The following is a 56,143-nucleotide window of genomic DNA, read 5'->3' as shown; positions in this document are numbered from 1 at the left end:
GTAGCAGCCGCTCGTGCCTGCGAGTGCCGGGTCGGTGGCGAGCCGCACGATGATGTCGGCGCCCTTGGGGGGATCACCGATCCTCAGGGCGTTGAGCACGCGCTGCAGGGCGGCGGAGCCGGGCAGGTCCTTGACCCTCATGACCGCCGCCAGGCCCGTCCCGCCGAACGCCGCGACGTCGCCCACGGCTACCTGACACAAGCCGCCTGACCTTCACGGCAGTGCCCGACGGCCCTCTGACTCTTGGGCACGTTGACACCTCAAACGACGACTCTCGTTCACCAGCCGATCACTCTCCTCGGCTGCCCGACGAGCCGCCCGCACCAGTTCAACAGCACATTCCGTCGCGGCATCAAGCCGCTCCCACAGCTATCCCCGCGCTTCCGCCGACACGAAGACCCTCTGCCCGAAACGGGACGTTGCCATGTCGGTGTGCCGTCAATCCTTGGGACTTGCCGCCGGGTGACGTGCTGGACGCGAGGGTGACGCTGACGCAGCGCTGGTGGGTGTCGCGTAGACGACGAGGTTGTCCTGGTATTCGCCTCGGCCGCGGTCGTAGGTGCCTGAGCAGGTGATGAGAGGCGCAGGGCGGGTGGTCCGCCGGTCGCGTAGACCTGGCTGTCGGGGAAGGCGTCCTTCTCGTACTGGCGCAGCGCCCGGATCGTGAAGGAGATGGTGGAGCGGTCTTCCCGCAGCAAGGTGACTTTGTCGCCGGGGTGGAGGGTGGAGAGGCCGTAGAAGGCGCCGGGGCCTGTGGCCGAGTCGACATGGCCGACGATGACGGTTGCGCCGGGGTCGCCGGGCAGCGGGCCGTCGCTCCGCTCCACCAGCCTATTTGTCCTGGCTCGCTGGGAGCGGCGAGGTGGCCGTCCTGCTGGACCCGCAGGCTGGTCAGGGGCTGGTCGATTCCTATGGCGGGTATGCGGATGCGGATGGGCATCGCTGTGGTGCGCTGCTGGGAGGTGTCGGCGTCGGATCCGGATGCGTCCGCATCCGAGGCCAGTGGCACGCTGCCAAGGTCGGTGCCTATCCGTTGCGGTGGTCGCTCCGGTCCTACCTCCAGAGTCGAGACGCCGGTGCAGGCCAGGGCGGCACCTGCGGCAACTGTCGCCGCGGCCACCGGGACGGCTACCCGCTGCAGTCGATGCTGTCGGCTTATGCGGGTAGTGCCGCCCGGCCGCCCGCCCCGCTTCTTGCGGGGCGGGCGGCCGGTGAAGAACGGCCCGCTCATTCCTGCCGGTGCTCCGGCGGCGCAGGGCCAGGACTCCGGCAGAGGCCAGCAGGGCGCCACCGCCAATGGCCGTGACGGGGACGACGGGGAATCCGTCGCCGGAGGTGAGGCCGCCGAGGCCGGCGCCGACGCCGCCGTCGGGGTGCAGGGAGTCGGCCTGGTTGACGGCCGCGCTGTTGGGCAGCGCCACGTAGGGGAAGGTGCTGCCGGGCTCGCGGTAGGGGGTGTCGACCGCGTCCCCGGCCGCGAGGGCGGGCACGATCTTGCCGGTCTGGGCAGCGCCTTCGAGGGCCTGGAGCTCGATGTCGACGACGTCGTCGTTGAGGCGGCGGCCGTTGGGGAAGCCTGCCAGGTCGTTGCCGAGGACACCGAGACGGTTGGGCTTGGCGGCGGGCGGGACGGACATGTTCAGTCGCAGCATTTCCGCGGGGACGACCGCGGCCTTGTCGACGTCGGCGTTCAAGCGCTGCGAGTTGAGGTCCGCCTTGATCGGGCCGCAGGCCTTGCAGATCCCGGTGAGGAAGATCTCAACGAGGTCATTGCGCGGAGTTGCGGGAGCGGGGACTCCGTAGATGTTCTGGATGAGCTTGGGGACGATCGGGTCCTTCACCTTGTCCACGACGGGGGTGACGGTGGCGTCCTTATAGGGCTGAGCGCGTTGAAGGCGTCCTTGTACTTCAGCGGCACGACCACTTCGTTGAGTCTCCCGCCGCCCTGCGCCTCGCGCTCTCCCCAGCGGCCCGCGACCGGGCTCTGGCCCGAGCCCGCGGTTTCGCCAAGGTGGCCGTGCGCACCCAGCGACGCCTGCGGCTGATCGGCCGGCAGTTCCCCGACGCCCGCGTCGCGCCGGTCCTGCATCACCGGGCCCACCAGCTCACGGCCTTCGCCGCCTCGGGCTGGGACGAAGCCGCCGTGCTCGTGGTCGACAGCCTCGGCGAGCGGCAGACCACCACCATCGCCCAGCACACCCCTTCGGTCGTCCTCGGCCTGTGCTCGTACACCCACGACTCGTCGGCATCCCTGCTGGTGGACGGCTGGCAACGACACGCCCCGTCCCCGCGCGCAGACCCTGGAAGCGATCAACGACCCGGCCTCTCTGGGGTACGTGTACGGCGCCGTCACCGAGCACCTGGGGCAGAGAGGAAGGCGGACGCTTGAGTGTGGACGGAACCCGGCAGACACCGGGTCGTGCTACCGCATCACACGGTCCTCCGGCATCGGCCGCCTCGACGCCTTCGTCCGTCTCCGGCCCCGGCTAGCACCAACCGCCTGCGGTACTGGTCCGATCGCCGCGTCACCACCCGCTTGCAACGGCCCCGGCCGCCGCGAGCGGATCTTCTTCGTGCAGCAAGGCGGTCGTCGGGGGCTGTGGCCGCGCGTGGTTCATCTCGCGGCGATCCGGCGGGCGTCGTCGTGCGACGGCTCAGGGTATGAGCGCACCTCACGGCGGACGTGGCTTGCCGGTCCCAAGCCGTTCAGGGCTTGGCCGACCTCCCGTCGGCCTCGTCCGTCGGGCGTCACGTCCAGCAAGGTGATCGTCGCACCGTCGATGTCGCCGGGGCGCAGATTCGCCAGCTCGGTCACGTCGCGGACTCGTACACCGGCCCGCGCGGCCTGTGTGATCGCGGTCCTGACAGCGGGGGCGGATTCCCGGCCGGTGATCAGCAGCGCGTCGGACTGGGCCAGCGCCGAAGCGAACACCGTGTGCAGATCGTCCATGGTGTAGCACCATTCCTCCGGATGCTGGCCCCGTAGACGGGGATAGCGTCGGCGGAGCACCTGCAGCATCTCGGCCACTGCGGAAATGGCGGCACCGGGAGCGACGACGAATGCGAGGCGGTCAGGGTCGGTGACGGTGAGGAACTCTGCTTCTTGTGGGGTCCGTACCAAGACCGCGTCTCCCCCGAGGGCCTGCGTCGGCCATGACCCGGTGCCCGCGACCGGTACGCCTACGACGACCACCTCTTCTCCCCGGTCCAGGGACCGGCGCAGTGCGCGCTTGGCGTTTCCGGCCGCGGGGCACGAGGCGCCGACGGGACAGCCGCACGGCTGCCATGGGCTGCGGGGACCGTCGGCTGTCTGTGCAGGCACCGGAGAACCCGGTGTCCGGAGGCCGGCGGCAGCGCCTGCGGCCCCCGGCGCGACCACGTACAGCACCCGGCGCGTGCGCAGGACGGCTCGCCAGGACTCGATCTGCCGGCGGGCGAAGGCGGTCGAGGCGGGGTCGTCGCTGCGCGCCGCGAGTGCGAGGCCGCGATGCCCGCCTCTCGGTTTCTCGTAGGAGACGGTGAAGACCGTGGTCGGCGCCTCCGGGAGGGCGTCACGCAGGTCTGCTTCCGGTAAGGAGAGGCTTTCGGCGACGAGACCCGCCCGGCGGGCGTGCGCGGCGAGCAGGTGGTGTGCCGGACAGTCGACCAGGCCGCGTGTGGGGTGTCTGAAGGATCTGGCCACGGTGAGTGTGCCCGGAGCGACGGACAGGGTGGTGGAGTGGAGCACTTCGGACAGGACGCTTCGGTTCATCTTCCCGTGGGGGTCGCAGGAACGGGCGGAGGCGGATGGAGTGAGCGAGGAGAGGGTGACATCACCATCCAACAGGCCCGTATCGACAGGTTTCCTGCCTGCTTCCCGATTTCACCCTGTTGGCGCAGTGCGGGTGGGTGGAGGCGGGATTCTGTGCGGATCACTATGGGCCTGCAGAGAATTAGCTTTTGGGGGTTTTGAGGCTTGAAATCGCAGGTCAGTCCGCCACTCGCCCGCATGTTGTTCTTCTGCAGGCCCTATCACTCAGGAAGCGTTTCCGGGACGGCGCGCGCGGTCGCTGCCACGACTGACGCCAAGGCGCATCTCGCGTGTTCGTACGAGGAGTGCTGCGGCAGCGGGGTGCGCGGCGTGCGGTCGGAGCCCGGTGGTCAGGGCGCGCAGCCGGTCATCGGCGCGGGCACTGTGTATATGGGGGCGCACATCGAGGAAATCGTGCCAGGTCCGGCACGCCTGGTCGAGGTGGCCGGCTGCCAGCTGGACTTCGGCCAGTTCGGCGAGGCCGAGGGCACCGGACCGGCGTTCGTCGGCCGGACGACACCGTAATGACAGGTCGAGAGCCCGGGTGGCCGCGCGGTTGTCACTCATGCTCCTGGCCACGGCCGCGTGCTGAAGGGCCAGGGAACCGTGATGGAAGGCTCCGACCGGTGAGACGCCGCTCGACGACCTTTCCAGGCAGCGTTCGGCCGTGGCCAGCAGGCGGGCGGCGCGGGCGTCTCCCAGCCCCGCCTTGGTGACAGCCAACTGGCCCAGGAAGAAAGCCTGTTGGTGGGGTGGGACATGACGTGCGCCGGTACGTACGGCGGCTTCGGCCAGGCGTTGGGCTTGGGTGAAGTGCCCCAGTGCATGGGCCTGCACGCTCAGTCCGCGCAGGCCGAGCGCGTGTCCGACCGGGTCGCCCGCGTCGCGGGCGAGTTCGATGCTGGTGAGGTAGAGGCGTTGCGCGGCGGCGTGGCGGTTCATGTCGAAGTGGGTGAACGCGCAGAGGTAGGTGAGCTGCGCCGCCACCGTGAACAACTCGCGTCGGACGGCGGGTTTCATGCCGCACCGGAGCCAGGGGAGCAGCGTCGTCGAGAGGTACTGGCGCAGTGGTTCGCGTACCGGTCCGGCCCCGAAGGAGGCGTCGGCCCGGGACAGGAGGGCGAGCAGTTCCCTGGCGGAGGTCACGTGGGCCATGCCGATGCGGGTCGGCGGGTCGGCTGCGGAGGTCCGTGGCTTCACGTCGGACGGAGGTCCGTACGGTACGGCCAGCGCCGCCAGCGAGTAGGCGCCGACGAGTGCGACGCTGCGTCGGCCGGTGTCGCGCAGTATCCGGTCGAGGTGTTCCACGGCACTCCCTCCACCCGGTGGCGTTTCGACGCCCTGTTCCCACTGCCCGGGGCCGAGCAGTCCAGTGTCCTCCACTCGGACGGGTCTGCCGAGGTGCCGGGAGAGGGCTTCTGCGACGAGGCCGGGGACGGGTGGGCGCGGGCGGCTGCCGGCCAGCCAGTGGGCGACCGTGGTGCGGTCGTAGTGGCGTGGGGTGCCCTGGGCGGCGCCGAGTGAGTTGACCTGGCGTGCCAGGTGGGCACCGGTCCACCCGGCCTCGGCAAGGAGGAGGCGCAGGGCCTGGTTCGGTGTACGGGGCGATCGCACGCTCCTCTTCCTGTCCCATTCGGCCGTTCGTCAGTGCGGGGGTTCAACGCCCGCATGTGTTCAACAGGTTTGCCACCCGCATGGGCGCTGGAAGCGCTTTAGGGCAGGCAGGCTCAGAGTGTGGCTCCACCGGCGGCCGTGCACAGTGCGCACCGGTCGAGCACACGTTGCAGCCGTACGCCCCTTGTGCACAGGCGACCTGTCCGAACGGAAGGGTGAGATGCACACCAGCCCCGCGCGCAGACCGGGTCGTCCGTCCGACTGGCGGCGTTCCGTCCATCTGTTCCCAGGACAAGGGGACTTCTCCGTCAGCTCTTTGGTACGCGCTGCCAAAGCCGATGGCGGCGTGTTCACCGCCGTCCGTCAGGTCTTCCAGGAGATCGACGACATCGCGGTCGGACGCGGTCTGCCGCCGCTCGGTCCGTGGTTGCTGGGGGCGAATCCGCCCAGCGGGCGGGATCTGGCGCACGCGGCCACGGGAGCCGCTCAACTCGCCTTGTTCGGCGCCTCTGTGGCGGTGCATCAGGCGTTGTGTGCCGCCCATGGAGCGCCGTCGGCCGTCGTCGGAGTGAGCTTCGGCGAGATCGCCGCCCTGACCGCCGCCGGAGTTCTCAGCGTCCAAGACGGCGCACGCGCGGCCCATGACCTCTCGCTCGTGCTCGCCTCCTGTCCCGGCGGACTGACCCTCCTCTCCTGTCCCGAGCCGTCCGCTCGCCGTCTGCTGGAACGGGCCGGAGCGGCGGACGCGGTGGTGGCCGTGGTCAACGACGACCGCTCGGTAGTGGTCGCGGGCCCCGTGCCCGACCTGGTCCGGGTCGAGAAGACGGCCGCGGACTCGGACGTGGCCACAGCGCGGCTTCGCCTGCCGTTCTCCTCCCACCATCCGTCGTTCGCCTCCCAGGCCGAGGTGTTCACCGCGTCACTGCGCGCCCGCACCTGGTCCGAGGCCCGCTTCCCCGTCTACTCCGCCGTGGCCGGACGCCGCTACCGTCCCGACGACGACCTGGCGCGGCGCCTGGCCGACTGCCTGGTACGGCCCGCCGCCGTACCCGCTGTCCTGCGCCAGGCGGCCCGGCATCGTCCGGACGTCCTCTTCGAAGCGGGTACGGGGGACGCCCTGGCCTCCAGTGCCCGCAGCGTGCTGTCCGCGGACAGCGCAGCACCCGTCCACGCGCCTCTCGCCGAACCCGACTTCCCCTGGTGACCCCCGCTCCCCGACCTGGAGAACCAGCGATGCCCCTCGCGTCCCTCCCCATGGCCACCCGTGACGAGATGCAACGACTCCTGCACGGCCCCTGTGACTCGTCCTTCCTCTCCGCACTGCACAAGGCGCTCGCCGCCGACTGCGGTCCCGATGCCGGGAAAGGCGACAACGGCGGTCGACAACTGCTGCACCGCCTGCGGCTGTTGGGCGAAACCCTGCCGACGGCAGACCGCCTCCTCGACGATCCGGCGCAGGTGGCCGCCATCCACGCCTGGGCCGCCGTCGCCGACCCCTCCCTCTGCCTGGCGGCCCTCGTCCACCACCTGCTCTGCCTGGGGTCCATGGCCCAACTCGCCGACGGCCAGGGCGAACACCTGGGACGGCGTATGGAGTCGCTGCGGGCGGGCCGGGCCAAGGGCGTCTACCTGATCACCGAGGCCGGCCAGGCCAACAGCCACCTCGCGACCCGGACGCACGCGGAATTCGACCCGGCCGCAGGCGAGTTCGTCCTGCACACGCCGGACCTGCAGGCCGCCAAGTTCGGCAGCGCCGGAACCCTCGACGTACCGCAGACGGCGGTGGTGCTCGCGCGCCTGGTCACGGACGGCACAGACCGCGGGGTCTTCGCGTTCGTGGTCGACCTGACCGGTGACGACGGGCTGCTGACCGGCGTCGAGGTCTCCTCGCCGCTCGGGCTGGGCGCGCTGCCCCTCGACTACGTCCTGGTGCGCTTCCACCACGTCCGGGTGCCGTACGCTGACTGGCTGGCCGACGGTGCGGGCATCGGTGACGACGGCACGTTCCACGACCCGGCCGGGTCGAGCGAGCGGCGCCTGCAGCGCACCCTGCGCGTGGGGCAGGGGTTGTGGGCGACCATGCCGGCGGTCGCGGCCGCGACCGCCCGCCAGGCGGCCGTACAGGCCTTCAACTACGCCCGGCAGCGCCGCACTCAGGGGAGGCTGGCTCCCGGCGTCCCCCTGCTGGCGTACCGGACCCAGCAGCGCGCCGTGCTGGGGGCGCTGGCCGACGCGTTCGCCCTGACGTGCGCCGCGGACGGGGCGCGCACTGTGTGGGCGGAATCCCTCGCGGCCCCCGCGCCCCGGGCCGGCAACGAGGCCGAGGCGATGGGGTTCACACCGTGGGCCGCCGTCAACCGCCCGCTGGCGGCGTACAAGGCCGCCGCGGTCCGGCTGGCGGCCAAGGTCACCGCCGTCTGCCAGAGCCGCTGCGGCTTCTCCGGGTACCTGGACGTGAACGGCCTGGCCGCGTACCACGGCTTCCACCATGCCTTCGACGCGGCCGGCGGGGACAGCCAGCTCATCTTCTACGACATCGGCCGCTCCCTCGCCGAAGAGGGCGGACAGCCACCAGGGGAAACCCCGTCAGCACCACCCCTGTCCCCGCACTGGTGGCCCGCGACCGTACGCCGGCACCAGGACAGCCTGACCCAGCGACTGTCGGAACAATTGCGCACGACGGACCCGAACGCCCCGTTCGATACCTGGAACCCGCTGCTGGAGGACGCCGGGCTGCTCGGCGAGGTCCATGCGGACATGCTCGTGGCCGAGAACGTGCCCCGCACGCTCGACGGGATACGCGACCACGACCTGGCACAGGCCCTTCGGCCGCTGGCGGCCCTGCACGGCGTCATGGCCGCCCGCCGCTGGTCCGGTTCACTGCTCGCCCACGGAACGCTGCAACCAGCTGACATCCGGGGGCTGTCGGTGGCCGCCGACGAGCTGTGCGATGCGGTCGCGCCTCATCTACCCCTGCTGACCGACGCGTTCGCCCATCCCGACGACGTCGTGTGCGCCCCCCTGGCCGCCCCGGACTACGACACCGCACTGCGGGCCACGCTCACCTGGACCCGAGGAGGTACGGAATGACGGGCGAGCGCCGTATCGGCGTCCTTGGCATGGGGACCCATCTGCCGCCCACGGTCCGCACCAACGCGGAAGTCGCCGAGGGGGTCGGCGTGACGCCGGAGTGGATCAGGGAACGCACCGGTGTCCTCAAACGCCACGTGGCCGGCCCGGACGAGGCGGCCTCCGACCTCGCGGCGCACGCCGTCCGGGCGGCGGCCCAGGCCGCTGGCATCGATATCGCCGACATCGGCCTGCTGGTCTGCGGCACCTCGACCCCCGACGAACTGGGGCCGTCGACCGCCTGCCGGATCCAGACCCTGGTGGGCGCCTCCAGCGCTGTCGCCCTCGACGTCAGCGCCGCCTGCTCGGGCTGGCTGTTCGCGGCCAAGGTGGCGCACGACTGGCTGCGGGGCACCGAGGAGATCCGGTACGCGGCAGTGGTGGGCGTCGAGACGTACTCGAAGTTCCTCGACCCGGCCGACCGGGGCACCGCCGTCCTGTTCGCCGACGGGGCCGCCGCAGCCATCCTGGGGCCGGTGCCCGCCCCCCAGGGGTTCACGCACTTCAGCCTCGGCTCCGACGGCGCCCTCGCCGACCGCGTCCTCATCCCGGCGGGCGGCAGCCGCCTCCCGGCCAGCCCGGCCACGCTCGTCGGCCGCGACCACTGCATCCGCATGGACGGTCGCACCATCAGCCGGTTCATCACCGACGTCTTCCCCCGGCTGATCACCGATGCCCTCGAACGCGGTGGGCTGAGCATGCGGGACGTCGACTGCGTCGTCGCCCACCAGCCCAACCCCGTACTGCTGAGGCGCATGGGCGCCGACCTCGGCATCCCCGCCGACCGTCTGGTGGTCGTCGGTGACGAGGTCGGCAACATCGGTGCCGCCAGCACCCCGTACGCACTCGCCCGCGCCGCGTCCCGCCGACAGCTGAAGCCCGGAGACCGTGTCCTCCTGGCCGTCTTCGGCGCCGGCATGACCTGGGGCAGCGCACTCCTCACCTGGAGCGGGGCCCACGCCATCACACCGGAGGCAGCAGCCGCCGTACCCGCATCCACCACGACCGGAACCCTCGTCCCACGGCCGCCCGAATCCGAAGGAGTCCCTCGATGAACGCCATGAACCTGTTCCGCCTGGACGGCGCACGCGCGCTGGTGACAGGCGCATCCCGGGGCATCGGCAAGGCCGTCGCCGAGGCACTCGCCGACGCGGGCTGCGATCTGGCGGTGACCGCCCGGACGCTGCCCGCTCTCGACTCCACCGTGCCGGCGGTGGAGGACCGGGGCCGCAAGGCCGTGGCCCTTGCCGGGGACCTCGCCGAGCCCGGCGTCGCGGCCGACCTCACCGACGCGGCGGCCACCGCACTGGGCGGCCTGGACATCGTCGTCCACAACGCCGGCACCCTCCCGACGGCAGAGGACGGAAGCCCTCTGCTGACACCGCTTCAGCACGCCCGTCAGCAGGACTGGGACACCGTCGTCACCGTCAACCTCAACGCGACGGCCGCACTGTGCCGGTCCGCCCACCCCCACCTGGCCGACTCCGACCGCGCCAGCCTGATCCTGATGTCCTCCGTCGCCGGGCTCGTCGGCACCCCGATGATGGAGGCGTACGCCGCCACCAAGGCGGCCCAGCTCTCCCTCGCCCGCAGCCTCGCGGTCGGCTGGGCACGTCAGGGTATCCGCGTCAACGCCCTGTGCCCGGGCTGGACCCGTACCGACATGACCGCCTTCGCCAGCGGGCCCGGCCCTCTCTCGGACTGGCTGACCAGCCATGTCCCGCTCGGCCGGTGGGCCACCGCGGACGAGGTGGTCGGCGCCGCTCTTTTCCTCGCCTCCCCCGCCTCGTCGTTCGTGACCGGGCACGCGCTCGTCGTCGACGGCGGCCTGGCCGTACCCGACGGTGGCCTGGCCGGCTACCCCAAGCCCCCCTCGCCGTTCGCCGCTGCATGAACGCCCACGAGAGGACCTTCATGCACCAGGCCCCTTCCACCGCGGTCATCACCGGAATCGGAGCCTGCCTCCCGCCGCACGTCGTCGACAACGACACGGTCGTCGCGCGGGGGGCCCTGCGCACGGACGACACCTGGATCCGAGACCGCACCGGCATCACACGCCGCCGCCACGCCGACCCCGGCACCAGCACCGGAGACCTGGCCGTCGGCGCGGGACGGGCGGCCCTCGCCTCCGCCGGAGACCACCGCCCCGAGATGCTCCTGCTGGCCACCAGCACACCCGACCACCCCTGCCCCGCCACCGCTCCCGCCGTCGCCCACCGGATGGGACTCGGCACCATCCCCGCCTTCGACATTTCCGCCGTCTGCTCCGGCTTCCTGTACGCGCTGGCCACGGCAACGGCCCTCGTCCGCAGCGCCACCTGCTCCGCGGTCCTGGTGATCGCCGCCGACACCTACACCAGCATCGTCAATCCCGCGGACCGGGAGACCGCACCGATCTTCGGTGACGGTGCCGGAGCCGTGCTGCTGGCTCCGGGCACCCGGGACGAACCCGGAGCCGTGACAGCCGTCGACCTCGGAGCCGACGGGAGCGGCAGCGACCTCATCACCGTCCCGTACGGCGGATCCCGCCACCCGCACCACATGCCGCTGCCCCAACCGGACGCCCACTACTTCCACATGCAGGGCCGCACGGTCTACGCCCACGCGGTCCGCCGGATGACCCAGTCCGCGGGCTCCGTCCTCCGCCAAGCCGACTGGGCAGCGGAAACCGTGCGGGCCTTCGTCGGCCACCAGGCCAACCAGCGCATCCTGGACTCCGTCGGCGACCGCCTGGGCATCGCACCCGCTCACCGGTTCGGCAACATCGGCGAACTCGGCAACACCGCGGCCGCCTCCATACCCCTGGTCCTGGCCGACCCTGCCGTTCACCAAGCCGTCGCCCCCGGCGAACGGTCACTGCTGACCGCCTTCGGCGGCGGACTCACCTGGGCCTCCGTCGCGCTGAAATGGCCCGCCGCCGTCCCCTGGTCCGAAGAACCGCCCGCCGGCCTGGACACCACGCCCTTGTGCACGCCCGACCTCTCAAGGAGCCATCCGTGGACCGCGTCTACGACCACCTCGTGACCCTCCTCGCCGACAAGTTCGAGGTCGACGCCGAACGCATCGGCCCCGACGCCACCCTCGACGACCTGGACCTGGACTCCCTCGCCGTGGTGGAGCTCTACGTCACGCTCCAGGAGGAGTGGCAGATCCCGCTCGACGACTCCACCGCCCGTGCCGACCTCACCATCGCCGACGTGGCCCGCTCGGTGAGCGCGCTCCTGGACGAACCGGCGTCCGGACGCGAGGCCGTGCAGTGAGCGAGGGAATCGCCGTCACGGGCGTCGGCCTGGTGACACCCGCAGGTGTGGGAGCCGAACCCACCTGGGAGACCGTGTGTGCGGGCAGACCCACCGCTCAGGCCGACCCCGCCCTCAGTGGCAGCCCGGTGACCATGTCCTGCCGCGTACCGCCGCTGGAACCCGGGCCGGGACGGCTCTGGCGCTTCGACCCCGGCACCCGTTTCCTGCTCACCGCCGCCCGCGAAGCCCTCGACGCGGCCCGCTTGAACCCCGGCGAATGGGATCCCTCACGTGTGGCCGTGGTCGTCGGCACCGCCGCGGGCGGCATCGGCACCCTCGAAACCCAGCACCGCAAACTGCTCACCACCGGCCACGGCATCGTCTCACCCATGACGCTGCCCGCCTTCCTCCCCAACATGACCGCCGCCCACCTCGCCCTCGAACTCGGCGTCACCGGCCCCTCCCTGCAGACCTCCACCGCCTGCGCCTCAGGAGCCACCGCCCTCATCACCGCCTGCCTCCTCCTGAAGTCCGGGGCCTGCGACATCGCCATCGCGGGTGGCACCGACGCCATGGTCACCCCCTTGTGCGCCGCCGCCTTCGCCAAGATGGGTGCGCTGTCCCTCCGGAGCCACGATCCCGGCAGTGCTTCACGCCCCTTCGACAAGGACCGCGACGGCTTCGTCCTCGGCGAGGGTTGCGGGATGCTCGTCCTGGAACGCGGGCGGCACGCAGCCTCCCGCGCAGCCCGCCCACTGGCTTTGATCGCAGGGCACGGCAGCACCAGCGACGCCCACCACCCCACGGCACCGCACCCCAAAGGGGCTGGACTGCGAGCCGCGACCCTGACAGCCCTGGAGCAGACAGGAGCCGGTCCGGACGATGTCGACCACATCAACGCCCACGGCACCAGCACGCCCCTCAACGACAGCGTGGAAGCCACCGTGATCCGGGACCTCTATCCAGGCCGGCCACCATCGGTCACGTCTGCCAAAGGAGTTCTGGGCCACACCATGGGGGCCGCGGGAGCCATCGAAGCCGCTCTCACCGTGCTGAGCATCGTCAGCGGCACCGTGCCGCCGACCGCCAACTTCACCGCACCGGACGACAGCACCACCGGCATCGACATCGTGACGACAGCCAGTCGCGCGCAACCCGTCCGGCTGGCCCTCAGCCATTCCCTGGGCTTCGGTGGACACAACACGGTCCTGGCCTTCGCAGCTGCCTGAAGCGAGGGTCGGCCCCTGGCGGGATGCTCGTGGCACCCGTGCGTCGACGGGTCGACCTCGACGAAACCCGAGGCCGGTGAAGGATTCCTGCAGGTCAGAATGTGATAGGCGGAAAAGGCTAGGTGCGGCTCTCCTGAAGTGACCTGCTGACCTGCGTAGTTGTGAGTCGGCCTGCCGTGATGGCGCGTTGGCTTCTACCGTTTCGGGTGGGAGCGAGGTGGCTGTCGGATGAGTTCGCTGATCGAAGAGCTGCATCGGCGTGAGGCGGCTGCGCGGGAGGAGGCGGCCCGGATCCGGCGTGAGATCGACGCGTTGACCGAGCGTCTGGCGGAGGCCGAGGAGCGTTTGTCCCGGCTGGAGATCGCCCGGGAGACAGTCGCCGAGATCCTCGGCGAGGCAGGCGCGGATCGTGTGAAGGGCAGTTCGGCCACGGTCCCGGTAAGGGCCGAGGACGCGGGGCCGGTGTCTGTGGAGTCCGCTCCCGCCTCGCCGGTCGGGGCGCTGACGGTGGTGCCGTGGCGCCCGGGTCTCGCGGTGGCGGTGCTGCCGAAGGCGTGTCAGGACCTTGTCGAGGTCCTGGTCGATGCCGGGCATCCGTTGCGGGCTGCCCAGGCGGCTGCCGCGGCCGGGTTGAGCACCGACAAGTCGAAGGTCGAGGGGGCTGCGTGCCCCCAGCCGGCGATACACCCAGGGCATGACGGAACGCCGCGCGTATCCAAGTGACCTGCCCGATGCCCGCTGGGAGCTGATCGAGCCGGTTCTGACCGCCTGGCGCTGCGAACGCCGCGGCCGGGCCCTGGACTTCGGCCGCCCGCCCCGGCATGACCTGCGCGAGATCATGAACGCGATCCTGTATATCGACCGCACCGGCTGCCAATGGGCCTACCTCCCGCACGGCTTCCCGCCGCATCAGAGTGTCTACGGCTACTTCGCCAAACGGCAGACCGACGGAATCTTCGCCCAGCTCAACGGGCTGCTGCGGGAGTTGGTGCGTCAGCAGGAAGGCAAGCACCGCCACCCTTCGGTCTGCGTGATCGACGCCCAGAGAGGGCAGCGACCGCACGATAGGCCACTACTCCCAGGGGACTGCCGACCCTACGCCCCAGTTCCTTCTGAACGGCTGACCCCCGTTCGCGCCCTCCGGTGTCAGCCTCCCAGCGATTCCGGCTCACCCCACCGCGGCAGGTGGATCATCTGCGCGCGGCCGGGACCGGTGGCGGCGTCGGCTTCGAGGAACTGGGTGATTGCCCGCAGGGCGTGGCCGAGGGTCGTGCCGAGCGGCGGACCGGTCGGCTCGTAGGGCTGTTGGGCCCAGTACTCGACCGCGACGCGTAGCGCGGTGTTCATCATGCCCGCTTCCAGGCGGACGGTCAGGTCGTCCTCGGAGCGAGCGGTGCCTTCGGCGATCAGGCCGGCGAGAATGCTTTCGGCCTCGAAGTGCGCCTCCAGCCAGACGGCGCGCAGTCCGGGCTCGTCACGGCTCAGCCGGATGAGGCCGCGCAGCGTTTCCAGGTGCTGCGCGACAGCGATGCCCGGATCGTCGATGGCCGAGATTGCCTCGGCGAGCGTGCGGCTGCCCCTCCAGTAGTCGCGCAGGCGCTCGGTCAGTGCGTCGAGGCCCGCCGTGAGCAGGGGGCGCGCGCAATCCTCCTTCGAGCGGAAGTAGCGCCACAGGGTGCGAGTGGAGATTCCGGCGGCCGCGGCGATGTCCTCCGCGGTGGTCCCCGCCACGCCCTGCTCGACGAAGAGCCGTACCGCCTCGTCGGCGATCTCCATGCGGGTCGTTTCTTTGCGCCGTTCCGTCAACGGCGGTCGTCCCGCGCTCACACCTGGTCGCCCGGCCATCCGCCCCTCCTCGCCTCGCTCTGGTGTAGTGATCATAATTCATGTCGCAGTGCGACAGCATGGCGCGTCGTGACGGATGGCAGTACGGTGATGCCGCAGCAGCCCCTACGCAAGGATTTCTCATGAGCACCACAGGCCTGTCCGGCAAGAGTGTCATCGTCACCGGAGCCGCGTCCGGCATCGGCCGCGCCGCCGCGCTGCGCTTTGCCGCCGAGGACGCGAAGGTCGTCGTCGCCGATCTGAACGCCGAAGCGGCCAAGAGCGTGGTGAGCGAGATCGAGGCCGCGGGCGGAACGGCACTCGCGGTCACGGGAGATCTGAGCGACCAGGCGGTGATCGACGAGGTCGTGGCGAGCGCGGTCGACACCTTCGGCGGCGTCGACATCCTCGTCAACAACGCGGGCATCATGGACGGCATGACCGCGGCGGCGGACGTCACCGACACCGAATGGGAGCGGGTCCTGCGCGTCAACCTGACGGCGCCGTTCCTGCTGGCCCGGGCAGTCCTGCCGCACATGCTCGCCGCCGGGAGCGGAGTGATCGTCAACACCGCCTCCGAGGCGTCCCTGCGCGGCAGCGCGGCGGGCGCCGCGTACACCGTCTCCAAGCACGGCATCCTCGGACTCACCCGGTCTCTCGCGGTGATGTACCGGGACAAGGGTATCCGCGCCAACGCCATCGCCCCCGGCGGTACGGCGACCGGCATCGGAGGCAGCGCCGAGGTCGACCGGGAGGCCCACGGGCCGTCCGTCATCATGCGGCACATGGGCAACATGGGCCGCATCGCCGCAGCCGAGGAGCAGGCCGCCGCCATCGTCTACCTCGCGTCCGACGCGGCCAGTAGCGTCAACGGCGCGATTCTGCCGGTGGACAACGGGTGGTCGGCAGTCTGACAGCATCGCATCCGGAGCCGCATCCGGAGCCGGAGCCGGAGCCGGAGCCGGTGCCGGTGCCCCGGCCGCGGCACCGGCACCGGAGCGGTCGGCAGAGTCGACCTCCAGCACAGGAGTTGACATGTATACGACATTACTGATTCATCTACAGGTCCCGATGGGAGAACCATGCCCGACCACTCCGCTTCCTCGTCTTCTTCCTACTCCTCCCGCACGCTCACCCGCCGCAGGTTGTTGACCGCGGCCGCACTCGGTGCGGCCGCGGTGGGCGGGTCCGTGACAAGCGCGGTCCGGGCCCACGCCACGACGTCCTTCGCCGGGGCCTCGGTGACGGAAAGGCGCGCACGTGCCGTGGTGGTAGGCACCGGCTTCGGCGGCGGCGTCACCGCGCTGAGGCTGGCCCAGGCCGGGGTCTCCACCCTCGTCCTGGAACGCGGCCGGCGCTGGGTCACCGGTCCCAACGCCACCACCTTCTGCCGCTTCGCCAACATGGACAACCGTTCCGCCTGGCTGACCGACCATTCCATCGTCGGCGGCGTCGACAAGACGTGGACGCCCTACACAGGCGTGGTCGAAGCCGTCGAGGGTGACGGCATGACCGCGATGTGCGGGGCCGCGGTCGGCGGCGGCTCGATCGCCTACCACGGCATGACGCTGCAGCCGACCAGGACGAACTTCGCCGCCTCCATACCGCAGGCCGCCGACCTCTATGACGACCTGAACCTATGGGCCTACCCCACGGTCGCCCGGATGCTGGGTATCTCCACCATCCCCTACGACGTCCTGGCCTCCGCCCCGTACAAGTCCTCCCGCCTGTTCCAGGACGTCGCCCCCAAGGCGGGCCTGACTCCCTTCAAGGTGCCCCTGCCCATCGACTGGAGTTATGCCAGGGGCGAGTTGGCCGGCCGGTACGACGCGACCTACACCACCAGCGACATCGCCTTCGGCGTCAACAACGGCGGCAAACACTCCATCGACGCCACCTACCTCGCCCAGGCGGAGTCCACGTCGCTGGTGGAGGTGGCGCCGCTGCACGTCGTCCGCGACCTCGCGCTCGGCGCGGACAACCACTGGGTGCTGTCGGTCGACCGCATCGACACCGCAGGCGCGGTCCGGGAACGGATCCGGATCACCGCGGACGCGGTCTTCCTCAATGCTGGTTCGCCCGGTACGACCCGGCTCCTGGTCAAGTCGCGCGCCAAGGGGCTCATCCCGGATCTGCCCGACGCGATCGGCACGCGATGGGGCAACAACGGCGACCGGATCTGGGCCTGGATCAACCCGACCGGGGATGCCGGAACCCAGCAGGGCGGGCCGGCCTGTATCGGCGGCCGGGACCCGGACAGTTCCATCCCTTTCACCGTCGTGCACGCCGGATCCCCCGTTCAGACCCCGGGCGTCACGGCCCTGACCGTGGTCGGCTTCGGCGTCGTCGACGGGGCCGGCACCTGGGCGTACGACGCGGACAAGGACGACGCCGTGCTCACCTGGCCCGCCGACGCGGACGCCGCACTGCAGCGGCTGATCGCGGCCCGTATGCAGAACATCGCGGCAACGGGCGGCGGCATCATGGTCGACACCAACGCGGGCGCCCCGTCGACCTGGCACCCTCTGGGCGGAGTGCCGATGGGAGACGCCGTCGACCTCAGCGGACGCGTCCTGGGCCACAAGGGCCTGTACGTCCTCGACGGCGCCCGCATCCCCGGCTCCACCGGCGCCTGCAACCCCTCCATGACCATTGCCGCCCTCGCCGAACACAGCATGCAGAGCATCGTCCGCCAGGACGTCGGACGTGTTTTCTGACTAAGGGAGTGTCATGAGCATGAAAGCCCCTTGGGCGCGGAGAGTCCGCCCTCATTTCTTGACCGCAGGCGCGCTGATCTTCCCGCTACTGCTTGGATCCCCCTCCGCCGTTGCCGTGCAGCCCGGCGGTGTGAGCCCGGAGCCGACTGCCCAGGCAGCCATGAGCCCGACGGTCACCGGGCCGGTGACGGGCGGAGACGGCGCCGTCGTACTGCAGGGAACGGCGTTCGACCTCAGTAGCGTGGGATACACGCAGTCCGAGTACTTCCTGTCCGGCAACGCCGCGTCCTACGTACCGAAGGCGCCCCTCGACTCCGACGGACAATGGCAGGTGACCCAGGCAAGCACGGCGCCGTACACCACCCGGATCGTCGTCAACCGTCCGGCCGATCCGGCCCGCTTCAACGGGACCGTTGTCGTGGAGTGGCTGAACGTCAGCGCCGGGGTGGACGCAGCCCCTGAATGGATCTACGCCCACAACGAACTGATCCGCGAGGGCTACGCCTGGGTGGGTGTCTCCGCCCAGGCCGCCGGGGCGACCGCCACCGAGACCGCGGACCCGGTCCGCTACGCGGACCTGTCCCACCCGGGCGACAGCTACTCCTACGACATCTTCAGCCAGGCCGGCCAGGCCGTACGGTTCTCCGCCGCCACGGTCCTCGACGGACTGCGCCCCCGCACCGTGCAGGCCGGTGGGGAATCGCAGTCCGCCTTCCGCCTCACCACCTACCTCAACGCGATCCAGCCCCTGGTGTCCGTGTACGACGGATTCCTCGTGCACAGTCGGCGGGACACCGGTGCGCCGCTGTCCCAGGCTCCCCAGGAGGACGTGCCGACTCCGCAGGTCGTCCGCCTCCGCACGGACCTGCGTGTACCGGTGCTCGTCGTGCAGACCGAAACCGACGTGATCGGGCTCGGTTCCCTGTCGGCCCGGCAGCCCGACTCCTCCCGCCTCCGCCTCTGGGAGGTGGCCGGCACCGCCCATGCCGATGCCTACATCGGCCTGGGGAGCAGTGACGACGGCAGCGGAACCGCGGGCCTTCTGGGCCTGAAGGCCATGCTGAGTCCTCCGACCTGGACCGGCTGTGCCTCTCCGATCAACACCGGCCATGCGCACTACGTCCTGGACACCGCCGCGTTCGCGCTGAACCGCTGGGTGACCACCGGTATCCCGCCCGCCAGGGCGCCCCTTCTCCGGGTGGACACCTCCGGCTCCGCGCCCGCCTTCGTCCTCGACGGCCACGGCAACGTCACGGGCGGCCTCCGCACACCGGCAGTCGCTGCGCCGGTCGCCACCCTGTCCGGTCTCGGGCAGACGGGGGCGTCGTTCTGTTTCCTGTTCGGTACGACCGTTCCCTTCGGCGCGGAGAAACTGGCGGCCCTGTATCCCGATCACGCCACATTCGTCGCGAAGTGGTCGGTCGCCACCGCGCAGGGGGTTGCCGCGGGTTTCATCCGCCCGGCCGACGCGGCTGAACTGGTCGAGGCGGCCGCCCGGTCCGGCATCGGCGACTGACGTGTGACAGACCACGCTCTCCGGCGGGCGAGGCGAGGTGCCTGATGCCTCACCTTCCGGCGCGGGGAGCCTGGTCGGTCGGGTCGCTGCGAGCCGCGGGGTCTCGGTGCGCGTCGAAGAGGGGCGCGGATCTCGCGGGCCCGTTCAGCGAAGATCAGAACTTCGACCGGGTCTGGAGGATCTCGCCCAGAGACTCTTCGCGCCACTGCCTCAGGAGCTCATGGAAGGCGACCGCACCGTGGGGGTAGGCGGTCGGGCCGTTCGGCCGGCCGAGTCCTTCGCGGTTGTAGTAGCCGGGGGTGCACTCGGCGTGGAACCACTCGTGGTCCGGAGCGTCTTCGGCCAGGTCGGCGATCCAGTCGTCTTCGGCTTCACGGGAGGGTTCGATGAGGGCACCGAGGGCTTCTGCGGCGGCGACGAGGGCAGCCGCGTGCACGGCCTGCTCGTCCAGGACGTGTGTGAAATTGACGCTGCTGGCGTTCTGCAGGGATCCCATCTGAATCAGGTTCGGGAAACCGTTACTGGTGAACCCGTGCAAAGTACGCGGACCCTGCTGTGCCCGCACGTGCAGCAACTGGGCACCGCCCCGGCCGTGAACGGGGAGTCTGCCGGACTGGATGCCGGAGGTCCCGACGGAGAAACCCGTGGCGAAGATCAGGCAGTCGAGTTCGTAGGCGGTGTCGCCGACCACGACACCGTGTTCGGTGACGCGCTCGATGCCGTGGGTGTCCGCGGTGTCGACCAACGTGACGCCGCCGTGGTTGAACGCCGGATAGTACGTGTCGGAGAAAGCGGGACGCTTGCAGGCGTACCGGTACCAGGGCTTGAGCTTCTCCGCCGTGTCCGGATCGATGACGGTCCGCTCCACGCGGGCGCGGAGTTCGTTCATCTTCGCGGCGTCGGCGATCTCGTACTCGGCTTCGAAGGCGCTCCGGTCGCCTCGGCGGCGGAAGCTCGGCAGGAGCTTCTCCAACAGGCTTGCCGACATGGTCCAGCGGTCCGCCACGAGGTCCTCTTCGGCTGTCTCGCCCGAGACGATACGCAGGTAGTTGTCCCGGCGCTCGCGTGCCCAGCCGGCGCGGTCTGCGCCGACATCCAGGGCCGTGGTGCGACAGTTGGCGCGCACGTCCACGGTGGAGGGGGTGCGCTGGAAGACGTAGACGTGGCCGGCGTCCTCGGCCACCATCGGGATGACCTGGACGCCGGTGGCACCGGTGCCGACGATGCCGACTCGCTTCGTCGACAGGCCGGTCATGCCGCCCTCCGGGGTGCCGCCGGTGTAGGCGTAGTCCCACCGCGACGTGTGGAAGGTGTGGCCCTTGAAGTCCTCGATGCCGGGTATTCCGGGGAGCTTGGGCTCGGAGAGGGTGCCGGTGGCGGTGACGACGTAGGTGGCTTGGAAGGCGTCACCGCGGTCGGTGGCCACGAGCCACGTCTGAGACTCCTCGTCCCAGGTCAGTGAGGTGACCGTCGTGGAGAACAAGACGTCCTGGTAGAGGTTGAACTGCCGCGCGACGCGTACCGCGTGGCGGCGGATCTCCTCGCCGGGAGAGTACTTCCACCGCGGTACGTATCCGGTCTCGTCGAGCATCGGCAGGTAGACGTGGGACTCGATGTCGCAGTGGATGCCGGGGTACCGGTTCCAGTACCAGGTGCCCCCGAAGTCGCCGCCCTTCTCGACGATCCGGACGCTCTCCACGCCCTGTTGACGTATCCGCGCCCCGGCGAGGATGCCGCCGAAGCCACCACCGATCACGGCGACGTCGACGGTGTCGTGCAGTGCGTCGCGCTCGGGCGCCCCCGCGGTGTACGGGTCAGCGGCGTAGTAGCCGAACTCGGCGTCCGTGCCTTGGTATTGGCTGGCGCCGTCGGGCCGCACGCGCCGCTCACGTTCGAGCCGGTATCGCTGCCTCAGAGCGGCGAGGTCGTCGGAGGTTGGGGCTTGAGAGGTCGTCACGTGGGGGGTCTCAATCCTGCTGGTCCGTTGTCGGGGGCCACCCGCGGAAGGAAGCCGTCCGCTACCGTAGCAACAACCGGACAGCACTGTCCGGTTGTGGTGTGGGCGCACGGCGACATCCGGTCAGGGCGCGTCCGCCCCTGCCGTGAGAGCCTCCCCGACGCTGCGACTGCTCCCGGAGACAGGAAGATTGAACCCCATGCGACGACTCCCGATCCGATCTCTCGCCGCGCTCACCGCGGTCGGCACACTGACTCTCCCCGGATGCGGTACGGACACGGGTGCACGCGGTGACAGCGTGACCTCCACCGGTACGGGCAGGGTCATCACCGCCCAGAAGGTCATGCGGCTGACAAAGGTGCACGCGGAGACCGGGATGACCCTGCTGGAGGGCCCGACCTTCGACGAGGACGGCCGCCTGCTCGTCGTCGACGTCACCGCACCCGCGGGCAAACCGAAGGTGATGCGCGTCGACGTCGAGAAGAAGACGTCACGGGCAGTCCACACCGACAGCCGAGGGGCCTACACGTCGGCGCAGTTCAGCCCGTACGACGGACGGCTCTATCTGACCGACTACGCCCACGGCGAGGTCGTCAGCCTGACCCCGGAAGAAGGCGATCCGCGGATCTTCTTCTCCGGCAAGGTCGACGGGACGCAGATGAACCCCGACGACATCGCCTTCGACGAACAGGGCAACCTGTACATCAGCGACTCACGCGGCCTGTCCGAGAACGAGGCGCACGGTCGTGTGGTGCGGATCGGCCGCGACGGCGAGAAGGTCACCGTTCTGGCCGAGGAACTGGCGTCGACGAACGGAATCTCCTTCGACGTGGACTATCGCGGTCTGTGGATCAGCGAACTTACACAGAACCGGATCTCCTACCTTCGCCTCGACGAAGAGGGCAAGGTGACTGCGAGGCACACTGCCATCCGGGTCGACGGCGGGATCGCCCAGACCGACTCGATCGCCGTGGACGCGGACGGCAACCTCTACCAGGCCCTGCACGGTCGGCCCGCGATGATCGTGTACGACCAGCACGGTGAGCGCCTGGCGACGGTAGAGGTTCCCGGCCGCGCCACTGGGCTCGAGTCGGCGACGAACGTGGCGATCACGCCGGGCGGGACGAGGGCGTACATGACCGTCAGCGGGCCCGCCGGGGGGTACCTGTACACCTTCGACGCTTTCGGAAAGGGCATCCGGCAGTCCAACGGGGGCTGACCCGTGCGCTCATGCCTCGTAGGGCCGGACCGGCCCCACCTCGACTCCGAGCAGCCGCCAGGCCGACAGCGCTCGGCGTTCCCGCTCCTCGCGGGTGGGACCGGTGACGGCACCCGAGACCATGGCGACGCCGAGCATGAGGTCCCTTGCTCCAGCCAGCCGATGACCAGCCGGCACGTGTCTCCGCAGGGCACTCTCGACCCGCTCGGAGAAGGCCCCGGCGTGCGCGCGGATGTCGGAGTCCGCGCGTGTCGCGTCAGCGTGCAGAACGCCGATGAAGGCAGCCGACTCCGTCAGATGCCAGGTCAGCACGCCGAGGACACTGGCGGTGGTCGCGTCCTTGGCCGCAGCCGCCTGCTCGACCTGCCGCACGTTCTCCTCGAGCACCGCGCTCGCCACGGCGGCCCGATCGGGAAAATGCCGGTACAGAACGCCCTGCCCGACACCGGCCCGACGCCCGATCACGGAAAGCGGAGCATCCAGACCGTGCTCCGCGTAGATCTCGCGGGCAGCGGTGACCAGAGCGGCCCGGTTGCGGGCCGCAGCCTTCGGCCCCTGGTTGGCGGGCCGCCGCTCGTCCGGCAAGGGGTGCTGCGTCACCCCGGAAGGGTACCGGTCGCATCGGACGATGATCCGTACCTTCGTCGGCACCAGGCCGTCCCGCGGGGTGCGTGGTCGCAGCCGGTCGCCGGCATCGAGGAGGAACTGCTGGCATGGCGCTGTTGCTCCACGCTCACGGCACCGCGATCGCGGTGAGGCAGGACGTGCTCTGTGGTGGAGATCCCGAACATCCCGGAGTGGGTGAAGGGCGCCCTGGGGCGCAGCGGCGAACGCGGAGGGCGATTCTTCGAGCGGGCGACGCCTGCCTGAAGCGCGTTGCACCGCTGGTCCGAGACGAGGCGTGGTGACGGTAGCGCCTGTCCTTTCGTGAGTCGTCGTTGGCACATCGGCGCACGCGTCCTGCTCGTGCTGCTTCCCGGGCGCCGGATGCGACTGTCCGCCCGCATCGTCAGGTGCGGAACCTCCCGCTACAACATCTGGAACCGCGACGGGCATCCACGCGCCAGCACACCGATCACCGCCATCGAGACAACCGTGCACCCGCCAGCTCTGCCCAGCGCGCAGGACCCGGGCCGGGCCCTCTGCGGCCGCTGGGGCCAGGTCTGCCAGCTCTTGGCCGCGAACTCCAACCAGGCCATGTACACCCGGGACATCGCGCGGCATCTCGGGCTTCCCGCCTCGGGGCGCCCCCTCAGCAGACTCACCGCGCAACTCTGCGACGGGGCCCGCAACGGGCGACTCATCCGCACCGCGCCGAACACCTACAAGATCACCCTCCCTGACGCCTTGACGTCACCACCGAATCCTTGACTTCGCGGCATTGGTCCAGCAACTGGCGGTGGCAGTAGCCCTCGGGCTGCCGCCCCGCCCCTGAAGCCAGGCCGGCACCGGCAGCAACGGCCGGATGGCCGCCCACTCTGCGTCCGTCATGTCCGACGGATACCGGCGCACTCGGTCCGGATGTTCGGCCGCGTTGCCGTACACGTGCGCGAGGCAATCACACGATGGAGCAGCCGGGTTGAAGTCGACGGGCTCGGGCGCGTTCAACAACGACCACAGGGACTCCGGGAACCACCCGGAATGGGGTCGCACCACCGAGCTGCCAGGAGGCCCTGACTTCGTGTGCGACCGGCCGGAAGGGCACCCGACCAGGCGAAAACGCGTCGCCCCAACATCTGCTGATCAGCGGCGCCGCCTTGTCCCAACCGAAACGGCGAGGTTAGGACATGACGTCGAGTGGCCGCAGGAAGCGGCGCTCATATCGCTTGATGCAGCGGGTGCTACGAGCCAGTTCGTTGGCAGCCTGGCATTCCGGGTCGGTCATGCTGTCCGTGCGGTACTGCTCGTACGCGGCGAGACTTGGAAAGGAGAAGAGGGCGTAGGCGATGTCGCTGTCACCCTCACTCGGCAGGAAGTAGCCGTGGTGCGTCCCGCCGAACCGGTTGACGAGCTCGACCCAACGGCGGCCGTATTCCTTAAAGTCCTCAAGCCTGTCGGCGTCAATCTCGTACTTCAGATGAATGGTGATCATGGACGCATTATGACGCATGCCTGTTCGGGCTTGAAGGCGATCTGTGTACCTGAGCCCGGATCCACCGGCTTGAGGTCTGTGGATAGTTTGTCCGGAAACGTAGAAGTGCCTTTTGATCCGCGATGATGGGTTTTCCTCTCGGGTACATCAGGCGCGATCGGCAAGGCACTTCCGAGATGCAGTCTTCCCATGCCGCGACTGCGGTCTCTTCCATGTTCGATGATCCCAACCTGGTTGCGTACGGCGGGCTGGAGCCGGTGATGCGGCTGGGCGGTAGGGTCGCAGGCGCCGACAGCATCGAGGACATGGACCGGCTGCGGCACAGCGCGAGGGGCCGCCTGTTCTCCGGAGTGCGGGCCCCGTCCACGCTGGGGTCGTTCCTGCGCTCCTTCACTCGCGGGCATCGACGACACCATCCACCGCACCTACGGCTCCTGGATCAGGGAGTCTCGTCAGCGGCGGCAAAGATTCGGCCCGCTTGGTGACCATCGGTCGACAGCTCGGGAAGCTACGTCTTTCGCATGCTTCCCGAGCTTGATCCACCGATCCCGGGCATGGATCTGATGAAGCGTCAGTCCCGGGTACGGAGCAGAGTGGCCGTACTTGTTCGGAGACGCTTCTACAGGTCGACGGTCAGTGCCAGGTCGCGGGAGGAGTGTCCGATGTGCAGGCGGCGTGGTGTGTCGGGGAACTCCCAGCCACCGCGGGTGTAGCGCGACAGCGATCGAGGCGTGAGCAGGACATCGACTTCGGCGGTGCGGCCCGGGGCGGCCTGGGCGACGGCGAAGCCGACCAACTGGCGCGGGGGCGCCTGTCCGTCCCCCTCGGCGCCTTCGGCGTATATCTGGACGACCTCGTGGCCAGGGCGGTCGCCGGTGTTGCGGAGCCTTACGCGCACGCTGCTGTCGTCGCCCTCGGTGAGTGCGCTGCGGGCATCTGGTGGGAGGGCGGCGGACAGGTACGTCCACGGTGTGTAGCCGGTGCCGTGGCCGAACGGGAAGAGAGGGTCGGTGTTCAGGGCGTCGTAGGCACGGTGGCCGATCAGCAGCCCTTCGTCGTAGGTGAGGATGCCGTCGACCGGGACCGCGTCCGGGACGGGGGCGTCGCCTGCCTTGCGGGGGAAGGAGGCTGTCAGGCGTCCGGTGGGTTCGGCGGCGCCCAGCAGGACATCGGCCAGTGCGGCACCGTACTCCTGGCCGCCGAAGAAGGTCCACAGCAGGGAGGAGGCTTGTTCGGCCCAGTCCATGACGACGGGGGAGGACGCGTTGACGACCACCACGGTGTCGGGGTTGGCCTTGAGGACCGCAGCGGCGAGTTCGTCCTGGCGGCCGGGCAGACGGACGGTCGGGCGGTCGAAGGACTCGCTCTCGATGTCGTCCGAGGTGCCCAGCATCAGGATGACGGCGTCGGCGTGCCGGGCGGCCTCGACCGCGGTGGAGAACTCCTCGTCCTCGGTGGACGGTGAGTCGTCGTGCCCGAGCGTCATCTCGATGAACTGGACAGGGGAGTCGACGAGGGCGACGTTCAGGGTCAGGGTGATGTCGGTGTCGCTTCCGTCGAGTTCGACGGTGACGCGGTGGTCGGGGGTGCGGCGCATGACGTCCTCGACACCTTCCCGTGCGGCGCTGTCGGCTCGCAGTGACTGCGTGCCGCCGATGTCGAGGACCAGGCCGCCGGTGCCGGTGACGGAGAAAGTGTGCGGGCCGCGGCGAGGTGCGGTGATGGTGGTGCGCAGGCGCAGCGCGGTTGTCTGGGGAGGCAGGACCGGGACTCCGGGAAAGCCGATCCAGCTCAGGCTGAGGCTGTGCCGGTTCTCGGTGAGGAGTACCTGGCCGTCCGCGTCGAGGTAGTCCAGCCGGGCGCCGGGTTCGCCGGAGTCCGGGTTGCGGGTGTGCGCGGCGGGGAGGGGGTCGAGATTGGCGCGGGAGCGCACTCCTCGGTGGACGGTCAGTTCGGCCTGTGCCGGGAGGGCGGCGCGCAGTGCGTGCCGTGGCTCGGAGAGGCGGGCGGCGGTGAGGCTGGCACTGCCGCCGCCCTGGTAGGCGGGGGAGACCGCGGCGGGCCCGATGAGCGCTACGTTGCGTAGCGTGTCGGCGCGCAGCGGCAGCAGGCCCTCGTTGCGCAGCAGGACAAAGGTGCGGGTGGTGAGGTCACGTATCTGCGCCGCGGCGGCTCGGGGAGGCGGCGGGACGGGGCCATGAGCCTGTGCTGTGCCGGTGTCCAGGGCGCCCACCCGGGCGGCCAGGCGCAGCAGGCGTAGCACTTTGTCGTCGACGGTCTTTTCCGGTACCCGTCCTTCACACACTGCGGCGACGAGCGCCGCGCCGTAGGGTCCGACCGGACCGGGCATGGCCAGGTCCAGGCCGCCGAGGGCCGCGCCTTCGGTGCTGCGGGTGGCCATCCAGTCGGACAGGACGACGCCGTCGAAGGCCCATTCGCCCTTGAGGACACCTTCGACGAGAGGGGCGTTCTCGGTCATGGTCTGTCCGCGTACCGCGTTGTAGGCGGCCATGACGGTGGCCGCGCCGCCGACGACGGTGGCCTCTTCGAAGGGCGCCAGGTAGATCTCGCGCAGGGTGCGTTCGTCGACGCGGACGTCGTAGCTGAAGCGTTCGGTCTCGGAGTCGTTGGCGACGAAGTGCTTGGGGCAGGCGGCGACCCCGCGGGACTGTACGCCTTCCACGTAGGCCCGGCCGAGACGCGCGGTGAGCAGCGGGTCCTCCGAGAGGTTCTCGAAGTTGCGGCCACCGGTGAGGGCGCGCTGGATGTTGACGGTGGGGCCGAGGAGGACATGGACGCGCTTGCGGCGGGCCTCCTCGCCGAGGAGCTCACCGGCCCGGAAGAGGAGCTGCGGGTCCCATGTCGCTGCCAGCGCCGCGAGGTTGGGCAGGAGGAGGGCCGGGTCCCGTTCGTCGTTGAACCGCTCGCCGCGTACGCCGTTGGGGCCGTCGGACAGCAGCATCGGTGCCAGTCCGATGTCCGGGCAGCCGGGCACGTTCCAGGCGTCGGCCCCCGTGAGCAGGGCTGCCTTCTGCTCCAGGCTCAGCTTGGACAGCCGGGCGGCCAGGTCGCTCTCGTCGACGGGGAGCAGTCCGGTGCTGGGGTTGTGGTTCATGGGGTCCCTTCCGGGCCGGTGGGGGTTGGGGTGGTGTGCTGGGTCGGTCGGTGCCGCGGACGCGCTGGTCGACGACGGTGCCGAGCAGGGCGAAGACGGCTGCCGCGCGGTGGAGGGCGGTGTCGGAGAGGAGAAGGGCGGAGCGTCCTCGAGCCCCTGCCGGCAGAGCACCGGGGCAGACGGGACTCGGCTACCGGCAGCAGAGCCCCGTCTGCCTGTCCGGATGTTCACGCGGGCGGAAGTCCGGACAGGCTAGGAAACCGGCTCCCCTGCCCGTCACCGGGACGTCCGTGACCGGTGCGCCCGCCCGGAGGAGGGGGTGGGACCGGCCATGTTCTCAATGATCGGGATCCCTGTGCCGAACCGTGCTGGGGAGGACGGCTCAGGCCGATCAAGGTCATGGGGTCTGCTCTCAGGGGGACGTACCGTCGATCAGCGCGCGCCGCGCTGCCCGGCGTTTCGCCTGCTCGGCCGGGTCGGCGACCGGCGCGGACAGCAGCAGCCGCTGGGTGTAGGGGTGCTGGGGCGAGTCGGTGATCCTGGCGGCCGGGCCCGACTCGACGATCTCGCCTTGGTGGATGACGGCGACGCGGTGGCTGATGTGGCGGACCACGCCCAGTTGGTGCGAGATGAACAGGTAGGCGACTTTGGTGCGTTGCTGGATCTCGATGAGGAGGTCGAGCACCCGGGCCTGGGTGGTGAGGTCCAGGGCGCTGGTCGGCTCGTCGCAGATGACGAGCTTGGGGGAGCGGGTCAGCGCGCGGGCGATGGCGATGCGCTGGCGTTGGCCGCCGGAGAACTCGCGGGGCAGACGCTGTCCGGCGTCTGCGGGCAGGCGCACCTGTTCGAGGAGTTCGGCCACTCGGGCGCGCGCGGTTCGCCGTTCCACTCCGGCTGCTTCGAGGGGCTCGGTGAGGATGTCCTCGATGGTGAGCGCGGGGTTGAGGGACGAGTAGGGGTCCTGGAAGACCACTTGGAGGTCGGCGGCCAGGCTGCGGCGTCGGCGGGGCTCTGCTCCGGCGATGTCCTGGCCGTCGAACACGATCGAGCCGGAGGTCACCGGGAGGAGGCCGAGGACGGCCCGGCCGATGGTGGTCTTGCCGGAACCCGATTCCCCCACGACGCCGAGGGTTTCCCCCTGCTTGACGTCGAGGCTGACGCCGTTGAGCGCACGGAAGGTCTTCCGGCCTCGGCGGGTGGGTGCGAACTCGACCACCAGGTCGTTGATTTCGAGGACGGGGGCGGGGTGGGAGATGCGGGCGGGCGGGGCTTCTGCGGGCGTCGGGCTCATTGGGCACCTGTCGGGGGGACGGGGTCGGCATCGGTGCCGAGCGGCGGGCGGGTGGCGGAGTGCTCCAGGACGGATGCCAGGAGACTGCGGGTGTAGGGGTGCCGGGGCTCGGCGAAGATGTGCTGGGCCGGCGCGTTCTCCACCAGGCGGCCGGCGCGCATGACGGCGACGCGGTCGCACAGGTCCGCCACCACGCCCAGGTCGTGGGTGACCAGCAGCATGCTCATGCCGAGTTCCTTCTGCAGGCCGCGCAGCAGGTCGAGGACTTCGGCCTGAACGGTGACGTCCAGGGCTGTCGTCGGCTCGTCCGCGACCAGGAACTCCGGCTCGCAGGAGACCGCGGCGGCGATCAGGACGCGCTGGGCGAGACCGCCGGAGAGCTGGTGCGGGTAGTCCGCGAAGGTCTTGCGCGGATCGGCGACGCCGACCCGGTCGAGCAGGTCCAGCGCCCTGGCGGCCGCCTCCTGCCGGGACAGGCCCAGGTGCCGCCGCAGTGGCACGACCAGCTGCTGGCCGACGGGGAAGGACGGGTCGAGGTTGGACATGGGATCCTGCGGTACGTAGGCCATCCTCCGGCCCCGCAGGTTCTGCCACTGCCGGGAGGTCAGCCTGGAGAGGTCGTGCATACCCATCCGCAGGGCGGCCGCCTGGACGCGTGCCTCGCGCGGGAGCAGGCCGAGCAGTGCGAAGGCGGTCTGTGACTTGCCGGAACCCGACTCGCCGACCAGCCCGAGCACCTCGCCGGGACGGACCGTCAGGCTGACCCCGTGGACGACCTCCTTCGTCGTGCCGTCGGGTTGCGCATAGGACACCCGGAGGTCCCGGACCTCCACCAGGGCCTCGTCCTGCGGTTCCGGTGCGGCCGGGGCGGACACGGCCTCGGTGCCGGCCGGAGCCGGGATGAGGTCGCCACGCATGCGACGCTTACGTCGGGCGCGGCCGTCTCCGGTCAGTACGTCGCCGAGCGCCGAGCCGAGGATGCCGAAGCAGGCGGCGGTGACGCCGATGACGAGGCCCGGGGGGTACAGCAGCGACGGTGCGGTGTAGATGTTGCGCTGTGCGTCATTGACCATCGCGCCCCAGCTCGCCGAGGTCGTGTCGCCGACTCCGAGGTACTGCAGACCGGCCTGGGTCACGATGACCAGTCCGACCATCAACGTCGCCCAGATGACCAGGGGCGGGCGCACCACGGTGAGAATGTGGCGGCGGACGATCCGCGCCTCGCTCAGGCCGGAGACGCGCGCCGCGTCGACGTACAGCTCGTTGCGCACCCCGCGTACCGAGGAGCGGGTCAGCTGAAAGCTTCCCGGCGCCAGCAGTACGCCGAAGGCGGTCATCGTCGGGACGATCGAGGAGCCCAGGGCGGCGATGACGGCCAGCAGGGCGATCACCGCGGGGATGGACATCAGCAGATTGCAGATCCAGGTGGCCACCGCGTCGACGCGACCGCCGCGGTAGCCCGCGACCAGACCCGCCGGGACACCGATGACCAGCGCCGTGGCCAGTGCGATCGCACCGGACAGCAGGCTGGAGCGTCCGCCGTACAGCAGGCGGGCGAAGACGTCCCGTCCGCTGCCGTCGCCGCCCAGCAGGTGTTCGCCGCCGGGGTGCGCGAGTACCAGGTCCAGGTCGACCCTGGTCGGGGACTGGTCGGTGAGCAGTGGGGCGAACAGGCTGGCCAGCACGATCACGAGCAGGACGGCAAGGGCCACGGCTGCCAGGGGGCGCGCGACCAGGGCGCGCAGGACACCACGGCGCCGTGCCGGTTCTCCCGGCACGCGCGCGGTCTCTGCCGCTTTCGCAGGGGCTGCCTCCACCGCGTCTGCGGCAGGGAGCTGGGGAACGTTGGTCATGAGATACGCACCTTCGGGTTGACCCAGGCCTGGATCAGGTCGAGCACGACGTTGACCACGACGACCAGCAGCACCATGATCAGCATCACGCCCATCACCACCGGGATGTCCTCGGCCGTCGTGGCGGTGTTGGCCAGGGAGCCCAGTCCGGGCAGTGCGAAGACGTTCTCGACGATGATGGTGCCGCTGAGCAGGCTGATGAACCACAGCGACATGGTGGTGAGCGAGGTGGGTGCGGCGTTGCGCAGCACATTGACCAGGAGCAGGCGCCGGGTGGTGAGTCCTCGGCTGCGCAGCGTGCGCACATAGTCCGCCTGCAGGACCTGCACCGTTGCGTTGCGGGCCTGTTGGGCGATGGCCGCCGTCGCCCCCAGCACCAGCGCGGTGATGGGCAGGGCGACGGATCCGAGCCACTGTGCCGGGGAGTCCGCGAAGGGCACGTATCCGGTCGCGGGGAACCACCCGAGGTCGACGGCGAAGACCGACGACAGGACCAGCGCCAGCCAGAAGCCGGGGAAGGCGTACCCCGCCACCACGAAGCCCTGCAGCACCGGGTCCAGGACACCTCGGCGGAAAGCGGCCCAGGTACCGACCGCGACCCCGAGCAGACCGGATACCAGCGTGGCTCCGACGGCCAGCACCAGCGTCACGGGCAGCCGCGCTCCCAAGGAGTCCGAGACCGACTCACTGGTGGTCCACGAGTTGCCCAGGTCGCCGCGAACGGCGTGGGCCAGCCACTGCCCGTACTGGGTGAGCAGGGGCCGGTCGAGCCCGAGCTGGTGGCGGCGTACCTCGATCTGGGCGGCCGTGGCGGTGTTCCCGGACAGGCTCGCCGCGATGTCCCCGCCGAAGGCATGAAGGACGAAGAACGTCATGGTCACGACGACGAGGACGAGAAGCGCGGCGCCGGCGATTCTGCGGCCGACGTAGGTCAACATCTCAGGGCACCTCCTGAGGTGACGCCGGGTTCGGCCCGGCGGGTGTAGGGGGTGGAGTGTGGTGGGGGAGGGTCGGGCAGAGGTGCCCGTGGGAGGCGGGTGGGGCGGCTGAGGGCCGCTCCCCCCAAGTGGTCAGGAAGCCGGAGTGATGAAGCGCAGCGCGGGCACGAGGTTGCCGGTCTGCAGATCGAACTTCACGGACTTGCCGCCGATCATCACGGCGTTGTTCAAGGAGGCCCAGGGGTTGAACCACGCCTGGTCGACGAGGTAGGCGCTGAGCTGCTTGCCCGCCGCGGCACGCTCCTGATCCGTCCCGGTCTGCATCTTCTCCACCAGGGACTCGACCTTCGGGTCCGTGGTCTTCTGCGGGTTGATCAGGCTGGTCTTGCTGAGCATCTGCAGGATGTCGACGTAGGACTCCTTCGCGGTCTGCCAGGTGACCATGAAGACCGGGTATTCGGAGAACGACTTGATGATGTCCGAAGGCTGGGTGGTGTGGAACTTCACCTTGATCCCGACAGCACCGAGCTGCTCCTTGAACACCGGCTCCCAGGCACCCCACAGCGAGGAGAACGAAGCCATCGGCAAGGTGAACCCGTCCTTGTACCCGGCCTCGGCGAGCAACTGCTTCGCCTTCTTCGGGTCGTACGGGTAGCGCGAGTTCAGTGCGGTGTCGTAGGCCTCGCCCGAGGGGTTGAAGATCTGCGTGCTGCGGGTGCCGGAGCCCTTGTCGATGGACTTCACGATGCCCGCGGCGTCGATCGCGTAGTTGATCGCCCGGCGGACGCGGGCGTCGGCGAGGGCCGGAACCATCTTGCCGGCACGGTCGGCGATGACCAGGCCCTGCCAGTCCAGCGGAGCGCTCTCGACGTTGAGACCGGCGGACTTGGCCGCTTCGATCATCGTGGTCTTGCCGGTGACGGCGTCGACCTGGTGGGACTGCACCGCGTTCAGCCGCGCCGTGTCGTCGGTCAGCACGGTGTAGGTGAGCTTCTTGTACGGGTACGAGCCGGAGTCCCAGTACTTGTCGTTCTTCGTGAAGGTGTACTTGCTGCCCGGGATGGTCCCCGCGGCGTCCAGGCTGTAGGGGCCGGTGGGTGCCGGCTTGGTGGTGAGGCCGTCGCCCTTGAGTGCGGCGGGCGGGAGGATGTAGCTCGCGCCCAGGCCCAGGTTGTAGAGCAGGCCTGGGTCGGGGGCGTCCAGATGCAGTTCGACGGTGGTCGCGTCGGTGGCCTTGACGGACTTCAGCGAGGCCAGCGACGCGGCGAACCCGCCGGAGCCGTCCTTGATTGCCGTGAGGTTGGGCTCGACCATCGAGGAGTCGAAGGGCGTGCCGTCCCCGAGCTTGGCACCCTGTCTGAGCTTGAGGGTCAGGACGGTTCTGTCGGCGTTGTACGACCAGGACTCCGCCAGGCCCGGCGCGGGGTCGCCGGCCGGGGTGAGGCGCAGCAGGGTGTCGTAGAGCGCCTGGAAGAACAGGGTGTTGCCCCCGCCGTCGGAGTTGGCCGGGTCCCACGTCGTGGGGTTGAGGACGACACCGAGACGGAGGGTGTCCGCGGCGCCGGAGCCGCTGGAGCCACCGCATCCTGCCAGCACGAGTACGGATGCGGCCGCCGCCGCGGCGACCGGGAGGGATCTCTTCATGGGCTCGTCTTTCTCGGGACCGGGCGAGGATGAGTCGAGGACTTCGGGGGAGGCCGGCTCCTGGCGCCGGGGAGGCTGACAAGGAACCGGGGAGGGGGGCATGCGAGGGCGTCGGCGCCCAGGGTGTGCGGTAACAGGGGGTCGCCCACGCGTCGCCGACGCGTTTCAGGAGCGCCGGGTCACGCAGGGGTCCGGGTGAGCCTCGCCGTACGGGCGGCGGACGACTCCCGTTTCAGAAGACACTGAACTATCGTTCAGTGATTGACAAGAAGGGAACCCCATTCCGTTACAAATGGTTTACCTTTTGGTTGATGAACCCGCAGTCTGGGTGGATGTTCGCACATAAAGCGATACGAGTGTTCAGTAGTTGGTGTGTGGGAGGGCGACGGCGGCGAGTTCGATGCGGAGGCCGTCGTGGGCGAGTTCGGGGGCGGCCTGGGCGAGCCAGGGGATGTCGCGTTTGCCAGTTCGGGTCTGGAGAACTCTGCCGACCGTTTCGAGGGTGTGGTTGGTGAGTTCCGCGTGCAGGGTGCGGATCTCGGTCACGTCGTCCCAGCCGGATCCGCGCTTGGCGAGGGCTGCGCCCAGGGCGGCGCAGGCGGCCTCGGTCTCGGCCTCGAACGAGGCGGGTGTGCGGCCGTCGGCCAGTCGCCCGTGATGTCCGAAGCTCTCCAGCCGGTCTGCCGCGGACACGCCCTTCGGTCCCAGGCGCAGCTGCCGCAGGCGCCCGGCACCCGTCACCGGTCTGGACCCCGGTTCGGTGGCACCGGGCGTCTCCGGCACCTCTCGGTGCTGTTTGGCCTGCGCGTACAGATCGACGAACCGGTCCATCCCGGCCTTCATGTCACGGTCCGGCTCCAGCAGCCACTGTGTCTGGAGGCCGTCGCTCACCGCCATGAACAGTTGGACGGTCGCTTCGCGCTCCGCTTCCTCCAGCGGTGCCAGATCCTCGTCGAGCACCGTCCGGACATGCTCTCGCGCACCTGCGTAACGCTTCACGAACCAGGCGTGCGCCGGGTGCTCGGGATCGGCTGCCTCTGCCGCCAACGTCGCGAACAACCGCACCAACCCCGGCTGCGTACTGTTGTACGCCACCAGATTCCGGAAGTACTCGGCGGCGCCGGTAAGGGCCGCGTCGGGAGGGAGCAACTCAAGGTTGAGCCGCTCTCGCTCTTCGAGTACGGCGGTCAGGAGGGCGTCCTTGCTGCCGAAATGGTGGAGGATCCCCGAGGCCGACACCCCCGTGTCGGCCGCGATGTCCCGCAGCGACGACCCCCGGTAGCCCTGCTCCGCGAACGCCTCCAGCGCGGCCGTGAGAATCTCCGCCCGACGTGCCTCACCCTTGGCATACGCGCGCCGGTCCTTCTTCTCCCCGCCTGCAGCCATGACCGCTCCTCCTCCGGCAGCCCACAGCCGCCCTCACTCACCGCACACCGTCACAAGCGGCACACCCATTCAGTATTGCCAGTGTCGGGGTCGCAGGAGACCGGGCGTCGTAGGACAACCTCCACCGACCTCCGGAGCGGCGCGGCCTGGTGCCCGAAAGGCCGGCCGGAGCGTGCCGGGAACGCCGACCGAATCTCCGCGTCGGCCTTACGTTTCGGGTGGTCGCAGCCGTACAACCTCGTACAGATGCGATCAGGGGCACGTCATGAGCAAGGCCGCATTCTTCGGCACTGGCCTGCGATCTCGGCGACGGTTCGATGCAGCGGCGCCCCGGCCGTCAGAGCAGGGGCAGCCCGTCCACGAGCCGCTGGAGTGCCATTACCTGTCGGGGGATGTACTCGGCGATGGTGAATCCGACGACCTCGGCAGCCGCGTCGATGTCGGTGATGAGCCTCCGAACCTGTGCGGAGGTAAGCCCTCCCGGCTCGATGCCCAGCCCGAGCAGCGCTTCGTCGCTGTCGACGACGTCGACGTCGAGGTGGACGGCGACTCGGCTGCAGCCGGTTGAGGCGAGCCACTCCAGCAGTTCGTCACTCGTCGAACGCAGGTCCTCCGGCGAGAAGGTGGAGATACCCCACTTCTCCGCGTTGGGGAAGTCGTCTTCCGTCCACGAATGGAGGCCGGCGAGGGCCACCCGGGAGGCCGGCACGGTAGCGGGCAACAGCGCCTGGACATCGTCGTCGCCGTGTCCGCACAAGGTCGCCAACGCCATCGCGTGGTAGCCGTGGTACTCGCTCTCCGGCGTCCCGACGTCGGGATGCGAATCGATCCAGATGACGGCGAGATCGTCGCCGTACCGGTTGGCCAGTACGGAGAAGGGGGCCACACTCACGGAGCACTCGCCGCCGATGGTGACGATCTTGTGGGTGTCGTGCTCGGCGATGACGCCCAGTGCTCCTCGAAGCTGGGAGACCACGGCGTCCTTCGCGTCGACACCGTCGCGGGTCTCCAGTCCCTCCGAGCCGAGCGTGACCGGCACTACGGCGGACGGGCCGTCGTGCGCGGGCAGGACGGCTTCGAGCACCGTCGTTCCGACGGCGTACCCACGGTGCGCCTCGTCGAGTGGTACCTCCGGGAAGAGCGCGCGCACGACATCGGGGCCGGCGCCCTGCCACTGGGGCCAGACGAGGCGGAGGGTCGACGTCGAGGCCGAGCCGGCGGAAGCGGGGATCACAGTGGTGTCCTTTCGGTGTGGGGGGTTGCGGAGACCTTGGATGAGAGGGAGGGGGTGTTGGGGGGAGCGGCCGGCACCAGGGCGGACCCGGCCGCGATGTCCACACCGCGCATGAGCAGGACGTGGCAAGGGCCCGGGACGGCGAGACCGACCACGAAGGCGTGTCGGCGCCACCCAGGGCCGACGCGATCGGACCCGTGTACGGGGAGTCGCTGAACAACGGGACCATCACGACGAAGCCCAGGCCGTAACTGATCAGTCCGCGGGCGCCCCACCGGCCGTGGATACCTCGTGCTCATGCGAGGGATCCGTCGAATCGCTGGGACACGTCGGCGGCGATCGACAGCACGCTGGGCCAGTCGATGAACTTGCCCGTGTCCTCGTCGACGAGCCGGCCCTCGGGCGAGGCGAACGCCGCATCGGCCGCTTCGCGGGACGTGAACGTGTAGATCGACAGTGCGTCGTAGTCGGGGAACGACTCGGGCGTCGTCCAACCTCCGGCGCCGTGGCGGATGGGTGCCTGCTGGTACGACACGAGTCCCGGCATCCGGGACGCGAGGTCGTAGTGCGTCGTGCGGTAGTGCTCGAAGAACTCCTCCGCGGTCATGCCGTCGACACGTCGGGTCAGGAAGGCGATCGTGAACATGGAGCGACCTTTTCTGGGGTGGGTGCCGGCGGCCCGCCGCCGCCGTCGACCGCGCCTTCACCTGCGGGTCGGTGCGTCCGAGTAGACCCCACGGCCTGTCGGCGATCCATCCTCAGGACCCAGTCTTACCGGGAGTTCACGACCTTGGAACCGCTCCTGCCGAGAAGGTCGAGCGCCCACCGATTTCGACGATTCCGCGGCGCGGACGCCGCTGCGCGTGCGGCTCAGCGCTGTCCGAACCCGTTCCTTCGCGCCTCGAGCGGGGTCTCGCCGAACGCCCGCCGATACGCCCGTCCGAAGGTGGACGGGTTGGGGTATCCCCACCGTGCCCCGATGTCGGATATGGGGACGCCGGCGAACCGCGGGTCGACAAGTTCCTGGCGGGCGCGCCGCAGGCGTTCCCGCCGCAGGAACGCCGCCGGTGAGTCGTCGGGCTCGAAGACCGCCGTGAGCTGACGGACGGACATCCCGTTCGCGGCGGCGACCCGCTCCATCGTCAGGGTCGGATCCGACAGCCGCGCGAGGAGGAACTCCTTGACCGCGTGCAGCCGCGTCTCGTTCGACCACGATCGGAGGTCGAGTCTGGCTTCGGCCGCCATGACGGCGGCGCTGCGCAGCAGCTCGGAGGCCGCGTTTCCGACACCGAACCGCTCGGCGTCGTGCTCGGAGCCGGGATCCGAGGTGATCTCCTCGGCGAGGAGACGGAAGACCCGAAGGGGGGCGAGGGTCATGCTCAGGTCGTGGAGCCTGATGTGGGCCGCCCTCGACCGCGGGGGAAGCACTTCGTGGCGCGGCACCATCGTGACGATCTGCTGGCCGCCGCTGACGATCCTGTAGGGGACGGAAGGATCACAGAAGGTGGCATGGCCGGCCCGCAGCAGCAGCTGCTGTCCCGCCTGCTCGATCCGCGCCTGACCTGCCAGCTGGATGAGGAAAAGGAGGTCGTCAGAGGGTGCGGAGGCGATCAGACCCGGTGTCCGCTGGAGGCCGGAGACCCCGGTTTCCAGTTCGGCCAACCGGATGCCCCGGCCGATCTCCGTCAGGCGACCGGTGGCGGTGAACCCCTTGGACACCGAGTTGAGCGAGAGTACGTAGAAGCTCTTACTGACGAAGTGCTCCCACTCTCCCGGGCCGGTAACCCGCAACAACTCCATGGAGGCATTCTCCTCCGGACGAGCCCCACGCGAAACGCGTTACCCGGAGTGCCGTCGATGAGCAGGTCACGTCCGATGAACTTCCACGGACGCAACCGATGAGATGACGGGATCACGGCTGCTCTCCATTTCGTGCCGGAGGACATGCCCACATTCCCTATGGGTGCGCTTCAGTGGCCTCCCTGACGAGTGCGACGTCGACGTGTGAGGATCCCAGCCACCGCCACCGAGACGATGAGGGCTCCTCCATTGAAGATGTTGGTCACCCAGGTCTGCGCCCCGAGAAGTGTCAGACCGTTCGAACCGACGGCCAGGAGAAAGACACCCACCACCGTCCCCCAGACGTTGAAGAACCCCGGCTTGATCGTCGTCGCCCCGAGGAAGGCGGCGGCGTAGGCGGGGAGCAGGAACTCGGGCCCGAGAGAAGGCGGGGTGCTGCCGGCGCGGCTGGCGTACAGGCCGCCCGCGACCGCGGCGATCGCCGAGGCCAGGACGAGCGAGACGGCCATCAGGCGGGCGGTGGGGATACCGCTCAGCTGCGCCGCCGGGCGCCCCAGGCCGGTTGCCCGCGCGTAGCGCCCGAACGGGGTCTTCTCCATCGTGAACCAGAGCACTAGCGACGCCGCCACGAAGTAGGCGAGGACGACCTGGACCCCGCCTACCCGGGTGGTGGTGAGAGAGGCGAACGAGTCCGAGGAGAGGACCAGGAGTGAGCTGTTCGTCAGCAGGAGGTTCCCACCGGCCAGCAGCGTGGCGGCGCCGAGGGTGGCGATGAAGGCGTTGATCTTGAGGCGGATCACGAGTACGGCGTTGACCGCGCCGACGAGGATTCCCACGAGCACCGCGACGGCGATCACGGCCGGCAGCGGCACGCCCGCGTTGGACAGCCAGATCGAGGTGATCGCCGAGAAGCCGAGCGTGGCGCCCAGCGACAGGTCGAACTCGTTGACCGTCAGCGGCAGGACCGCGGCCAGTGCGAGGAGACCCGGGATGGAGTAGTCGGCCAGCACGGCGCGCGCGTTGTCCCAGGTCGGGAAGGTCGTGGGGGCGAGCACGGCGAACACGGTGATCAGCAGGACCAGGAAGAGCAGGACCCCGTAGTTCGACAGAACGGAGCCCAGGGCTGCGCCGCGGGACCGGGCGGACTGCTCGACGACGGGCTGCTGGGCCCGGGCGGCGGTGGTGGTCATCATTTCTCCGCGGGGATGAGGGAGGCGGTGTGCTCCGACGCGTGAGCACACCGGAAAGTGAGGGTGTCTTCCGTCAGATCGGCGCCGGTGAGCTCTCCGGCCACGACGCCCCGGTCGAGGACGAGAACCCGGTCGCAGAGATCGACGAGTTCCTGGTTGTCGCTGGACGCGACGACCACGGCGACGCCGGTGCGGGCGCGTTTCCGGATCAGGTTCGCGATTTCCTCCTTCGCGACGACGTCGATGCCCTGCGTCGGCTCGTCCAGGAGGAGGACGGATGTGGCGCGGTCCGATGCCCGGGCGACGACGACCTTCTGCTGGTTGCCTCCCGACAGGGACTCCACGGTGGTCGACGGATCGGTCACCTTGACCGAGAAATCGGCCACCAGCGTCGCGGCCCGACGTCGCTCCGCGACCACGTCGATGACGCCGGTCCTGCGGACGAAGGAGCCGAGCGAGCCCAGGCTCAGGTTGTCCGCGACCGACATGGGCAGCACACAGCCGTCGCGGCGCCGGTCCTGGGGCACGGTCGCCACCCCGGAACGGAGGGCCTGCCGAGGTGCGCCGGGGGCGTAGGGTGCGCCCTTGAGACGCAGGGTGCCGGCCAGCGGCTGCTGGGCACCGCCCAGGATGCGCACCAGCTCGCTCCGACCGCATCCGACCAGACCGGCGATGCCGACGATCTCACCGCTCGACACGACCAAGGACACGTCCCGCAGGCGTCGACCGACGAGGTTCTCGGCGACGATCACGGGTGTGCGGCCCGCGTCCGGCCGGCCGCCGCGCCGGGCGGCACCGGACCCGGACCCGGCACCGTACTCGGACACGGACCCGGACCCGTACTCGGACTCGGTCTCGACTTCGCGGCCGACGATGCGCGCGACGAGTTCCTGCGCCGTGTGGGTGCCGATCGGCTCGTCCACGACGAGTCGACCGTCGCGCAGGATCAGCATGTGATCGGCGATCCGCAGGACCTCGTCGGTGCGGTGACTGACGTAGACGACGGTGCCGCCCAGGCTGCGCACGTGCTCGACGATGCCGAGCACGCTCTCGACCTGGTCGGCCGGGAGCGAGGCCGTCGGTTCGTCCAGCACGAGGATCCGATGACCGATCGTCTGCTCCGAGATCCCGCCGGACTCGTTCAGCGCGCGGGCGATGCCCACCATCGTGCGGGTCGACGGGGCGAGCTCCTCCACCCCCTGATCGGGTGTGGCGTCGACGCCGAGGAACTCCATTGTCGAGGCGACCTGTTCGTGCAGGCGGCGCGTGTCGATCGCGCGCAGTGCCGCCCCTGGTCGGGAAGCGACTGACGAACGCGAAGTTGTCCGCGACCGTGAGTTCCGGCACGAGCCCGAGGTCCTGGTGGAGGAACCGGAATCCGTGGGCGTGGGCGGCCTCGGGCGTTGCCGGGAGCCGGATCTCGTCACCGAAGACCCGGAGAGAGCCTCCGTCGTCGGGCGCGTGGATCCCCGCGAGGACCTTGATGAGCGTGGACTTGCCCGATCCGTTCATCCCGAGGAGCGCGGTGACCCGGCCCCGCGGGATCCCGGTTGTGACCTCGTCGAGAGCGCGCTGTCCGCCGAACGTCTTGCTGACCGCGGTCAGGGCCACGGCAGGTGCGGTGGTCATCGCAGTCACTTCCAGCGGGTCAGGTACGTGGACTTCCAGGCGACGTCGCCGTCCCATGGCACCGTGGTGATGGTGTCCTTCGTCATGAGCTTGTAGGGCGCGGCGATGTTGAGCTCGGGTTCGCCGCCGCCGAAGACGCGGTCCATCTCGTCGAGGGACTGGTAGGCGAGCCACTGGCTCTCCGCGGCGACGTCCGCGGTCTGGACGCCGCCGGACCGGATGGCTTCGAGGTTGGACTTCAGTCCGTCCGTCGAGACCATGCTGATCGAGTCACCGTTGGCCGATCGCTCGATCACGGGCTCGATGCTCGATGCGGCGGCGTCGTACGCCGCCCAGACCGTGTCCGTGTCCGGGTGAGCGGCCAGCGCCGACTGCACCTGCGTCGGGAGACCACCGGAGAGGTCGGCGATCTGGAAGCTGATGTCGTCGGTGATCATGCAGCCCGGGCAGAACTCCTTGAGGCCGTCGACGAGACCCTTGTGGATGTCCACCACAGCCTTGAACTCCGGGTCGTTCACGAGCAGTACCTTGGCCTTGCCCTTGCTCTGCACGGTGATCTGGGCGGCCAGCAGCCGTCCCATCCCGGTCGCGGACGGCTCGATGTCGGTGTCGAACTGGCCCTTGACGTTCGTCCCGCCTTCGACGTTGACGGTGACGAGGCCGGCGGCGCGAGCGTCCTTGAGCGCGGCGCCCAGGGCTTCCCCGCTGCCGGCCATGAAGAAGATCCCGTCGGCACCGAGGTTGATGGCCGTTTGCACGGCGGCACGTGCCTTGTCGGGGTTGCCGGCGGGGTCGATCATCTTCGTGGTCCAGCCGACGGCTCTCGCGGCCTCGGCGAAGGCGTCGACCCCACGCTTGCAGTTCTCCGCGGCGTACGCGCAGGGCACCGTCACGATGAGCTTCCTGGCCGAGATCGGGTTGGCGCCTTCGGGGAGTTCGGAGGCAACGGTGTCGGCCGAGTACTTGGTCGTGAGAGCGGTTGCTGCCTTGATCCCGGCGGAGGCCGTGGCGGGATCGACGTCGACGGCGGATCCGGCGGCGGATGAGCATGCCGATGCGGTGAGCAGGGTGACGAACGAGAGACTCGCGAGAAGGAAGGGGCGTTTCACGGGAACTCCGAGATCGGGCGCGGAAGGGTGGTTGGCGGTCAGTAGACCCGCACGCCTCCGCTACTCCAACGGGAGCAGAACCGATGTCCCATGCTTTTACCCAGAATCAACGCAGCCTGCCGAGAACGTCGAGCCGTCGCCGTTTTGGACCAGCTTCAGGCTTCACGGCCGTCCCAGGACACGCCGGTCTCAGGCCCTGAGCCGCTGAGCGCGGTCTTCATGGCACATCTGCTGAAGGAGCGAGAGGACCACGGCAGCCGGCGCCTGTCCCAGGCGGTCATCGGGCCGGACGGCGATGGCGATGTGGTGCCGCTGACTGTCCGATGGGCGCGGACAAAGTACATTCCACCAGCACCTCACAACCGGCCGATGCATCGTTCTGCATGACCAGCACCATCACCGGCCACAGTCGACTGCGCGACAAAGGCCGTCCGTGACAGCGACGGTGCCGGACCGGAGGAGTGGCTCGTCGCTCGGCGCGCTGCAGAGCAGCAGGCCGCTGCGGAGTGGGCCGAGCAGTTCGAGATGCCGCCGCTGGAAGGCGCCGAACGCGCCCGCGACCGGGGCCAGCGCTCCCGCCGCGAACTGGCCACCCGCGCATACGCGGCCTTCGTCACCGAGGGCTTCCTTATCAGGTTCAGCGTGTCTGGATGGCGATGACGGCGAGCATGTCGAAGGCGAGACGGCGCGTGGTGAGACTGTGCCGGTCGCTTCGCCGGTAGGCAAGAACGCTTCTACGATGAGGTCCTTGTGTTCTGAACGGCGGTCGGGAGGCGTGGCGGCAGGTGTTTTCGGTTCAGGTCAGGCCGGTGGCAGGGGCTGCGGTGTTCCAGCTTCGTGGGGAACTGGACCACGAGAGCGTGGTGCAGCTGGACGAGGCGGTGGAGACGGTGTTGGCCGCGCGGTCGGCGCCTTGGCTGGTAGTGGTCGACTGCACCTTCCTGTCCTTCTGCGACTCGTCCGGTATCGGAGGCCTTGTGCGGATCTATCAGCTCTTGTCTTTGCGAGGAGGGCAGCTGCGGTTGGCGGCCGCATCCACATCAGTTGCCAAGGTGTTCTCGCTGACCGGACTGGATGCGGTGATTGCCATGTCCTGCTCCCTCTGTCACCCCATCGGTGATCACTTTGAAGACGCTCAGGGGCTGGTCGGGGTGCTCTGAGGCTGAAGACGACGAAGCGCGTCCAGGCTGTGGGTTCCCGGCGGAGCTGTCATCGCCATCACGATCTGGTTGTCGTCTACGGTGCGGAGCACCTGCCAGTCCAGTGAGTAGCGGCCAGTGTCGGGGTGGGTGAGGGTTTTGGTACCGGTGAACTGGTAGCTGGTGTGCTGTTCCGCCCACCAGGTGCGGAAGTCCAGGTCCCGGAGGGAGAGCTCACCGATCAGGGAGGAGACTCTGGGTTCGCTGAGTCCGTCGGTGGTGGCGCGAACGAACCCGACGCAGATCCGTGCGAGGTCAGGCCAGTCGACGTAGCGTCCGCGGACCTGAGGGTCGAGAAAGAGCATCCGCAGGAAATTACGTTCATGGCGAGGCACTTCAGCGAAGTCTCGGAACACGGCAGTAGCGAGCGGATTCCAGGCCAGGATGTCCATATAGCGGCCGAGGACCATGGCGGGAGTGTCGCGAAGGTTGTTCAGCAGCTGCTCAAGCTGCGGGCATGCACGTTCCAGGCCTGGGCTCCTAGGCAGGTGCCGCTGGTGGTTCTTGTTTGCGAGCTGGAACAGGTAGTTACGGTCGTCCTCGCCCAGGCGCAAGGCTTCGGCGAGGGCGCTCAGGACGGCTACGGAGGCTCCGGCGAGCCTGCCTTGTTCCAGGCGGGTGTAGTAGTCGGTACTGATCATCGCAAGCCGAGCCACTTCCTCACGGCGCAGGCCCGGGACACGACGCGGCTGCCCGGCGCCGGGCAGCCCGACGGCGTCGGGTTCGAGGCGACTGCGATGCGCTTTGAGGAAGGCCCCGAGCTCTCGGGGACGGTCGCTGCGTGGAGTCATGGCCCCATCTTCTACCTGGGATGAATCGACAGGAAGAGCGATTTTTAACCTAGGAAGATCTTTTCCTAGGAAGACTCTTTCCCCTGTTCAGGGCACTGTTCGGGCGCAATGCTTGATGTTGAGCCCGTAAAAACTTCCCTGGAAGGGCACATCGTCCATGCGTACCGACATCACCTTCAAGAGCAATGGCAACCTTATAGTGGGGCACCTTTACGTTCCTGAGGGTGTTCCCGGAGCGGCCCCGGCTGTGGTGGTAGTGGGAGCGGCCTCGGGAACCAAGGAGCAGTCCCCGGCCGCCTACGCCACCCGCCTGGCCGGGCTCGGCTATGTGGCGCTGGCGTTCGACCACTCCACCTACGGTGACAGCGAGGGCTTCCCGCGCTGCGACGAGAACCCCTTTGCCAAGTCCGAGGACATCAAGAACGCGGTGACTTTCTTGCGTGGCCGGGAAGAAGTGGACCGTGACCGTATCGCGGCCGTCGGTGTCTGCGGCGGCGGTGGCTATGTGCCCTACACGGCTGTGGCTGACCGACGGATCAAGGCGGTGGCCACGGTCAGCGGTCTGCCTGACCTGCGAGGCACGATTACGAACGGCTACGCGGGGGACTGGCGGGACACGATGGGCTTGGCCCAGAGTGCACGCGAGGCGCATGCCCAGGGCGATGAGGCGCAGTACCTGCCGTTCATGCCGCCGGGCGACGCGGGTGAGTGGGTCAACAACGGCAAGAAGTACTACCTCAGTGATCGCAACCAGGACCCCGCTTGGAAGAACCAGCTCCTTGTCTGGTCCTACGACAAGATGGTCCAGTTTTCCGCTCTCGATGTCATCGAGCTCCTCGCCCCCACTCCGCTCCTGCTTGTCGCAGGCTCCGAGGCAGAGACTCTCCAGCAGAGCCAGGCCGCGTACGACAAGGCCCACGAGCCCAAGGAGCTGTTCCTCGTCAAGGGCGGCACCCACTTCGACTTCTACGACCGTCCTGAGTACGTCGATCCGGCAATTGCCAAGATCGACAGCTTCCTGCGCGCCTACCTCTGAGACGTCCCGCCCTGCTGGCATCGCTCACCCGCTGCAGCAGCGAGACCGGTGCTGTCCAGCCAAGCACCCGACATCACGGAGAGAAAGGTCCTTGAGCCATGGACAGCTCGGAGCTGAAGAGACTCGGAGCAGGCCAGTACTTGCTGGTCACCAGCCATCGTCAAGACGGGACCCCTGTCGCCACGCCCGTCTGGTCAGTACGCGATGGCAACACCCTCGGCATCTGGACAGCCGCTGATTCCTGGAAGGTGAAAAGGATCCGGGCACGTAGTGACGTCCTCGTCGGCTCCTGCGACCTTCGCGGCAACCCCCTCAGCGCCCCGGTCAGGGCCACAGCCGAGGTCTGCGACCCCGCGACCACCGCACGCTCATCGCCCGCAAATATGGCATGACCGGCCGTCTCACCCTCCTCAGCAGCCGCCTCCGCCGAGGCGTCAACGGGTCGGTCGGTATCCGCATCACCCTCACCACGCCGTGAAAGCTGCCACGGCCCGGACATAGACGCATACAGGCGCAACTGGTTGTCGAAGCAGTTGCTCCGCGCCTGTCCGTTCAGAACAAGACCAGGCGCGGAGCAACTGTGAGCGGCCCCTCGTGTGCAGGATCCAATGCCCTGCGGGCGGTGACGAGCCGGCTGAGCTCGGGTTCCCGTCTGTCAGAAAACGCCTGATCTGGAGAGAAGATGACGTACGCAATTGACCCCGAACTCGATGCTCTCCTGGCGTTACTGCCTGCCACCGATGTGGGATATCCATTGAAAGCACGGGCTGATCTGCGCTCTTTCATCGATCGACTGCCCGCGCCTTCGCTTGATGGCCTGCTCGTTGACAACGCCCTGGTGCGCAGCCTTACGGAAGATCACGAGGTTCCGGTCCGTGTTTACCGTCCTGCCGGGCAGGCTGACGCCCCTCGTCCGGCGATCCTGTACATACATGGCGGCGGCTTCGTCACGGGTGATCTCGACACAGAGGAAGGCAGTGCTGCCACCCTGGCCCGGGCCCTGGAAGCAGTCGTTGTGTCCGTGGACTACCGGCTTGCCCCGGAACACCCGTATCCCGCCGCCTTGGAAGACTGCTACACGACTCTGGTCTGGCTCGGCCAGCAGGCTGATGAGCTCGGCCTGGACCCAACCCGTATCGCTGTTCACGGCCAGAGTGCCGGGGGAGGGTTGGCCGCCGCTGTCGCACTGCTCACCAGAGACCGCAGCGGACCGCAGCTCGTGTTCCAGTTCCTTGGCATTCCCGAGCTGGACGACCGTTTGCAGACCGTCTCCATGCGCGCGTACGTCGACACCCCAGTCTGGCACCTCGCCAACGCCGAGAAGAGCTGGGCCGCCTATCTGCGGAAGACCACGCAGCCTGGCTCGCCCGATGTTCCTGTCTATGCGGCCCCGGCCCGAGCTGAGAACCTCACGGGGCTCCCGCCCACATGCGTGACCCTCTGTCAGTTCGACCCACTCCGGGATGAAGGCATGGAATACGCGCGCCGACTGGCCCAGGCCAATGTCCCCGTGGAACTGCACCTGTACCCGGGCACCTTCCACGGAGCCGCAGCGCTACCGCAGACCGCCGTGTCTCAACGGATGAATGCCGACACTCTCGAAGTCCTGAAGCGCGCCTTCGGCCTCGAGACCCCCGAGGTGCCCGCTGTTGTCGGTGCCGCCGAATAACCGCCGTCCTGGAGAGGGCTGCCGGGTCCGCCCCGCCCTCGGCTCAGCACGTAGACGTCACAGCTCACCAACTACTCCACAACCGTATAGGCGCCTTTGAGTGACCCCACTCCTGCCAGGAGGATCCCATGTTTATCGCAACCGTAGCCGTGTCTGTCCCACTAGCTCTGATCCTGCTTTTCTCCGCACGCGGCAAGCTCGTCCGAGACCCGATGCAAATGAAGACACTCGAACGCGTAGGATTCCCGGAAAATCAGGTGAAGCTGCTGGCCGCCGCGGAAATTGCTGGCGCCGTGGGTATTCTTCTCGGCCTGGCGTGGTGGCCACTCGGCGTAGCCGCCGCAATTGGGATCGTCACCTACTTCAGCGGTGCCCTCATTTCTCATCTGCGCGTACGTGACTGGAAGTTCGCTCCTGTTCTTATCCTGCTACTCGCCGGCGCGGCAGCGCTGCTTTTGCGTCTCGCGTCGCGCTGATCAGCCCTCAGGAAGCCAACCCGAACGTCGAGAAGAGGAAAAACCCATGACCTTCGTATTACCTCGCGTCCCCGACCAGGAGGACCCGCGTTGGACACGTCGAGATGGTATTTTTGTCCGCCGTGACGAAGGCGTCACCAAGTGGATGACGGGCGACACGACAACGGTCAAGATCAGCTCAGCTCAGACCAGTGGCGCTCTGGGCGTCCTTGAGACCTCGGTCCCGCCCGGCGGTGGTGCACTACCGCATGCCCACGGCCGCGAGGAGGAAGCGTTCTACGTCCTCTCCGGTGATTTCGACTTCGTCAACGGCGACGAGATAATCCAGGCGGGACCTGGGGACCTGCTCTTCGTTCCGCGGGGAAACCGGCACGGCTTCACCAACACCGGCGCCCTGCCGGCCAAACTGCTTACATTCATCATGCCCGGAGGCCACGAGGGCTTCTGGCTCGACAACGGCACCGACCCCCAGCCAGGCAAGTCTGCACCGCCCCTCGGTCCAGAAGGATTCGCCGCCCTCGCCCAGGAACTGGTGAGGCACCAAGTCACCGTCATGCCCGATTCTGAATCGTGACTCTCCCTACGCTCTGTATGGGGGCGCCAGGAGAGCTACGGCCGAGCGCGAAGAGCTACGCCGGCTGCGGAGGCTGGCGGCCGAGCAGGCTGAGACGGTGGAGGTGCTGCGAAAAGCGGCAGTCTTCTTCTTGAAGGAGAGCGATCGATGAGCGAGGTGTATGCGTTCGTCGAGGCGGAGAAGACCACCCACGATGTTGCTCTGCTGTGCCGGCTGCTGAAGGTGGCCCGGTCCTCCTTCTACGCGTGGCCGGCCGGTGAGAAGGCGCGCTCGGCGAGGAAGGCCGCCGACAACGCCCTGGCCCACGAGATCACCGTGCTGCACCTCGCCTCCCGCGGTGCCTGCGGGGTGCAGCACATCCACGCCGGGCTGCACCGGCTCGGACACCGCGTGAACCGCAAACGGATCGAGCGCGTCATGCGTGAACGCGATATCAGAGGCGTCACGCGGCTCAGACGCAAGGGCCTGACCCGCCCGGCCAAAGGGCGGTGCCCGCCCCGGACCTGAGCGCCTGCGACTTCACCGCGAGCGCACCGGGGATGAAACTGGCGACATTCACCTACATCCCCTACCGACGACGGCTGGGTGTATCTGGCGCTGGCCGGACCTCGCGGCCCGCGAGGTCGCTGGTTACTCGATGGCCGACCACCACCCCGGCCGGTGTTCCGGAATCGTGCGGTCGGGCCGTACCGGCCCGACCGGGGCGGCGATCTCAGCAACTCCGGTACGTCAGGCCGTCCATCAGCAGGTTGAGCAGGCGGTGCGTCCGGTCGGGCCGGTCCAGCTTGTTCGCGATCAGCGTGAGGCCGGCAAGTGACATCAGTACGTCTTCCGCGTCGGCGTCCGGACGGATCGACCGGTCGGCGACACCGGCCTCGACAAGCCTGGCCAGGGCGCCGGTGAGCAGGTGGCGGGAGTGCGTCCGCAGCTCCCCGCCGTCGGCCAGGACGGCGTGCAGGGCGTCGGCCATGCCGTGCTTGGTGGTCATGTGGTCGGCGAAACGGCCCATCCAGCTGCGCAGCGCCCGGGCAGCGGGTGTCTCCTGGGCGAGCAGGGTGTCGGCGGCGTCGCACAGCTTGGCCGTCTCGTTGCGGTACGTCGCCTCCACGAGGCTTTCCCGGGTCGGAAACCGGCGGTAGAGCGTGCCGATGCCCACGTCGGCGTCCTTGGCGATGGCCTTCAGGGACGCCTCGGAGCCGTCCCGCGCGAACGCGCGCGCCGCCGCTTCGAGCAGGCGGTTCCGGTTCTCCCGGGCGTCGGAGCGCAGTGGCCGGGCTTTGTCCGGGGGCACCTCGCACCTCGCCTCTTGACTCGTAACGCTGGACCAACTGGATTCGGCTCCGCATATGCTGACGAGCAACCGGAGCTGGCTCCGGTTGCTCAGGCTACGCGAGTGAGGAGCAGCTTCCATGCCCAGCAACCTCATCACGACCGGGTTCGGTGCCGATTCGACCGCCATGGACGTCGTCGCGGACATCGATCTCGGCGGCAAGCGGGCCGTCGTGACAGGCGGTTCGTCCGGCATAGGCGTCGAGACCGCCCGCGCGCTGGCCGCCGCGGGCGCCGAGGTCACCCTCGCCGTCCGCGACCTCGTCGCCGGGCAGCGGACCGCCGACGACATCTCGGCCACCACAGGGAGCCGCGGCGTGCACGTCGCCCCGCTCGACCTCGCCGACCAGACCTCTGTCGCGGTGTTCGCGGCGGACTTCAGCGGGCCGCTGCACATTCTGGTCAACAACGCCGGCGTGATGGCGCTGCCGGAGCGCCGCCTGATCGGCAAGGACTGGGAGACGCAGTTCGCCGTCAACCACCTCGGACACTTCGCGCTCGCCGTCGGCCTGCGCCACGCGCTCGCCGCCGCGAACGGAGCGCGGATCGTCTCGGTCAGCTCGCGCGGGCACCGCCTCACGCCCGTGCTCTTCGACGACCTGCACTTCTCCGTCCGCCCCTACCAGCCGTTCACTGCCTACGGCCAGTCGAAGACCGCCAACGTCCTGTTCGCTGTGGAGGCCGGCCGGCGCTGGACCGACGACGGGGTTACCGTCAACGCTGTCCACCCCGGCGTCATTCATGACACCAGCCTCGGGCGGTACCGGGCCGCCCGCGCGGGAGACCCGCCCGCCGTCGGCAACTACCACGTCAAAACCGCCGCCCAGGGCGCGGCGACGAGCGTGGTAGCAGCGGCCTCGCCCCAGCTGGCAGGCGTCTACGGGCGCTACTTCGAGGACTGCAACGAAGCTCCCGTCACCGACGTGGACACGACCGACCTCACCAACCTCGGCCCCGGTGTCGCGCCCTACGCGGTCGACCCCGCTCACGCCGAACGCCTCTGGGAGGTCTCGTCGAAGCTGCTCGCCTGACACCCAGGCCGCGTGCCGCCCGCGCCGGTCGCCGAAGACGCGTCGGCCCTGTGACCGCTTCCCCCAACTCGCAGCCGCCGTTAGGCGCTTGACTCCGGCTGTACGTGACGGTGACCTGCCGGTCGAACTGCTGAGCGCCGTCTCCCGTGCCCCTCTGTGTCTCGTCTCCGGCAACGGACACCGGAGGCGGTCGCCGGATGTTGGACGACGTCGGGAACGGACCGCCGCGTGTCGCAGGACACGGTCGGTGCCGCTGTGGTCCCGCTACTCGGCGGTGTCGCGCAAGTGGTGCAGGAGCAGGGCCAGTTCGAGGCGGATGCGGCCGATGGGGACGGTGAGGGGGAAACCCAGTCGGGTCTCGGCATGGGCGAGGCGGGCGGCGACCGTGCTGTGGTGGCGGTGGACCTCGGTGGCTGCCTTGCGGGTTGAACCGGTCGCGCAGAAGGCGATCAGGATCGAGAGCAACTCCTCGCCCTGCGGCTCGGCTGCGATCCCGTCCAGGACGGCCAGGTCGGCGACCTCGGCGATGTCCTTTGCCCGCAGCCGGGCGAGGGCGGCCAGCGCCCCGAGCTGGTCCGCGTGCACGACCGCGGGCCAGGACCGCCCCGTGCGCACGAAGCGCAGTGCGGTGCGGGCCTGCCGCCAGGACGCGGGAGCCTCGGCGGCGGACAGCGCGGGACCTGCCCCGATGGCCAGGCCCGGGGGTAGCCGGTCGGTCACGGCGGCCGGGAGCGCGGGGGACAGGGCGGCGTGTACCGGGCCGAGGCAGGCTGCCCGTACATGGGCTCCCGATTCCCGCAGGGCGGTGAGCAAGCGCTTGATGGCCTGTGGTTCCCCGGTGAGGGCCAGGGTGTGCAGCGGGGTGGCCGGCTCGTATCCCAGCAGGCGTAAGGCCCGGGCGCGTTCGGCCTGGCCGGCGCTCTCCGACAGCGCCAGCTCCAACAGGGCTGTGTCGCCCAGCCCGGTCAGCGGCCCGCGCGCGGGGTCCAGGAGCGGCGCGACGGCGATGGCGAAGCGCTCCAGGAGGATCTCGTCCAGGGGCAGTTGGGAACCGGTCCGTTCCAGCCAGACGAGGCTGCCTGGCGAGAGCTCGCGGGTGGAGGCCGAGTCCGGAACCGCGTCGGCGGTGACCACGGCGTCCCCGTCGGAACGCAGGCACACGCCCAGCTCCGTGTCCGCCACGCCGACCGGGCACTCGGCGAGGCGGGCGGTGGAGCACAGCGCGGCGGGCAACGGAGCGCGGCCGGCGATCAGCCCGTCGAAGAAGGTGACCACGCGGACGATGTTCTCCGCGTCGGCGTCGAGCTCCGACAGCCGCAGCAGCAGGGTCCTCATGGGTGCGAGGCTACGCCCGACAGTTGTCGGGTGACGGGTGGCCGCTGTCCGCCGGATGACGGGTGGTGGGGCCCCCGTGGCCGGCGCAGGATGGGTGATCAGCGTCGGTCCGGGAGGGATCGGCGCAGGACATGAGCGCGAGGAGTACGACTTGCCCTACGCCCTGGATCCCGAACTGGCCCCCTGGGTGGCCATGCTTCCCGCGGTGCCTTTCGAGGACCTCCCGGCGGCCCGTGCCCAGGAGTCGCACCTGATCACGACGCTGGCGCGGCGCGAGACCTCGTTCCCCGTCGAGGTGCGGGAGGCGAACGTGCCGGGCCCCGAGGGGGCCCCCGACGTGCCGGTGCGGATCTACACCCCGAAGGGCGCCGAGGAGACACGGCCGGCGCTGGTCTACTTCCACGGCGGCGGGTTCTGCCTCGGCAGCACTGCTCTCTCTCACGGTGGGACCTCCATGTTCGCGGCGGAGTCCGGCGCGGTGGTGGTCTCGGTGGAGTACCGGCTGGCTCCCGAGGCACCGTTCCCCGCCGGGCTCGAGGACTGCTACGCGGCGCTGACATGGACGACCGCGCACGCCGCCGAACTGGGCGTCGACCCGAACCGGATCGGCGTGGGCGGCGACAGCGCCGGCGCCGGACTGGCGGCCGCGCTCAGTCTGCTGGCCCGGGACCGGGGCGGCCCGGCGCCGTGCTTCCAGTACCTGGGCATGCCGGTGCTGGACGACCGGCTGGCCACGCCGTCGATGCGCGCGTTCACCGACACCCCGGGCCTGCGGCGGGCCGACGTCGAGCAGTGCTGGGACTACTACTTCGGCGGTCCCGGGATCCGCGGCGGCGACGACGTGTCCTTGTATGCGGCGCCCGCTCGCGCCGAGGACCTCTCCGGGCTGCCGCCGGCGTACGTGGCAGTCAACGAGTTCGACCCGCTGCGCGACGAGGGACTGGCCTACGCCCAGCGTCTGGTCCAGGCGGGTGTCCCGACCGAACTGCACCTGTTCCCGGGGACTTTCCACGCCTCGACCGCGGTGATGGACGCGGAGGTCAGCCAGCGGATGATCACCGAGGCGGTCGGTGCGATGCGGCGCGGACTGCGGGCAGGAGGGCGGGCCGAGTAGCGGGGGAGAGGGTGAAAGCTGTGAGCCGCTGGGTTCCTGCAGCCGCGGCCCTGTCGGACATCGGCCGGCCCTCGGCGTCCCGGGCGGTGAGGAGGTCGCTGATCAGGTCGTCGCCGGGCCGCACTCGCTGGCCGTCGATGAGTTCGGTGAGACAGGCGGTGAACTCGACCCGCGCCACGTCGACCTCGACCCTGGTGAACTCGGTCATCGTGAAGCAGGACGTCGGACCAGTGCGCGACCTTCTCGTGGCCACTCTCCGGAACGCCGAGCATGTCGCAGATCACCTGCACCGGCAGGGGAAGGCCAGGTGCGTGATGAGGTCCGCCGGCCGGCTGGCCGTGCGCCGGCATCCCGTTCGATGAGCCGGTCGGCCGTCGCCTCGATACGCGGCCGCAGCACGGCCATTCGTCCGGCCGTGAACGACTTGCCGACCATTCGCCGCCACCGCTCGTGGCCCTCGGCGGCGAGCGCGTGGTCCATCGGGCTGTTGAATGCCCCGCACGAATCGACGACGGCGATCCGGGCCGCGCCGGGCGCGTTCAGGTCGCGGGTGAACCTCGGGTTCGCGAGTATGTTCCTGACGTCCTCGTACCGCATGACCAGCGACACCTCGTCCCCGCCGGGCAGTGTCACCCGCGCCACCGGGCACCTCTCCCTCAACGGGGCCCACTCCGGCGGTGCCTAATGGGCGGCGGGGACGGGGATGGGATAGGCCAGGGGGTGTTCGCTGGGTACGTCCGTCACCGCGAGCTGCGGTACGGAGACCTCATGCGGATTGCCGGGGCGAGCTCAAGTGGTCAGCGCATCACTGCTGTTCAGGAGGCCGACGCCTGGACCTCTGCCGGAGTTCGGTAGCCGTGGGTCTTGCGCGGACGGTGCTTGACTTCGTGGGTAATCGCGTCGAGGTCGGCCTGGCTGAACGTGAGAAGGGTAGGAGCAAGGCGGGCGGTGCGGCCCTCACACCCGGGCCGCTGGACGTCACCAGTGAGGACTCCGCGCGGACCTGGGCTGACGAGGCCGTCGATGCCTCCGCGGCCTCGACATCCTCTACACCAACCCGGCGCCGTCCGTTTCACGATACGCGCCCGTTGGTCTCCGTGTGGCTGGCCGCGCACTTAGAGGGCGTTTGATCTAGGAGATAAAGGGCAACTCGCCTAGATCAAACGCCCTCTGAGGGTTCCTCGACCACCGCGTCGACAACATCGCGCTACCGCTGGTCAGTTGATCGCCGGGGCTCGCCTCGGCCCGGCCAGGTCGCTGCCGCTGATCCGAAGCCGGGACGGTCAGGTCGGCACGATTTCCTCGTGGGGGCCGGAGTGGGGGTGCAGGGGCAGTTCGATGACTACTTCGAAGCCGCCCTGGGGACGATGGCCCGCGCGGAGACGGCCGCCGGCGGCGTGGGCGCGTTCGCGCATGCCGATGAGTCCGTAACCGCCGGCCGGGACGGGGGAGGAGGACCGTGCCGGGCTACCACCATTGGTGACGGCGATGTCCAACCGGTCCTCCGAGTAGGTGAGACGTACCTCGGCCGAGCCGCCGGTGGCATGCTTGGTCACGTTGGTGAGCGCCTCCTGCACGATGCGGTACGCCGTGACATCCGCGCCGGGGGAGAGGGGTTGCCGTTCTCCTTCGGTGGTGACGGTGACCGCGAGCCCGGCGCTCCGGAAAGAGGCGGTCAGGTCGGTGAGTCGCGCGAGCCCGGGGGCCGGCTCCTGAGGCGTCTCCACGTCGTCCGCGTGGCGCAACAGGCCGACGGTGGTCTTGAGTTCGCGCACAGCCGTGTAGGTGGTGCCGGCGAGGACGGTGGCGATCTTCTCGGCCTCGTCGGGCCGGTCACGTATGAGACGGGCGACGGCGCCGGCCTGGATGTTGGCCAGGACGAGGTGGTGGGCGACGACGTCGTGCAGGTCACGGGCGATGCGCATGCGCTCTTCGGTGACGCGGTGCCGCGCTTCCTTCTCCCGGGCTCGTTCCGCGTGCTCGGTGCGGAGCCGGGTCGCGGTACCGAGAGAGGTGGGCAGCAGCAGCCAGGCGGCGGGGCCGAGAAGCTTGAGGACCAGCGGTTCGTTTCCGGGGCCGACGGTCAGTGCCGTGCCCAACAGCAGTGCGATACCGGTGAAGGTGAAGGTGTTCGCGGTTCTCCGATTGGTGTGGGCGGCCAGCGAGTGCAGCGCGACCATGAGAGGTCCCAGCAGCACGACGGTGAGGATATAGCCGAGCGCCGCCATGGCCATGGCGCAGACCGTGGCCAGTACCACGGTGGTGCGGGGACAGTTGCGGCGCCACAGCAGAGCGGCGCAGGAGACGCCCGCCAGCAGCACGCCGGGCCACCATGGGACGTCCAGGTCACCGCCCGGGAACGTGATCATGCTGCCGGGGAAGGAACAGGCGAAGAGCGCGGCGGAGACGGCCGCATCGACGATACGGGGGTGGCCGCGTGACCGCCGCCACAAGTTGTTGATCATGGAGTGGGGTTCCTGTCCGATGGTGCAACCGCGGTGGCGCGACGAATCAACGGGTCGTTGAGGGATGTTCGTGCGGGTTGGGCGCAGCGGCCTCGGACGGAACAGCCGGTCGTGTGCTGCGCGCGGTGGTGACCAGGGGCCACTTCTGCGGCGAGGAATCGGGCCTGTGCGGATTCCTGTCGCCGGCTTCGGTCGACGGCAGGAATCCCCGGACGCCTGTTGCCACCTGCCGTTACTCGTCGAAGGTGACGACGACCTTCTCGGCGGCTCCGGGGGTCAGTGCGAGCTCGAAGGCGTGCTTGGCCTCGGAGAAGGGGATGCGGTGGCTGATGAGCTTGGCGAAGCGTTCGTGGTGTTCCACGATTTCGGGGGTGACTTCGAAGATTTCGGTGGGGTAGCCCTGGGAGGCGATGAGGGTGAGTTCGCTGCGGAGCATGCCGCCGAGGTCGATGTCGGCGCCCTTTTTCTGTACGGCGACCATGACGAGCTTGGCGCCCCATTTGGCGGAGGCGATGGTGGTGTTGAAGACAGCGGCGACTCCGGCGGCGTCGATGTAGATGTCGGTGCCGGGGCGGGGCTGGCCAAGTGCGTTGGAGGCTTGGCCGTGCAGTTCGGTCAGGTGGGCGGTGACGTCCTCGGTGGCCGAGTTGATGACGGCGTCGGCGCCGATGGCGAGCGCGGTCTCCAGGCGCTCGGGGATCACGTCGGCGACGACCACGTGCTCGACGCCGCGCAGCTTGAGCCAGATGGTGGCGCCGAGTCCGATGGGGCCCGCGCCGAAGACGATGACGGTGTCGGTGGGCTTGGCTTCGGACCGGTTGACGGCGTGGCGGGCGACGGCCATGGGTTCGTTGAGGGAGGCGACGTCGAAGGGGATGCCGTCGGGGAAGACCGCGAGGTTCTTGCCGATCTCGGCGTTCTCGATGAGGAGGTATTCGCTCATGGCGCCGTGCGCGCCGCCGCAGCCGATGATGCCGGACGGGACGCCCTGCGGGTTGACGACGACCCGGTTGCCGGCCTTGAGGCCGGTGACCTCGGCGCCCACTTCGACGATTTCGCCGGCGGGTTCGTGGCCGAGGGGGAGGGAGATCATGGAGCCGTCGGGGCTGCCGATGGGGGTGCCGCCGAGGTGGAGGAAGAAGGTGTCGGTACCGCAGATGCCGCAGGCGCGGATCCGTACGAGTGCGTCCTTCGGCCCTGGGACGGGGCGTTCGGTGTCGACGACGTCGATCGTGCCCACCGCGCCGGTCCTGACGGACTTCATCGTGGCCATGAGGGTCTCTCTTTCTCGAGCTGATGGAGATAGATGTGTCAGAGCTGGAGTGGGCCCTGACGGGTTATGGCGAGACGTGCCCCGACCGGAGTCGAGGGCTGCCCTCGGATGGCGGCACATCCGCTGTCGACGGGCTGAATGGCGCCGCTGATGTTGTTCGCGGTGGCCGGAGGTGAGTGGGCCGCCATCGGACCGGCGGTGCGGGAGGCCTCCGGCGTGACCAGTGGTTCCTCGGGCCCGGCGGCGGACGGGGGGAGTGCTCCGGCCGCCGGGCCCGAGGTCGCGGCCGGCCCCCGCCCCCCCCGGCCCCGCGCGGCGGGGGGTACGCCCCGC

Annotated in this window: 47 protein-coding genes and 7 pseudogenes; 26 read left to right on the top strand and 28 right to left on the bottom strand. The window is 69.4% G+C overall.

The features are described from left to right. Positions 1-278 precede the first annotated feature (278 nt). On the bottom strand, positions 279-827 hold the full coding sequence (locus ACIBLC_RS33525; RefSeq protein WP_399215222.1) for a class F sortase: 549 nt from the start codon (positions 825-827) through the stop codon (positions 279-281). A gap of 393 nt (positions 828-1,220) precedes the next feature. Then, positions 1,221-1,936 (bottom strand): annotated as a pseudogene (locus ACIBLC_RS33520) (DUF4331 family protein); the annotation flags it as partial. Here ACIBLC_RS33520 and ACIBLC_RS33515 point away from each other — a divergent pair. Next, positions 1,922-2,372: pseudogene (locus tag ACIBLC_RS33515) on the top strand (carbamoyltransferase); the annotation flags it as partial. The pseudogenes ACIBLC_RS33520 and ACIBLC_RS33515 sit on opposite strands and share 15 nt — an antisense overlap. 242 nt (positions 2,373-2,614) lie before the next feature. Here ACIBLC_RS33515 and ACIBLC_RS33510 read toward each other — a convergent pair. Next, positions 2,615-3,751 carry a 4-hydroxy-3-methylbut-2-enyl diphosphate reductase gene (locus ACIBLC_RS33510; protein ID WP_399215135.1) on the bottom strand — a complete coding sequence of 379 codons (1,137 nt, stop codon included), beginning with the start codon at positions 3,749-3,751 and terminating at the stop codon, positions 2,615-2,617. Positions 3,752-4,015: 264 nt separating this feature from the next. Next, positions 4,016-5,404, bottom strand: a complete 1,389-nt coding sequence (locus ACIBLC_RS33505) for a hypothetical protein (RefSeq protein ID WP_399215134.1) — start codon at positions 5,402-5,404, stop codon at positions 4,016-4,018. A 220-nt stretch (positions 5,405-5,624) separates the two neighbouring features. On the opposite strand from ACIBLC_RS33505, the gene ACIBLC_RS33500 reads away from it, so the two are divergent. The 9 genes and pseudogenes from ACIBLC_RS33500 to ACIBLC_RS33460 all read left to right on the top strand — a co-directional run. Then, entirely contained in the window at positions 5,625-6,608 is a 984-nt protein-coding gene (locus ACIBLC_RS33500) for an acyltransferase domain-containing protein (RefSeq protein ID WP_399215133.1), read from the top strand. Positions 6,609-6,637: 29 nt separating this feature from the next. Continuing rightward, positions 6,638-8,494, top strand: a complete 1,857-nt coding sequence (locus ACIBLC_RS33495) for an acyl-CoA dehydrogenase (RefSeq protein ID WP_399215132.1) — start codon at positions 6,638-6,640, stop codon at positions 8,492-8,494. Next, complete coding sequence (locus tag ACIBLC_RS33490) at positions 8,491-9,588, top strand: 3-oxoacyl-ACP synthase III family protein (RefSeq protein ID WP_399215131.1); 1,098 nt, start codon at positions 8,491-8,493, stop codon at positions 9,586-9,588. Before ACIBLC_RS33495 ends, ACIBLC_RS33490 begins: the two co-directional genes overlap by 4 nt. Beyond that, the gene (locus ACIBLC_RS33485; RefSeq protein WP_399215130.1) at positions 9,585-10,427 is read left to right on the top strand and encodes an SDR family NAD(P)-dependent oxidoreductase; all 843 of its coding nucleotides are present in this window, start codon (positions 9,585-9,587) and stop codon (positions 10,425-10,427) included. The genes ACIBLC_RS33490 and ACIBLC_RS33485 overlap by 4 nt, the downstream gene beginning before the upstream one ends. 20 nt (positions 10,428-10,447) lie before the next feature. Then, complete coding sequence (locus tag ACIBLC_RS33480) at positions 10,448-11,557, top strand: beta-ketoacyl-ACP synthase III (protein WP_399215129.1); 1,110 nt, start codon at positions 10,448-10,450, stop codon at positions 11,555-11,557. Beyond that, positions 11,530-11,793, top strand: coding sequence for a phosphopantetheine-binding protein (locus ACIBLC_RS33475; protein ID WP_399215128.1), 264 nt, complete (start codon positions 11,530-11,532; stop codon positions 11,791-11,793). The genes ACIBLC_RS33480 and ACIBLC_RS33475 overlap by 28 nt, the downstream gene beginning before the upstream one ends. After that, on the top strand, positions 11,790-13,004 hold the full coding sequence (locus ACIBLC_RS33470) for a beta-ketoacyl-[acyl-carrier-protein] synthase family protein (RefSeq protein ID WP_399215127.1): 1,215 nt from the start codon (positions 11,790-11,792) through the stop codon (positions 13,002-13,004). The genes ACIBLC_RS33475 and ACIBLC_RS33470 overlap by 4 nt, the downstream gene beginning before the upstream one ends. A gap of 228 nt (positions 13,005-13,232) precedes the next feature. After that, positions 13,233-13,727 (top strand): hypothetical protein, encoded by a 495-nt coding sequence (locus ACIBLC_RS33465; RefSeq protein ID WP_399215126.1) that lies wholly within the window; start codon positions 13,233-13,235, stop codon positions 13,725-13,727. After that, positions 13,699-14,049, top strand: a pseudogene (locus ACIBLC_RS33460) (transposase); the annotation flags it as partial. The gene ACIBLC_RS33465 and the pseudogene ACIBLC_RS33460, both read left to right, overlap by 29 nt. Before the next feature lie 101 nt (positions 14,050-14,150). Here the strand turns inward: ACIBLC_RS33460 and ACIBLC_RS33455 are convergent. After that, positions 14,151-14,780, bottom strand: a complete 630-nt coding sequence (locus ACIBLC_RS33455; RefSeq protein ID WP_399215125.1) for a TetR/AcrR family transcriptional regulator — start codon at positions 14,778-14,780, stop codon at positions 14,151-14,153. Positions 14,781-14,971: 191 nt separating this feature from the next. On the opposite strand from ACIBLC_RS33455, the gene ACIBLC_RS33450 reads away from it, so the two are divergent. The 3 genes from ACIBLC_RS33450 (at position 14,972) to ACIBLC_RS33440 (ending at position 19,061) form a co-directional block, all read left to right on the top strand. Continuing rightward, complete coding sequence (locus tag ACIBLC_RS33450) at positions 14,972-15,742, top strand: SDR family NAD(P)-dependent oxidoreductase (RefSeq protein ID WP_399215124.1); 771 nt, start codon at positions 14,972-14,974, stop codon at positions 15,740-15,742. Positions 15,743-15,910: 168 nt separating this feature from the next. Continuing rightward, positions 15,911-17,545, top strand: coding sequence for a GMC oxidoreductase (locus ACIBLC_RS33445; RefSeq protein WP_399215123.1), 1,635 nt, complete (start codon positions 15,911-15,913; stop codon positions 17,543-17,545). 160 nt (positions 17,546-17,705) lie between these two features. Next, positions 17,706-19,061 (top strand): alpha/beta hydrolase domain-containing protein, encoded by a 1,356-nt coding sequence (locus ACIBLC_RS33440; RefSeq protein WP_399215122.1) that lies wholly within the window; start codon positions 17,706-17,708, stop codon positions 19,059-19,061. 154 nt (positions 19,062-19,215) lie between these two features. Here ACIBLC_RS33440 and ACIBLC_RS33435 read toward each other — a convergent pair whose 3' ends face one another. Next, on the bottom strand, positions 19,216-21,018 hold the full coding sequence (locus ACIBLC_RS33435) for a flavin-containing monooxygenase (RefSeq protein ID WP_399215121.1): 1,803 nt from the start codon (positions 21,016-21,018) through the stop codon (positions 19,216-19,218). Positions 21,019-21,217: 199 nt separating this feature from the next. Here ACIBLC_RS33435 and ACIBLC_RS33430 point away from each other — a divergent pair, with 199 nt between their 5' ends. Further along, positions 21,218-22,237 (top strand): SMP-30/gluconolactonase/LRE family protein, encoded by a 1,020-nt coding sequence (locus ACIBLC_RS33430; RefSeq protein WP_399215120.1) that lies wholly within the window; start codon positions 21,218-21,220, stop codon positions 22,235-22,237. Positions 22,238-22,246: 9 nt separating this feature from the next. On the opposite strand, the gene ACIBLC_RS33425 is transcribed toward ACIBLC_RS33430, so the two are convergent. Next, entirely contained in the window at positions 22,247-22,837 is a 591-nt protein-coding gene (locus ACIBLC_RS33425; RefSeq protein WP_399215119.1) for a TetR family transcriptional regulator, read from the bottom strand. 327 nt (positions 22,838-23,164) lie between these two features. Between ACIBLC_RS33425 and ACIBLC_RS33420 the strand changes: the two genes are divergently transcribed. Further along, positions 23,165-23,608 (top strand): hypothetical protein, encoded by a 444-nt coding sequence (locus ACIBLC_RS33420; RefSeq protein WP_399215118.1) that lies wholly within the window; start codon positions 23,165-23,167, stop codon positions 23,606-23,608. A 39-nt stretch (positions 23,609-23,647) separates the two neighbouring features. Here ACIBLC_RS33420 and ACIBLC_RS33415 read toward each other — a convergent pair. Beyond that, positions 23,648-23,782: pseudogene (locus tag ACIBLC_RS33415) on the bottom strand (transposase); the annotation flags it as partial. Between the two features lie 235 nt (positions 23,783-24,017). After that, positions 24,018-24,329 carry an NIPSNAP family protein gene (locus ACIBLC_RS33410; RefSeq protein ID WP_399215117.1) on the bottom strand — a complete coding sequence of 104 codons (312 nt, stop codon included), beginning with the start codon at positions 24,327-24,329 and terminating at the stop codon, positions 24,018-24,020. 176 nt (positions 24,330-24,505) lie between these two features. Here ACIBLC_RS33410 and ACIBLC_RS33405 point away from each other — a divergent pair. After that, positions 24,506-24,739, top strand: a pseudogene (locus ACIBLC_RS33405) (IS1380 family transposase); the annotation flags it as partial. Between the two features lie 209 nt (positions 24,740-24,948). Here ACIBLC_RS33405 and ACIBLC_RS33400 read toward each other — a convergent pair. The 13 genes and pseudogenes from ACIBLC_RS33400 to ACIBLC_RS33340 all read right to left on the bottom strand — a co-directional run bounded on the left by ACIBLC_RS33400 (position 24,949) and on the right by ACIBLC_RS33340 (position 41,518). After that, positions 24,949-27,444 carry a beta-glucosidase gene (locus ACIBLC_RS33400; RefSeq protein ID WP_399215116.1) on the bottom strand — a complete coding sequence of 832 codons (2,496 nt, stop codon included), beginning with the start codon at positions 27,442-27,444 and terminating at the stop codon, positions 24,949-24,951. Positions 27,445-27,856: 412 nt separating this feature from the next. After that, on the bottom strand, positions 27,857-28,735 hold the full coding sequence (locus ACIBLC_RS33395; RefSeq protein WP_399215115.1) for an ATP-binding cassette domain-containing protein: 879 nt from the start codon (positions 28,733-28,735) through the stop codon (positions 27,857-27,859). Further along, on the bottom strand, positions 28,732-30,588 hold the full coding sequence (locus tag ACIBLC_RS33390; protein WP_399215114.1) for a dipeptide/oligopeptide/nickel ABC transporter permease/ATP-binding protein: 1,857 nt from the start codon (positions 30,586-30,588) through the stop codon (positions 28,732-28,734). Before ACIBLC_RS33390 ends, ACIBLC_RS33395 begins: the two co-directional genes overlap by 4 nt. Then, positions 30,585-31,526: an ABC transporter permease gene (locus ACIBLC_RS33385; protein ID WP_399215113.1), complete on the bottom strand. Its 942-nt coding sequence runs from the start codon at positions 31,524-31,526 to the stop codon at positions 30,585-30,587. Before ACIBLC_RS33385 ends, ACIBLC_RS33390 begins: the two co-directional genes overlap by 4 nt. Before the next feature lie 132 nt (positions 31,527-31,658). Further along, positions 31,659-33,170: an ABC transporter substrate-binding protein gene (locus tag ACIBLC_RS33380; RefSeq protein WP_399215112.1), complete on the bottom strand. Its 1,512-nt coding sequence runs from the start codon at positions 33,168-33,170 to the stop codon at positions 31,659-31,661. A gap of 360 nt (positions 33,171-33,530) precedes the next feature. Next, a complete protein-coding gene (locus tag ACIBLC_RS33375) occupies positions 33,531-34,556 on the bottom strand; it encodes a TetR family transcriptional regulator (RefSeq protein ID WP_399215111.1) in 1,026 nt (341 codons plus the stop codon). Positions 34,557-34,893: 337 nt separating this feature from the next. Next, positions 34,894-35,790 (bottom strand): arginase family protein, encoded by an 897-nt coding sequence (locus ACIBLC_RS33370; protein ID WP_399215110.1) that lies wholly within the window; start codon positions 35,788-35,790, stop codon positions 34,894-34,896. A 295-nt stretch (positions 35,791-36,085) separates the two neighbouring features. Continuing rightward, positions 36,086-36,436, bottom strand: coding sequence for an EthD family reductase (locus tag ACIBLC_RS33365; RefSeq protein ID WP_399215109.1), 351 nt, complete (start codon positions 36,434-36,436; stop codon positions 36,086-36,088). Positions 36,437-36,660: 224 nt separating this feature from the next. Continuing rightward, on the bottom strand, positions 36,661-37,590 hold the full coding sequence (locus ACIBLC_RS33360) for a helix-turn-helix domain-containing protein (RefSeq protein WP_399215108.1): 930 nt from the start codon (positions 37,588-37,590) through the stop codon (positions 36,661-36,663). A 170-nt stretch (positions 37,591-37,760) separates the two neighbouring features. Next, positions 37,761-38,780 carry an ABC transporter permease gene (locus ACIBLC_RS33355; RefSeq protein ID WP_399215107.1) on the bottom strand — a complete coding sequence of 340 codons (1,020 nt, stop codon included), beginning with the start codon at positions 38,778-38,780 and terminating at the stop codon, positions 37,761-37,763. Then, positions 38,780-40,015, bottom strand: coding sequence for an ATP-binding cassette domain-containing protein (locus tag ACIBLC_RS33350; RefSeq protein WP_399215106.1), 1,236 nt, complete (start codon positions 40,013-40,015; stop codon positions 38,780-38,782). Before ACIBLC_RS33350 ends, ACIBLC_RS33355 begins: the two co-directional genes overlap by 1 nt. 31 nt (positions 40,016-40,046) lie before the next feature. Next, positions 40,047-40,409, bottom strand: a pseudogene (locus ACIBLC_RS33345) (ATP-binding cassette domain-containing protein); the annotation flags it as partial. A 5-nt stretch (positions 40,410-40,414) separates the two neighbouring features. Further along, complete coding sequence (locus ACIBLC_RS33340) at positions 40,415-41,518, bottom strand: sugar ABC transporter substrate-binding protein (protein WP_399215104.1); 1,104 nt, start codon at positions 41,516-41,518, stop codon at positions 40,415-40,417. Positions 41,519-42,303: 785 nt separating this feature from the next. On the opposite strand from ACIBLC_RS33340, the gene ACIBLC_RS33335 reads away from it, so the two are divergent. Beyond that, the gene (locus ACIBLC_RS33335; RefSeq protein ID WP_399215103.1) at positions 42,304-42,678 is read left to right on the top strand and encodes an STAS domain-containing protein; all 375 of its coding nucleotides are present in this window, start codon (positions 42,304-42,306) and stop codon (positions 42,676-42,678) included. On the opposite strand, the gene ACIBLC_RS33330 is transcribed toward ACIBLC_RS33335, so the two are convergent. After that, positions 42,654-43,508, bottom strand: a complete 855-nt coding sequence (locus ACIBLC_RS33330; RefSeq protein ID WP_399215102.1) for a helix-turn-helix transcriptional regulator — start codon at positions 43,506-43,508, stop codon at positions 42,654-42,656. The two genes, ACIBLC_RS33335 and ACIBLC_RS33330, sit on opposite strands and share 25 nt — an antisense overlap. A 157-nt stretch (positions 43,509-43,665) precedes the next feature. Between ACIBLC_RS33330 and ACIBLC_RS33325 the strand changes: the two genes are divergently transcribed. The 6 genes and pseudogenes from ACIBLC_RS33325 to ACIBLC_RS33300 all read left to right on the top strand — a co-directional run bounded on the left by ACIBLC_RS33325 (position 43,666) and on the right by ACIBLC_RS33300 (position 47,770). Further along, a complete protein-coding gene (locus ACIBLC_RS33325; protein WP_399215100.1) occupies positions 43,666-44,544 on the top strand; it encodes an alpha/beta hydrolase in 879 nt (292 codons plus the stop codon). A gap of 98 nt (positions 44,545-44,642) precedes the next feature. Continuing rightward, positions 44,643-45,022: pseudogene (locus ACIBLC_RS33320) on the top strand (PPOX class F420-dependent oxidoreductase). 204 nt (positions 45,023-45,226) lie between these two features. Continuing rightward, on the top strand, positions 45,227-46,213 hold the full coding sequence (locus ACIBLC_RS33315; protein WP_399215099.1) for an alpha/beta hydrolase: 987 nt from the start codon (positions 45,227-45,229) through the stop codon (positions 46,211-46,213). 128 nt (positions 46,214-46,341) lie between these two features. Continuing rightward, positions 46,342-46,689: a DoxX family protein gene (locus tag ACIBLC_RS33310; protein WP_399215098.1), complete on the top strand. Its 348-nt coding sequence runs from the start codon at positions 46,342-46,344 to the stop codon at positions 46,687-46,689. Positions 46,690-46,735: 46 nt separating this feature from the next. Beyond that, entirely contained in the window at positions 46,736-47,263 is a 528-nt protein-coding gene (locus ACIBLC_RS33305) for a cupin domain-containing protein (RefSeq protein ID WP_399215097.1), read from the top strand. A gap of 147 nt (positions 47,264-47,410) precedes the next feature. Then, positions 47,411-47,770 carry an IS3 family transposase gene (locus ACIBLC_RS33300; protein ID WP_399215096.1) on the top strand — a complete coding sequence of 120 codons (360 nt, stop codon included), beginning with the start codon at positions 47,411-47,413 and terminating at the stop codon, positions 47,768-47,770. 205 nt (positions 47,771-47,975) lie between these two features. Here the strand turns inward: ACIBLC_RS33300 and ACIBLC_RS33295 are convergent, their stop codons facing one another. Beyond that, complete coding sequence (locus ACIBLC_RS33295; RefSeq protein WP_399215095.1) at positions 47,976-48,554, bottom strand: TetR/AcrR family transcriptional regulator; 579 nt, start codon at positions 48,552-48,554, stop codon at positions 47,976-47,978. 118 nt (positions 48,555-48,672) lie between these two features. On the opposite strand from ACIBLC_RS33295, the gene ACIBLC_RS33290 reads away from it, so the two are divergent. After that, entirely contained in the window at positions 48,673-49,623 is a 951-nt protein-coding gene (locus ACIBLC_RS33290) for an SDR family NAD(P)-dependent oxidoreductase (RefSeq protein WP_399215094.1), read from the top strand. A gap of 264 nt (positions 49,624-49,887) precedes the next feature. On the opposite strand, the gene ACIBLC_RS33285 is transcribed toward ACIBLC_RS33290, so the two are convergent. After that, positions 49,888-50,958 (bottom strand): helix-turn-helix domain-containing protein, encoded by a 1,071-nt coding sequence (locus ACIBLC_RS33285; RefSeq protein ID WP_399215093.1) that lies wholly within the window; start codon positions 50,956-50,958, stop codon positions 49,888-49,890. A gap of 151 nt (positions 50,959-51,109) precedes the next feature. Here ACIBLC_RS33285 and ACIBLC_RS33280 point away from each other — a divergent pair, with 151 nt between their 5' ends. After that, positions 51,110-52,072 carry an alpha/beta hydrolase gene (locus ACIBLC_RS33280; protein ID WP_399215092.1) on the top strand — a complete coding sequence of 321 codons (963 nt, stop codon included), beginning with the start codon at positions 51,110-51,112 and terminating at the stop codon, positions 52,070-52,072. Here the strand turns inward: ACIBLC_RS33280 and ACIBLC_RS33275 are convergent. Continuing rightward, on the bottom strand, positions 52,014-52,280 hold the full coding sequence (locus ACIBLC_RS33275) for a hypothetical protein (protein ID WP_399215091.1): 267 nt from the start codon (positions 52,278-52,280) through the stop codon (positions 52,014-52,016). The genes ACIBLC_RS33280 and ACIBLC_RS33275 overlap by 59 nt on opposite strands. A 207-nt stretch (positions 52,281-52,487) precedes the next feature. Here ACIBLC_RS33275 and ACIBLC_RS33270 point away from each other — a divergent pair, with 207 nt between their 5' ends. Beyond that, positions 52,488-52,757 (top strand): hypothetical protein, encoded by a 270-nt coding sequence (locus ACIBLC_RS33270; protein WP_399215089.1) that lies wholly within the window; start codon positions 52,488-52,490, stop codon positions 52,755-52,757. Positions 52,758-53,355: 598 nt separating this feature from the next. On the opposite strand, the gene ACIBLC_RS33265 is transcribed toward ACIBLC_RS33270, so the two are convergent. Both ACIBLC_RS33265 and ACIBLC_RS33260 read right to left on the bottom strand, forming a co-directional pair. Beyond that, complete coding sequence (locus ACIBLC_RS33265; RefSeq protein WP_399215088.1) at positions 53,356-54,537, bottom strand: sensor histidine kinase; 1,182 nt, start codon at positions 54,535-54,537, stop codon at positions 53,356-53,358. A 232-nt stretch (positions 54,538-54,769) separates the two neighbouring features. Next, positions 54,770-55,810 (bottom strand): zinc-binding dehydrogenase, encoded by a 1,041-nt coding sequence (locus ACIBLC_RS33260; protein ID WP_399215087.1) that lies wholly within the window; start codon positions 55,808-55,810, stop codon positions 54,770-54,772. Positions 55,811-56,143: the final 333 nt, after the last annotated feature.

Origin of the sequence: Streptomyces sp. NPDC050535 (genome assembly GCF_044457665.1) — a bacterium.
Taxonomy (GTDB): domain Bacteria; phylum Actinomycetota; class Actinomycetes; order Streptomycetales; family Streptomycetaceae; genus Streptomyces.
Note: the sequence above shows the minus strand (reverse complement) of the source record. Positions and strands in the feature narration are given on the sequence as shown.

What these genes read in the sequence shown, in the direction of transcription:
- ACIBLC_RS33510 (WP_399215135.1), bottom strand. Translation starts at nt 3,751, where the DNA reads ATGAACCGAAGCGTCCTGTCCGAAGTGCTCCACTCCACCACCCTGTCC.
- ACIBLC_RS33500 (WP_399215133.1), top strand. Translation starts at nt 5,625, where the DNA reads ATGCACACCAGCCCCGCGCGCAGACCGGGTCGTCCGTCCGACTGGCGG.
- ACIBLC_RS33495 (WP_399215132.1), top strand. Translation starts at nt 6,638, where the DNA reads ATGCCCCTCGCGTCCCTCCCCATGGCCACCCGTGACGAGATGCAACGA.
- ACIBLC_RS33490 (WP_399215131.1), top strand. Translation starts at nt 8,491, where the DNA reads ATGACGGGCGAGCGCCGTATCGGCGTCCTTGGCATGGGGACCCATCTG.
- ACIBLC_RS33485 (WP_399215130.1), top strand. Translation starts at nt 9,585, where the DNA reads ATGAACGCCATGAACCTGTTCCGCCTGGACGGCGCACGCGCGCTGGTG.
- ACIBLC_RS33480 (WP_399215129.1), top strand. Translation starts at nt 10,448, where the DNA reads ATGCACCAGGCCCCTTCCACCGCGGTCATCACCGGAATCGGAGCCTGC.
- ACIBLC_RS33465 (WP_399215126.1), top strand. Translation starts at nt 13,233, where the DNA reads ATGAGTTCGCTGATCGAAGAGCTGCATCGGCGTGAGGCGGCTGCGCGG.
- ACIBLC_RS33455 (WP_399215125.1), bottom strand. Translation starts at nt 14,780, where the DNA reads ATGGAGATCGCCGACGAGGCGGTACGGCTCTTCGTCGAGCAGGGCGTG.
- ACIBLC_RS33450 (WP_399215124.1), top strand. Translation starts at nt 14,972, where the DNA reads ATGAGCACCACAGGCCTGTCCGGCAAGAGTGTCATCGTCACCGGAGCC.
- ACIBLC_RS33445 (WP_399215123.1), top strand. Translation starts at nt 15,911, where the DNA reads ATGCCCGACCACTCCGCTTCCTCGTCTTCTTCCTACTCCTCCCGCACG.
- ACIBLC_RS33440 (WP_399215122.1), top strand. Translation starts at nt 17,706, where the DNA reads ATGAGCCCGACGGTCACCGGGCCGGTGACGGGCGGAGACGGCGCCGTC.
- ACIBLC_RS33430 (WP_399215120.1), top strand. Translation starts at nt 21,218, where the DNA reads ATGCGACGACTCCCGATCCGATCTCTCGCCGCGCTCACCGCGGTCGGC.
- ACIBLC_RS33410 (WP_399215117.1), bottom strand. Translation starts at nt 24,329, where the DNA reads ATGATCACCATTCATCTGAAGTACGAGATTGACGCCGACAGGCTTGAG.
- ACIBLC_RS33400 (WP_399215116.1), bottom strand. Translation starts at nt 27,444, where the DNA reads ATGAACCACAACCCCAGCACCGGACTGCTCCCCGTCGACGAGAGCGAC.
- ACIBLC_RS33395 (WP_399215115.1), bottom strand. Translation starts at nt 28,735, where the DNA reads ATGAGCCCGACGCCCGCAGAAGCCCCGCCCGCCCGCATCTCCCACCCC.
- ACIBLC_RS33390 (WP_399215114.1), bottom strand. Translation starts at nt 30,588, where the DNA reads ATGACCAACGTTCCCCAGCTCCCTGCCGCAGACGCGGTGGAGGCAGCC.
- ACIBLC_RS33385 (WP_399215113.1), bottom strand. Translation starts at nt 31,526, where the DNA reads ATGTTGACCTACGTCGGCCGCAGAATCGCCGGCGCCGCGCTTCTCGTC.
- ACIBLC_RS33380 (WP_399215112.1), bottom strand. Translation starts at nt 33,170, where the DNA reads ATGAAGAGATCCCTCCCGGTCGCCGCGGCGGCGGCCGCATCCGTACTC.
- ACIBLC_RS33375 (WP_399215111.1), bottom strand. Translation starts at nt 34,556, where the DNA reads ATGGCTGCAGGCGGGGAGAAGAAGGACCGGCGCGCGTATGCCAAGGGT.
- ACIBLC_RS33365 (WP_399215109.1), bottom strand. Translation starts at nt 36,436, where the DNA reads ATGTTCACGATCGCCTTCCTGACCCGACGTGTCGACGGCATGACCGCG.
- ACIBLC_RS33360 (WP_399215108.1), bottom strand. Translation starts at nt 37,590, where the DNA reads ATGGAGTTGTTGCGGGTTACCGGCCCGGGAGAGTGGGAGCACTTCGTC.
- ACIBLC_RS33355 (WP_399215107.1), bottom strand. Translation starts at nt 38,780, where the DNA reads ATGACCACCACCGCCGCCCGGGCCCAGCAGCCCGTCGTCGAGCAGTCC.
- ACIBLC_RS33350 (WP_399215106.1), bottom strand. Translation starts at nt 40,015, where the DNA reads ATGGAGTTCCTCGGCGTCGACGCCACACCCGATCAGGGGGTGGAGGAG.
- ACIBLC_RS33330 (WP_399215102.1), bottom strand. Translation starts at nt 43,508, where the DNA reads ATGACTCCACGCAGCGACCGTCCCCGAGAGCTCGGGGCCTTCCTCAAA.
- ACIBLC_RS33325 (WP_399215100.1), top strand. Translation starts at nt 43,666, where the DNA reads ATGCGTACCGACATCACCTTCAAGAGCAATGGCAACCTTATAGTGGGG.
- ACIBLC_RS33315 (WP_399215099.1), top strand. Translation starts at nt 45,227, where the DNA reads ATGACGTACGCAATTGACCCCGAACTCGATGCTCTCCTGGCGTTACTG.
- ACIBLC_RS33310 (WP_399215098.1), top strand. Translation starts at nt 46,342, where the DNA reads ATGTTTATCGCAACCGTAGCCGTGTCTGTCCCACTAGCTCTGATCCTG.
- ACIBLC_RS33305 (WP_399215097.1), top strand. Translation starts at nt 46,736, where the DNA reads ATGACCTTCGTATTACCTCGCGTCCCCGACCAGGAGGACCCGCGTTGG.
- ACIBLC_RS33300 (WP_399215096.1), top strand. Translation starts at nt 47,411, where the DNA reads ATGAGCGAGGTGTATGCGTTCGTCGAGGCGGAGAAGACCACCCACGAT.
- ACIBLC_RS33290 (WP_399215094.1), top strand. Translation starts at nt 48,673, where the DNA reads ATGCCCAGCAACCTCATCACGACCGGGTTCGGTGCCGATTCGACCGCC.
- ACIBLC_RS33285 (WP_399215093.1), bottom strand. Translation starts at nt 50,958, where the DNA reads ATGAGGACCCTGCTGCTGCGGCTGTCGGAGCTCGACGCCGACGCGGAG.
- ACIBLC_RS33275 (WP_399215091.1), bottom strand. Translation starts at nt 52,280, where the DNA reads ATGACCGAGTTCACCAGGGTCGAGGTCGACGTGGCGCGGGTCGAGTTC.
- ACIBLC_RS33265 (WP_399215088.1), bottom strand. Translation starts at nt 54,537, where the DNA reads ATGATCAACAACTTGTGGCGGCGGTCACGCGGCCACCCCCGTATCGTC.
- ACIBLC_RS33260 (WP_399215087.1), bottom strand. Translation starts at nt 55,810, where the DNA reads ATGGCCACGATGAAGTCCGTCAGGACCGGCGCGGTGGGCACGATCGAC.